Below are 53,589 nucleotides of genomic sequence, written 5' to 3'. Positions count from 1 at the left end.
AACCCCGCAGACCAAGGACCTGGTCGCTGACCTGAGCGATGACGCGATCTGGAACCTCAAGCGCGGCGGGCACGACTATCGCAAGGTCTACGCCGCGTACAAGGCCGCGACCGAATTCAAGGGCAAACCCACCGTGATCCTGGCCAAAACGGTCAAGGGCTACGGCCTGGGCCCGCACTTCGAAGGCCGCAACGCCACCCACCAGATGAAAAAACTCACCCTCGACGACCTGAAGAAGTTCCGCGACCACCTGCGGATTCCGGTCACGGATGAGCAGCTGGAGAAGGACCCCTACCGTCCGCCGTACTACCACCCGGGCACGGACGCGCCGGAAATCAAGTACCTGCTTGAGCGCCGGGCGGCCCTGGGCGGTTCGGTTCCGGAACGGCGTTCGAAGCACTCGGACATCGAGCTGCCCGAGGCGAAGACCTACGAGGTGGCCAAGCGCGGTTCGGGTAAGCAGCAGGCCGCGACCACTATGGCGTTCGTCCGCCTGCTGAAGGACCTGATGCGGGATAAGAACTTCGGCAAGCACATCGCGCCGATCATCCCGGATGAGGCCCGCACGTTCGGCATGGACGCGTTCTTCCCGACCGCGAAGATCTACAACCCTGGCGGCCAGAACTACCTGTCTGTGGACCGGGACCTGGTCCTGGCCTACAAGGAATCCGCGCAGGGACAGCTGATCCACCCCGGCATCAACGAAGCCGGCGCCGTGGCAGCCTTCACCGCCGCCGGCACCGCCTACGCCACCCACGGCGTACCGCTGGTCCCGGTCTACGTGTTCTACTCCATGTTCGGCTTCCAGCGCACCGGCGACGCCTTCTGGGCCGCCGCCGACCAGATGACCCGCGGCTTCATCATCGGCGCCACCGCAGGACGGACCACCCTCACCGGCGAAGGCCTCCAGCACGCCGACGGACACTCCCCGCTGCTGGCCTCCACCAACCCCGCCGTAGTCACCTACGACCCCGCCTACGGCTACGAAATGGGCCACATCGTCCGCAACGGCCTCGAACGCATGTACGGGCACGACTCCGCAGACCGGAACCTGATGTACTACCTCACGGTCTACAACGAGCCCATCACCCAGCCCGCCGAACCGGAGAACCTCGACGTCGAAGGCGTCCTGAAGGGCATCTACAAGCTCGCAGCCTCCCCCACCGAAGGCCCCAAGAGCCAGATCCTAGCCTCCGGCGTCTCCGTCCCCTGGGCCCTCGAAGCCCAGCGGATCCTCGCCGAAGACTGGGGCGTCTCCGCCGACGTCTGGTCCGTCACCTCCTGGAACGAACTGCGCCGCGACGGCCTCGCCGCCGAAGAGGAAGCCTTCCTCAACCCCGGCCAGGACGCCCGCGAACCCTTCGTCACCAGGCAGCTCGCCGGAGCCCAGGGCCCCGTCATCGCCGTCTCGGACTACATGAAGGCCGTCCCGGACCAGATCCGGCAGTTCATCCCGAACGACTTCGCCACCCTCGGCGCCGACGGCTTCGGCTTCTCCGACACCCGCGCCGCCGCCCGCCGCTACTTCAAAAACGACACCCACTCCGTCGTTGTGAAGACCCTCCAGCTGCTGGCAGCCAAGGGTGAGGTTGACGCACAGGCACCGGCGAAGGCGATCGAGAAGTACCGTCTGCTCAACGTCAACGCCGGCACCACAGGCAATGCCGGAGGCGAGTCCTAACCCGACTCCCTGAGCGCGAAACGAACGACGGCGGTCCCCACCCACGGTGGGGGCCGCCGTCGTCGTCTGCGGTACTTCAGCTGCACTTCCGGAGGCGCCGGACGGGCTGTGACGCAACACAACGGCAGTTGTAGCCTTTGCACAAAATGGAGCTTGCCCCGCAGGCACCGTATGCTCGAATCATGCCCGAGCCGTCCCCCTCCCCTGCAGCACGCAAACCGCCCTCCCGGACCATGACTCCGGAGAAGACGGAGACCCTGAAAAAGCTCAGGGCAAGCGTCGGTCAGCTGTCCACCACCACCATGCGCCAGCTGGAGAAATCCCTGCCGTGGTACAGCCGGCTCAGTTCGGACGAGCGCTCCGCGCTGGGCCTCGTGGCGCAGAACGGCATCGCAGCGTTCGTCACCTGGTATGAGCGCCCCAGTTCCCCGTCATGGATCCTGTCCGACGTTTTCGGCACCGCCCCGACGGAACTGACCCGGTCCATCAGCCTGCAGAAGGCGCTCCAGCTCATCCGGATCGTCGTGGAGGTGGTGGAGGACCAGGTGCCGGTCATCGCGCCTGAAGCGGACCAGCCCTCGCTGCGCGAAGCCGTCCTCCGGTACTCGCGGGAAGTGGCCTTTGCCGCCGCCGACGTATATGCCCGGGCCGCGGAATCCCGGGGATCCTGGGACACGCGGCTCGAAGCCCTGATTGTGGACGCCATCCTGCGCGGCGAAAACACTGACGCGTTGCGCTCCAGGATCGCCGCGCTCGGCTGGAAGGCGCAGGAGCGCTTCACCGTGATGGTGGGGAACTCACCGTCGGAACCCAGCGCCAGCTACGTCAGCGAACTGCGCCGCATGGCCGGCCGGTACGCGGAGGATGCCCTCGTGGGAATCCAGGGCGACCGCCTCATCCTGATCCTGGGCGGCGTGCACGACCGGGAAACCGCGTATGTGAAGCTCAGCGAGATGTTCGCGCCCGGTCCGGTGGTGTACGGAGCGGAAGCCAGCTCCCTGCTGGAAGCCAGCGGCTCGGCGCAGTCCGCCTTCGCCGGCCTCACAGCTGCCCGGGCGTGGCCCGCCGCTCCCCGCCCGGTGGCAGCCGACGATCTCCTCCCGGAACGGGTCATTTCCGGGGACGATGCCGCCCGGCGGTCGCTCGTGAAAAACATCTACCGGCCGCTCCTCGCGGCGTCGAACGGGCTGGTGGAAACGCTCGGCACGTACCTGGAACTGGGGCATTCACTCGAGGCGACGGCGCGGGAACTCTTCGTCCATGCCAACACGGTGCGGTACCGTCTCAAGCGTGTCTGTGATGTGACAGGCTGGGATCCGCTGCTCCCGCGCGAGGCTTTCGTGCTCCAGGCAGCCCTTGTGGTGGGGCGGCTTTCCACTCCGCCGAAGCCCGCCGTCGAGCGTGTTGCCGCGCGGAACACGAATTGAACCGTTGTAGACTTCCTACAACCTGACCCCGTGAGCTTGGTGTACGGAAACACCAATGGATCACCCGGTAATTTGGAAAGCTGGATACGTGCTTGCAATCGTCTGCCCTGGACAGGGCTCACAGACCCCCGGTTTCCTGGCCCCTTGGCTGGAGCTGCCCTCCGTAGCAGGCCATCTGGCCTCCCTGAGCGAAATTGCAGGCATTGACCTCACTGCGCACGGGACCACCTCTGACGAGGAAACCATCAAAGACACCGCCGTCGCACAGCCGCTCATTGTCGCGGCCGGGCTGGTGGCCGCCAAGTCGCTGTTCGACGTCGAACTCAGCACGCTGCCGGTCATCCTGGCCGGGCACTCGGTGGGCGAGATCACGGCGTCCGCGCTGGCCGGCGTGCTCACCGAAAAGGAAGCCATGACGTTCGTGCGCGAACGCGCCAACAGCATGGCCGCGGCAGCTGCCGTCACGCCCACCGGCATGAGCGCCGTGGTGGGTGGCGATCCCGCCGAGGTCCTGGCCGCCATCGAGGCCGCCGGCGCAACGCCCGCAAATGTCAACGGAGCAGGCCAGACCGTCGCCGCGGGCACCTTCGAACAGCTCAAGGCCCTGGCCGAGAATCCGCCGGCCAAGGCCCGCGTGATTCCACTTAAGGTTGCCGGGGCATTCCACACCTCACATATGGCTCCCGCCGTGAGCGCCCTCGAGGCGCTCCGCCCGGAACTGCAGCCACAGGCACCTGCCGTGCCGCTGCTGTCCAACTACGACGGCCAGGAGGTCACGGCGGGCACCGCCGCCGTCGACAGCCTGATCGCCCAGGTCTCGCGGCCGGTCCGCTGGGACCTCTGCATGGAGACCCTCGCGAACCGCGGCGTCACTGGCGTCATCGAACTCGCTCCGGCGGGCACCCTGGCCGGACTGGCCAAGCGCGGCATGCCGGGCGTCAAGACCGTTGCTGTCAAAACGCCGGACGACCTGTCCGCGGCCCTGGCACTCTTCGCAGAACTGGAAGGACAGGCATGAGCAGCACGCCGGTACTGAAGCAGACTCCGCTCAACGAGCACACCCGGGTCCTGGGCATCGGCGCTTACCGCCCCGACGTCCTGGTCACCAATGAGGACGTGTGCCAGTGGATCGATTCCTCCGACGAGTGGATCCGCCAGCGTACCGGCATCGTCACCCGCCACCGCGCACCCGCCGACGTCAGCGTGATCGACATGGCCGAGGGTGCCGCCCGCGAGGCCATGCAGAAGGCAGGCATCGAGGCATCCCAGCTCGGCGCCGTCATCGTCTCCACGGTGACCCACCCGTATGCCACGCCGTCGGCGGCCGCGAGCCTTGCCGACCGGCTGGGCGCCACTCCTGCCCCTGCCTTTGACATCTCCGCGGCCTGCGCCGGCTACTGCTACGGCGTAGCCCAAGGCGACGCGTTGGTCCGTTCGGGGGCCGCGCAGTACGTCCTTGTTGTCGGCGCGGAGAAGCTCTCCGACGTCATCGACAACCGCGAACGCACCATCTCGTTCCTGCTGGGCGACGGCGCTGGCGCTGTTGTCATCGGCCCGTCGGACACCCCCGGCATCGCACCGTCAGTGTGGGGATCGGATGGCAGCAAGTGGGACGCCATCGGCATGACCCGCTCCATGCTGGACGTCCGTGATCTCGGACTGGCGGCGCGCCGGTCCGACTCCACCGGCGACCTCGCGCTCCTCGAAGAGGCGCAGGAGCTCTACCCGACCCTCCGCCAGGACGGCCAGACGGTGTTCCGCTGGGCGGTCTGGGAGATGGCGAAGGTTGCCCAGCAGGCGCTGGACGCCGCCGGCATCCAGGCCGAGGACCTGGTGGCCTTCATTCCGCATCAGGCCAACATGCGGATCATCGATGAGATGGTCAAGAAGCTGAAGCTGCCCGAGACCGTCACCGTGGCCCGGGACATCGCCGATGCGGGCAACACCTCGGCGGCCTCGATCCCCCTGGCCACGCACCGCCTGCTCCAGGAAAACCCCGCGCTGAGCGGCGGACTGGCCCTGCAGATCGGCTTCGGCGCTGGGCTGGTCTTCGGTGCCCAGGTGATTGTGCTTCCGTAGCAATTCCGACAACCAAGCCGCAACCGCGGTTTGCCCATTTCCGGCATCCCCTGCCGGCAATAACAAGAAAAGGAGCCATCAATGGCTAGCAACGAAGAGATCCTGGCCGGACTGGCTGAAATCGTCAACGAAGAGACCGGCCTGGCCCCCGAGGCGGTCGAGCTGGACAAGTCCTTCACCGAGGACCTGGACATCGACTCCATCTCCATGATGACCATCGTGGTCAACGCCGAAGAGAAGTTCGGCGTCCGCATCCCGGACGAAGAGGTCAAGAACCTCAAGACCGTCGGCGACGCCGTGGACTTCATCTCCAACGCCCAGGCGTAAGTAAGACATCAGCCTTCACTGGCTTCAGCCTTTTACAGGCTTCAGCGTCACCGCTGAACCCGGCTGGCCGGGCCCGCACCTTCCGGGACCGGCCAGCCGATGCACCATCCCTGAATTTTTTTGAAGACTTCCCCCCGCACGCCACCCACTCAGGCCTCCGGCCAGCAGCACAGGACACGGCAGGCGCACCGACAGAGAGTGATCCCATGACACGCAAAGTAGTCATTACAGGTCTGGGTGCCACCACGCCCATCGGCGGCGACGTACCCACGATGTGGCAGAACGCGCTGAAGGGCGTTTCGGGAGCCCACACCCTTGAGGATGAGTGGGTTGCCAAATACGAACTGCCGGTCCACTTCGCCGCCCGGTGCTCCACGCCCGCACTCGACGTCCTGAGCCGTGTCGAGGCCAAGCGCATGGACCCGTCAACCCAGTTCGGCGTCATCGCCGCACGCGAAGCATGGGCCGACTCCGGCATCACCGAAATCGACCACGACCGGCTGGCCGTGGCCTTCGCCACCGGCATCGGCGGCGTCTGGACGCTCCTGGATGCGTGGGACACGCTGAAAGAGAAGGGTCCCCGCCGCGTCCTGCCCATGACGGTTCCGATGCTCATGCCCAACGGTGTGGCCGCCGCTGTCAGCCTGGACCTGGGCGCCCGCGCCGGTGCGCACACTCCGGTGTCCGCGTGCGCTTCGGGCACCGAAGCCCTGCACCTCGGACTGGACCTGATCCGCTCCGGCAAGGCCGACGTCGTCATGTGCGGCGGCGCCGAAGCCGCCATCCACCCGATGCCGCTGGCAGCGTTCTCATCGATGCAGGCGCTGTCCCGCCGCAACGACGACCCCGAGCGCGCTTCCCGCCCCTACGACCTGGACCGTGACGGTTTCGTCATGGGCGAAGGCGCCGGCGCACTGGTGCTGGAGGCCGAGGAGCACGCCCTCGCCCGCGGCGCACGGATCTACGGCGAACTCGCCGGCACCTCCGTGACCGCTGACGCGTACCACATCACAGCACCGGACCCCCAGGGCCTGGGCGCCACCCGGGCACTGAAGGCAGCCATGTTCGACGGCCGCATCCAGGCGGAAGACGTGGTCCACGTCAACGCCCACGCCACCTCGACGCCGGTCGGCGACAAGCCGGAGTACACGGCTCTGAAGGCGGCGCTCGGCAACCACGTCGAAAACGTAGCCGTCTCGGCCACCAAGTCGCAGATGGGCCACCTGCTCGGTGCCTCCGGCGCCGTCGAGGCCGTGCTCACCGTCCTGGCTGTCCACGAACGCAAGGCACCCGTCACGATCAACCTCGAGAACCAGGATCCCGAGATCCCGCTCGACGTCGTCACCTCCGCCCGCACCCTGCCGGCCGGCGACATCGTGGCGCTGAGCAACTCGTTCGGCTTCGGCGGCCACAACGCCGTCGTTGCCATCCGCAGCGTCTGATGCGCCCTGAATGAACACTGAAGAAGCCCCCGCCGGTTGGCGGGGGCTTCTCCGTTGCTATGGGGGGAACTGATGTGGCTGGCGGGTCAGCCGCCGCGGGCGTCAGCTGCCCGGCTCGTCAGCCGAGAAGGCGGCTCAGCCGGTCTTGCTCGTTAGCCGACCTGGTGCAGCCAGCGCACGGGTGCGCCTTCGGCGGCGTGCCTGAAGGGTTCCAGCTCCTCGTCCCACGCCTCGCCGAGGGCAAGCGAGAGCTCGTGGTAGACAGCGGAGGGGTCGCCGGCACCGGCCTCATAGGCGTAGCGGATGCGGTCCTCCGACACCATGATGTTGCCGTGCACATCCGTCACGGCATGGAAAATTCCCAGCTCAGGTGTGTGGGACCATCGTCCGCCGTCCACGCCCTGACTGGGTTCTTCGGTGACCTCGAAGCGCAGGTGTGCCCAGCCCCGGAGGGCAGAGGCGAGCTGCGCACCTGTCCCCTGAGCGCCGGTCCAGGACAGCTCCGAGCGGAACATTCCGGGCGCGGCGGGCTGAGGTGTCCATTCCAGATCCGTTCGCTTGTCCACGACAGATCCGATGGCCCACTCAACGTGAGGGCACAGTGCGGTAGGGGCCGAGTGAATAAACAGCACACCGCGGGTCATTGCAACAGACATTCCATCCTCCATAGCTGTAGGTACGTCTTCCCCAACGACCTGCATGGATGGATATTTGCTGCTCCGGGCGCCGCCTGGTGCCGGTGATTCCTGCCAATCTATGAAATTACTTGCCGGACTGACAAGGGGCGCCTGGAGACTGCTTCAAGCACAACTTGAAAGTTGCCGAACTTGGATCTTATTGTGCCGTACGCAATCTAATTACGCCAGTGCAATTCGGCGTGGTGTAGAAGACGCGCCGGAGAAAGGGCCTACGCCCGCGGGTGTGCCTGCTGGTAGCTCCTGCGCAGGCGGTCCACGGATACGTGGGTATAGATCTGGGTGGTGGCGAGGCTGCTGTGGCCGAGTATTTCCTGGACCGCACGAAGGTCTGCGCCGCCGTCCAGCAGATGCGTGGCGGCGGTGTGCCGCAGGGAGTGCGGGCCTGTGGCGGACGTATCACCCAGCGCTTCGAACAGTCCCTTCACCACACTGCGGACCTGCCGCTGGTCCACGCGGCGGCCGCGCGCACCGAGGAACAGGGCCGGCCCGCTGTCCGCGGCGGCGAGCTTTCCCCGTCCGCGGCGCAGCCAGTCGTCGACGGCGAGCGCAGCCGGGAGCCCGTAGGGCACTGTCCGTTCCTTGTTGCCTTTGCCGAGCACGCGCAGGGTTCTGCGGTCCGGATCGAGGTCGTCCACGTCCAGGCCCGCCAGCTCGCCGACGCGCACGCCGGTGGCGTAGAGCAGCTCAACCATGGCCCGGTTGCGCAGGGCCATGGGATCACCGTCTTTGGCCGCCTCGTTGAGGTCGGCCAGCAGCCGGGCGAGCTGCTGCTGCTGCAACACCCCCGGCAGGGAACCATCCCGTTTGGGGGCCTGCAGGCGCAGGGATGGATCTGTTTCGATCAGTTCTTCCCGCAGCGCCCACGAGGTGAAGGTCCGCGCTGTGGCGGCGCGGCGGGCAAGTGTGGAACGCGAAGCGCCGGCCTCGCTCTGGCTGCCGAGCCAGCGGCGGAGGGTGCCCAGTTCCAGCCCGGCAGGATCGGTGATTCCTTCACCGGCCGCGTAGGCCAGCAGGCTGGAGAGGTCGGACAGGTATGCGCGCACCGTGTGTTCGGACCGGGCCCGCTCACCCGTCAGGTACCGTTCGAACCCCGTGACTGCCTTGTCGAGGCCGGCCGGCAGTTCCTTTTTCTCCACTCCCCCACTGTCCCAGCATTTGTTCCGGAATCAAGGAACGGCACGGCCAAACGGGGGAACTACACGGTGAGCCGCCCGGCGAGGGGGACGTCGCCGGGCGGCAGCTCTATGTTGATTGCCTGGTGCGCTTCCAGCCTCCCTTTTCGGATGCTGCCAGTCCCAGCAGGGCCAGCCTGCCAAGCCCTGCGCGCACCGAGTCGGCGCCCAGGCCGGCAACGGTGCAGAGTTTTTCGACGGAACTGGCGGACCGCAAGGGAAGGGCGTCCAGCAGGATCAGGTCCTCAAGGGTCAGGCCGTCATGGTCAGCGGGCCGTCCGCTCTTTTCGTCGGCCAGCGACTGGCCGCAGGGCGACGCCAGCTCGGCGATCTCCCCCGCATCAGTGACGCAGACAGCACCGCCGTCGCGCAGGAGCCGGTGGCAGCCGGCCGAGTTGGCGCTGTGCACCGAACCGGGAACGGCTCCGACCGCACGGCCCAGGGTTTCCGCGTGATGGGCGGTATTCAGGGCTCCGGACCGCCACCGGGCCTCCACCACCACCGTGACGGAGGCGAGGGCAGCGATCAGCCGGTTCCGTTGAAGGAACCGGTACCGGGTGGGGGCAGATCCGGGCGGAACCTCGGCAAGCACGGCACCCTGGTTGGCTACGGCGCGCAAGAGGTCCTCGTTCCCGGACGGATAGAAGCGGTCCACGCCGCCCGCCATGACGGCGATGGTCGGCATGGCCCCGGAGCCCCCTGCCAGGGCTGCCCGGTGCGCGTGGGCATCAATCCCGTACGCGCCGCCTGACACCACTGTGAATCCCCGCTGGGCAAGCGAGTAGGCAAGGTCCCCGGTGACTGACGCGCCATAGCTGGTGCTGTCCCGCGAGCCCACCAGGGCCACCGCCCTGGCCGCCGGGGGAAGTTCGAGTTCAAGGCCCCGCCACCAAAGGCAGATCGGCTGGTGCAGGCCAAGGTCGTCCAGTTGCCGCGGCCACAGCCCGTCCGTGGGGACGAGAACGCGGCCGCCCAGGCGATGCATCGTGGCCAGGTCGCGCTCTGGGGCAAGGTCGGGGATTCTCGGTGCCCAGCGCTTCAGCGCGGCACCGAGGCCGGCCCAGGAATTCACCGAGCTGTGATCTGCCAGCAGCCCGGTGATGTCCTGTTCCAGCCCCGGCCCGTAGCTGACCTGGCCGGTGGCTATCCTCAGGGCGTCTTCAGCCCCGGCAACGTGCACCAGGGCCAGGCCCGCGACGTCCTGTGGTTCCATCAGCCTCGACAGGGCGGCGCGGGCAATTCTCTCGTTGTGCATGCGGGTTCCTTTCACGCTGCAGCCGAGGCGGTCTGGCGGAGGCTCAGGGCCTGTCCGATGTCGTTCCCGTCCGGCTGCTCCCGGCCACCAAGGTCGGCCAGAGTCCAGGCGAGGCGGAGGACGCGGTCATAGCCCCTGGCTGTGAGCACGCCCCGTTCCAGTGCATGGTCCAGGATCCGGGTGGTGGCGGCCGCCAGTTTCAGCTCGCTGCGCAGGATGCGCCCGGGCACCTGGGAATTCGTTTCCATGCCCCAGGGCTGCAGCCGCTGCAGCTGGCGGGCCCGGGCAGCCAGGACGCGGGCACCGACTGTTGCGCTGTCCTCCGCTCCCCCGGACTGGCCAAAGTCCGCCAGTGACACGCGGTCCACCTGCAGCTGGATGTCCACACGGTCCAGGAGCGGCCCGGACATGCGCGACATGTAGCGGCGGCGCATGAAGGGGGTGCAGGTGCATTCAATGCCCTTCCCCGAGGCCTTGCCGCACGGACACGGATTGGCTGCCAGCACCAACTGGAACCGCGCGGGGTAGGCCGCTGCACCGGCGGACCGGTGGATGACCAGCTCGCCACTCTCAAGAGGCTGCCTGAGTGCATCCAGGACCCTGCGTTCGTATTCGGGCGCCTCGTCAAGGAACAGGATTCCGCGATGCGCCCGCGATGCGGCACCGGGACGCGGCAACCCCGACCCGCCTCCGATGATCGCGGCGGCCGTGGCGGTGTGGTGGGGATTCTCAAAGGGCGGCCGCCGGACCAGCTGCACGCCGGATGCGGGAAGCTGGCACAGGGAATGGATGGCCGTCACCTCCATCGCCTCGGTGTCCCGCAGATCGGGCAGAAGGCCGGGAAGCCGCTCGGCCAGCATGGTCTTGCCGGCGCCGGGCGGGCCGGTCAGCAGCAGGTGGTGGGCACCAGCGGCCGCTACCTCAAGGGCGCGGCGTGCCTCTGCCTGGCCTGACACGTCGCACATGTCCGGGACGGACGCGTCCACGGAGACAGGTTCATTCCCGGCGGGTTCGTCCTCGGGTGCGAAGTCAAGGACAAGTTCCTGCGGGTCAGCGCCAAAATCGAACACCAGCCGTGCCAGGGTCTGGTAGCCGCGGACCCTGGCACCGGGGACGAGTTCGGCCTCTGCGGCATTCGCCTGGGCAACCACGATGTCCTGGAACCCTGCCTGCACCGCGGACATCACGGCCGGAAGTATGCCGCGGACAGGCCGGAGGCGTCCGTCCAGCCCCAGCTCGGCGATGAAGACCGTGCGGCCGGTGGGCCTGATGTCCTCCGCAGCCCGCAGCACCGACATTGCGATGGCAAGGTCGAAGCCGGAACCGCGCTTGGGCAGGGACGCGGGAATGAGGTTGGCGGTGATCTTCCGCCTGCTCAGCGGAATACCGGAGTTCTGCGCCGCCGAGCGGATGCGGTCCCTGGCTTCGTTAAGGGACGCGTCCGGGAGGCCGAGAAGCACAAAGGCGGGCAGCGTCTGGCCGATGTCGGCCTCGACCTCCACGATGTAGCCGTTGAGGCCGACGAGGGCCACTGAATAGGCTCGTCCCAGCGCCATCACAGCACCTCCTTGAGGTGCTCAACGGTGGGTTTGCGAACGCCGTCGTCCAGCACGGCGATGACGTCCACACGGCGCAGGGGTAAGTGCAGTCCGTGGTCCCGGCACCAGGCCGAACCCAGGCGGTGCAGCCGGGCGAGCTTGTCTGCGCCCACCGCCTCGAACGGGTGACCGTAGGCGAGCGAACGCCGCGTCTTCACCTCGGCAATGACGAGGGAATCACCGTCCAGGGCGACGATGTCGATTTCGCCGTCCGGGCAGCGCCAGTTGCGCTCCACGATCAGCATCCCCAGCGATTCCAGGTATTCCGCCGCGAGCTCTTCCCCGCGGCGGCCCAGCAAGTCCTTGGCTTTCATGTCCACCTCCGCAACAAGACTGCGGCGGCGGACTCACCCGGAACAGGGCACGGTCACGCTATGTGGGAAAACCCGTGGGTCACAGGGAAAGGAGCCCGCAAACAGCGGCTGTGGAGGAACAGTGACGCCCCGGGGAAGGCGCTGGAGAAACGCCGAAAAGCAATTACCTCAGTTGCCGAGGTCGACGTCCTTGGGCAGCGCGAGCTCCTCGTTGCGGGGCAGTTCCTCGACGTTGACGTCCTTGAACGTGATGACCCGGACGCTCTTCACGAACCGCGCCGAACGGTAGACGTCCCAGACCCAGGCATCCTGGAGCGTGAGATCGAAGTAGACCTCACCATCGGCGCTGCGCGCCTGGAGGTCCACGTGGTTGGCGAGGTAGAAGCGCCGCTCGGTCTCGACCACGTAGCTGAACAGACCCACGACGTCGCGGTACTCCCGGTAGAGCTGGAGCTCCATATCGGTTTCATAGTTCTCAAGGTCTTCGGCACTCATGGTTCCATCTTGCACCATGCGGGCGGGAACCAGCGCACCGCACGACGCAGCGCACTATTCCGTCAGCAGGTTCCAGCTGACCCGGTGGTAGGGGCTCGGGCCGCGGGTGCGGATCGCTTCCCGGTGCAATGCCGTGCCGTAGCCCTTGTTGACGTCCCAGCCGAAGTCCGGGTACTCGAGGTGGAGCTGCTGCATGTGCTGGTCACGCTCGACCTTGGCCAGGACACTGGCGGCGGCGACGCTGAGGCACTGCATGTCGGCCTTGACCAGGGTGTGGACGGGCGCGTCACAGCCCGGGTCGGCGATGACCTCGTCAAACAGGGAAGGCTGGACGGCGGGTGAGAGCCAGTTGTGGCTCCCGTCCAGCAGGACGACGTCGGGCGTGATGCCGGCACCGAGGATCTCGAACCAGGCCCTGTTTCCGGCGGCGCGGAGGGCACCCATGATGCCGAGTTCATCGATTTCGCGCGCACTGGCATGTCCCACGGCGGAGGCGACGCTCCAGGCCCGCACCAGCGGGTCAAGCCGTTCCCGGTCTGCTGCCTTGAGCAGCTTGCTGTCCCGGACATCTGCGAGCAGCTGCATGTTCTGCAGGTCCACGACGGCGATTCCCACGCTCACCGGCCCCGCGAGGGCACCGCGGCCTACCTCGTCGACGCCGGCCAGAAACCGCGCCCCGCGGGGAAGGAAGCGCTTCTCGTAGTCAAGGGTGGGTGCAACGGACATGGCTAACCTGCCGACGGCACATTCTTGAAGACATCCGGGTAATTGTCCAGGCCCGCCCAGCGGTTCATCGGCCAGGCGATGACCGCCGCCTTGCCTTCGATGTCGGCGATGTCCACGAAGCCTCCGTTCGTGTCGGTGTGGGCACGGGAGTCCGCCGAGTGGTTGCGGTTGTCACCCATCACCCAGACTTTGCCCTGCGGCACGACGACGTCGAAGGTTCGCACTGCCGGAACTTCGGCCGGATTGACGTATGTCTCGTCCAGCGCCGCACCGTTGACGGTAATCTTGCCGCCGGCGTCACAGCAGATGACGTGGTCCCCGGGGAGCCCAATGACACGCTTGACCAAGTGCTGCTCGGAGTTGTCCGGCAGCAGGCCTACGAAGGTCAGCCCGTCCTCCACAACGCTGAACGGGCCGTCGGCCTTTTGCGGGGTGGGCGGCAGCCAGCCCTTGGTGTCCTTGAAGACCACCACGTCGCCGCGCTCCAGGGCGAACGGCTCCGGCACAAGGAGGTTCACGAAGATGCGGTCGTTGATGTCCAGCGTGTTCACCATCGACTCGGACGGAATATAGAAAGCCCGGAACAGGAAGGTTTTGATGAGGAAGGACAGCACGACGGCGATCACCACCACCGTGGCGATCTCCTTCAGCCACAGCAGGAAAGGATTGCGGGCACGGGCTTTTTCCTGACGGCGCGGGCCGGCGGGAGCAGGTGACCCGGGTCCGGTTCCGCCGGAGGCGGACACCTCCGAAACGGGCTCCTGGGCGGCATGCCGTCCCGGCCTCGCAGCAGCCTGCCGCGGTTCGGAGCTCCCGGGATCGATTTCCGGCATCTATTGTCCGTCCTTTGTTGTTGAAGTTGCCGCCAATGGCAGCCGCGCCACTGACGCAAATCTATCAAGCGGCCAGAGAATCTGTACCGGGCTTCCGATCACCCTGTCCGCACGCACCATGCCGCCGCCCGGGGCCCCCAGCAGGCTGCGGGAGTCGGCCGAGACCGAGCGGTGGTCCCCGAGCAGCCACAGCCGCCCCTCTGGCACTGTCACGTCGAACTTCTGGGTGCTCGCAGCATCACCGGCATACAGGTAGGGTTCCACGAGCGGCTGACCGTTGACTGTGAGGCGTTGGCCGGCGTCGCAACAGACGACGTGGTCGCCGGGAAGCCCGATAACCCGCTTTACATATGTAGTATCACTGCCGGTCACTCCCAGCCAGTGGCCTGCCGCGGCCGCCGCTTCCTGCAGCCGACCTTCCCCGCTGTTCAGCGGGGCGAACGAACCCCGGCCGTCGAACACGACGACGTCACCGCGGCGGATCGGTTCGGACTGGAAAGCGGTGCGGGACACCAGGATCCTGTCGCCCGTGCCGAACAGCGGCTCCATCGAGGCGGACGGAATGTAATAGACGTCCAGCCACAGCGAGCGGATCAGCCCGCTGACCAGGACGGCAGCCAGTACGGCCAGCAACGCAAAACGCCAGCCCGGTCTCCCTGGCTGGCGTTTTGTCTGGTCCATAATCCGTATCCTGTGGCGCTGTTGCGGATGGCTCCGGCGTTGCCGGACACGGGTTGGGACCCGCCGTGAAAGTCGGTAAGGACTTACTTGGCGGTGCTGAAGTCGCGCTTTTCCTTGATCTTCGCAGCCTTGCCGCGCAGTGCACGCATGTAGTAAAGCTTGGCGCGGCGCACGTCACCCTTGGTGACGAGCTCGATCTTTTCGATGATCGGGGAGTGCACCGGGAAGGTACGCTCAACGCCGACGCCGAAGGAAACCTTGCGGACGGTGAAGGTTTCGCGGATGCCGTCACCCTGGCGGCCCAGGACGAAGCCCTGGAATACCTGGACACGGGAGTTCTTGCCTTCGATGATGTTCACGTGAACCTTGAGGGTGTCACCCGCGCGGAACTCGGGAACATCGGTGCGCAGCGAGGCTGCATCTACGGAATCGAGGATATGCATTGATCCACTCCTGGTGAACGCCACAGGTCATCCACTTTGGGTCACGGCAGCCAAGCCCGGATGCTTCCGGGAATCGCTGCCGAAGTGTTGAGGTCCGGTCCCGCCACCCTTTGGCGGCACCGGGGTGCCTTGCTGTTGGTTACGCTCCCCCTGTGGCAGGCGCGGACCCAGCAGACACAAGGACTAATTTTGCCACATATGGCACGAATTGGTTAATTCTGGAACGGCTCAGGCTTCGGGCCGGGGCCTGAGGTGGCCGTCGACGACGTCGTACCCCAGGTCCGCGAGGGCGGTGCGGTCCGCGCGGGGCAGCGTCCCGGCGTCGAACGCCTCGAGCAGGTCAGGGCGGCGTTCCGCCGTCCTGCGGTACTGTTCGTGCCGGCGCCACTGCGCGATCTTGCCGTGGTTGCCGCTGAGCAGGATGGCCGGGACTTCCCGGTCGCGCCAGACCGACGGTTTGGTGTAGACGGGATACTCGAGCAGGCCGTCCGAATGTGACTCCTCCACGAGGGACTCGGGGTTGCCCACCACTCCGGGGAGCAGCCGGCCGATGGCTTCCACCATGGCCAGGACGGCCACTTCCCCGCCGTTGAGGACATAGTCGCCGAGGCTGACCGGGCGGACCGTGAAGTGTTCCTCGGCCCATTCGATGACGCGCTCGTCAATGCCTTCGTACCGCCCGCAGGCGAATACCAGTTGCTCCTCCCCGGCAAGCTCGTAGGCCAGCGCCTGGTTGAAGCGCTCCCCCGCCGGGGACGGGACGATCAGCACGGGCTTTGCCGCACCGGCCGGCCGGGCAGCCGCCACGGACTCCAGGGCCTGGGCCCACGGCTCGGCCTTCATCACCATGCCGGCGCCGCCGCCGTAAGGGGTGTCGTCCACGGTGCGGTGGCGGTCGGTGGTGAAAGTGCGGAGGTCGTGCACGTTCAGGTTCAGCAGCCCGTCCTGGCGGGCCTTGCCGATAAGCGACAGCTCCAGCGGTGCCAGGTACTCGGGAAAAATACTGACGACGTCGATTCTCATCTAGGCTCTGGCCTCCGGCTCAGCCTCGTCCTCGGCGGAGTCAGAGCCCCTGGTCTCGGGGTCCTCCCCGCCCTCCTCGTTGATCTCGAACAGGCCCGCCGGCGGAGTGAGCAGGACGTAACCCTCTGCGATGTTCACCTCGGGGACGATCTGTTCCACGAACGGGATGAGGATTTCCTTGCCGTCCGGCGTTTCGACGACGAGCAGGTCCTGCACGGGCATGGTGTTCAGGGCGCTGATCTTCCCTACGGCCCGGGAGCCGACCCGGGCCTCAAGGCCGACGAGCTCGTGCTCATACCAGCCCTCGTCGTCATCCTCGTCGAGTTCTTCGGTTTCGATGAACAGCTTGGCGCCGCGCAGGGTCTCGGCGCGGTTCCGGTCGGCCACCTCGTCAAAACCGAGCAGGAGGATGTCCTTGTTCCAGCGGGCACTGCGCACGGTGAGCGGCCCGGCGGAGGCGGGTTCCACCACAAACTCGGTGCCGGGAACGAACCGGTCCTCCGGCGCGTCGGTGAGCACCTGGACGGTCACCTCGCCGCGGATTCCGTGGGGTTTGCCGATACGGGCCACCTGAAGCTGCATGTGTTCCTCTGTTTGGACTGCGTGTGTGCGTCGTTAAGACAATTGTGGGTGTCAGGGCCCAAAGCAGTCCGGCCCCTCCACCGTTAGCTGGTGGAGGGGCCGGACTTTAAGGCAAGTGTTGCAGGCGCGTTACCGGCGGCGGTCGGTGTCGACGACGTCGACCCTGACCTGCTCGCCTTCTGCCAGCGCTGCCACGACCGTGCGCAGTGCACGCGCGGTGCGGCCCTGGCGTCCGATTACCCGTCCGAGGTCTTCCTGGTGAACGCGCACCTCGAGGGTATCCCCGCGGCGGTTGTTCTTGGCACTGACCTTGACGTCCTCAGGGGAGTCGACAATGCCGCGGACGAGGTGTTCGAGCGCTTCTGCCAGCAACTTACTCAGCCTCGGTGGTCTCTGCTTCAGCCTCGGCGGGGGCTTCCGATGCCTTGGCCTTCTTGGTGATGGCTTCCGGGATGATCACGGAACCCTTCTCGGGAGCAACGAATGCTTCCTTGTCGGCCTTGGTCTTCAGGGTGCCTTCCTGGCCCGGCAGACCCTTGAACTTCTGCCAGTCACCGGTGATCTTCAGGATCGCGGCGACCTGCTCCGACGGCTGCGCGCCGACGGACAGCCAGTACTGTGCACGCTCGGAGTCGACCTCGATGTATGAGGGCTCCTCGGTGGGGTGGTACTTGCCGATCTCTTCGATGGCACGGCCATCACGCTTGGTGCGTGAATCGGCGACAACGATGCGGTAGTACGGTGCGCGCATCTTACCGAAGCGCTTAAGGCGAATCTTTACGGCCACTTTTGTGGTCACTCCTGTTTCTGAAACGGGGTTGAACCCGCGTTCTGCACCCGTGGGGCGGGCCGTACTTGGGGGTTCGAAAAGGACAGGATCCAGACGCGGAGAGAGGGGCCACGCAGATCGAGTACCTGTCTATTGTGCCAGATCGTCCGCGTTATTTCGACTTGACATGCGGACGGAGGCTTATTGCGCGCTAGGAAGACCAGACATAGAGGCCGGTCCTGCTGCCCTCGTCGACGGTGGCGGCGAGCCCTGCCAGCTGCTGGACGTAGGTCTTCGCTTCTCCCGCACCAAAGGGCATGTCATCCTCGGCGGCCCAGCGCTCGGCCACCTCATCCAGGACGTTGCCTTCACCCTCGGATTCGTAGGTGAGAAGCTCGGCCAGGGCCCGGACCATCGCCGCCGGCACGCCCAGAAGTGAATCGCTGGCCACGTCCACCATGGCCAGTTCATAGTCCGCGCCCGCGGCGTGCACCGCGGCACCGGCAAGGTCGCCGAGCTGTTCGATCTCAAAATCAGTGATGCCGGCGATCCGGATGCCGTCTCCGGCAGCGGCGCCGCCCTCCAGCGCCCCTGCCCGCTTGAGGGCGTCATTGTGGGTGGCAACAAACACTTCGGTGAAGCCCATGGATTCATTCTCATTCCGTCGGCGGTGGATGCCCCGGCGTCGGCGGTGCCGGGGCCCTTCGAATGTCAGCCTAACCCAACCGGGTCCGCCGGGCTTAGCGCACGGCCACGCGGAGGCGGTTGCGCCACGGATCCTCGAACCGGAGCTCGGAGCCGGTGTGGTGCGATTCGACTCCGGCGACTTTGAGGCGGTCGGCGAGGGCGCCGACGTCGTCCCCCGAGGGGACCTCGATGAGGACCTCGCCAAGGCCCAGGGTGTCCCGGCGCGGGCCTGCGCCCCGGCTGTTCCAGACGTTCATGGCCATGTGGTGGTGGTAGCCGCCGGCGGACACGAAGAGTGCCTGGCCGTGCCAGCCGGCCGTCTTTTCGAATCCCAGGGTGCCGACGTAGAAGTCGTGGGCGGACTGGACGTCACCCACCTGCAGGTGGACGTGCCCCACCCCCGCGCCGGTGCCGCGCTGGCCTTCCACGGACTCCTGCGTGAGGTGGTCCTGGAGGTACTTCTGCGGCGGCAGCGCCAGGCTGTCCATGACCACGTTGCTGCCGTCCCAGGACCAGGCCTCACGCGGCCGGTCCCAGTAGAGTTCGATCCCGTTGCCCTCCGGATCGGTGAAGTAAAACGCCTCGCTCACCAGGTGGTCGGCGCTGCCCACGAAGGACTGCGGTTCATACTGGGCGGCGCTGGCAACGGTGGCGGCCAGCGAGGACTGGCCTTCGAACAGGAGCGCCGTGTGGAAGAGGCCGGCTTCGCCCCGGCCGGGAATGTTGAGGCCGGGCGCGGGAGCAAGGTGCACCAGCGGCGTCGCGAGGCGGCCGAGGTAGAGGCCGCCGTCCTGCTCGGCGACGACGTCGAGGCCGAGGGCGCGCTGGTAGTAATCGGTCATGAGCTTCATGTCGCCCACTTTGAGCATGACGGTGCCCATGGTGAGGTCGGCAGGAAGCAAGTCCTGGCTGCTGTCTGCTGCTGTCATTGAATACTCCCGAAATGTCCGGACCACCGGATTTCGGCGGCCTCTACATCTCTAAATTACTTGAAGCTTCAATTTATTCCTAATGCACGATCTTTCCGCGGAGCACCACATTCGTGAGGCTGCGGATGGTCTCCGGCACGGCTCGGGGGTCCTCCCGGCAGACCACCACGTCCGCGGCCGCGCCTTCCGCCAGTCCCTCGGCCCCGAGCCAGCGGCGCGCGCGCCAGCAGGCCGCGTCAAGCGCCGCTGCCGCCGGAAGCCCGGCGGCGTGAAGTTCGAGGATTTCGTCCGCGATGCGGCCGTGGCGGATCACACTGCCGGCATCTGTTCCCGCGTAGATTTCGACGCCGGCCTCGTAGGCCTCCAGGACACGCTCGCGACGGCGGGCCCACAGTGCGCGCATGTGCTCCGCATACCGCGGGAACTTCGGCTCGGCCTGGGCGGCGATGTCCGGGAAGGTGGCGATGTTGATGAGCGTCGGCACGATCGGCACCTGCTGCTCGACGAACTGCGGAATGTGCCGGGGCAGCAGGCCCGTGGCGTGCTCGATGCAATCGATGCCGGCGTCCAGCATGTCATCCAGGGTGTCCTCGCCGAAGCAGTGCGCCGTGACCCTGGCCCCCTCGTCGTGGGCGGCGCGGACGGCGTCCCGCACGGCCGCGGCGGGGAACGAGGGCGTGAGGTCGCCGGCGGTCCGGTCGATCCAGTCACCCACCAGCTTGACCCAGCCGTCCCCTTCCCGCGCCTGCTTGCGCACCGCCTCCACAAGGCCCTCCGGCTCGACTTCCACCGCGAAGTTCCTCAGATACCGGCGGGACCGGGCCACATGCCGGCCCGCCCTGATGATCCGCGGCGTGTCGGACCGCTGCTGCAGCCAGCGGGTGTCGCTGGCGGCCCCGGCGTCCCGGACAAGGAGCGTGCCGGCGTTGCGGTCCGTCATGGCCTGGCGGTACGCCACGTCGTCGTCCACAGGACCGCCCGGGCCCAGGCCGATGTGGCAGTGGGCGTCCGCGAACCCGGGCAGGACCCAGCCGTCCAGGACGGCGTCCGGCCGTTGGCCCGGAGGATTGAACGTCAGCTTCCCGTCCACGGCCCAGAGCCCGCGGCGTTCCTCGTCCGCAGCAGTGAGCACGGGTCCGCTGAATTCGATGATGTGAGCCATGACTCCAGCCTAAGCCGAAGCTGTGGTAGCTTCGTCTACGACCACACGGGTGCCCCTGCAGGGGCTGAGATCAGGCTGGTGCAGCCTGCGACCGTTGAACCTGTCCGGGTAATGCCGGCGAAGGAAGTGAGCAGTACATTGAGCACCCAGAAATCACAGCTGAGCCCTGCCCAAAACAATGCAGCCCCAAACAATGCAGCCCAAAGTGAAGCCGCCGGTGATGCTGCCGGCAGTGTCACGCAGTCGCTGAAATCCCATTCACTGGCGTATCTGGAGGGGGACGGCCTGCGGGTTCCGGTAACGGAAATCGCCCTGGAGCCTTCACCGAACGGTGAGCAGAACGCCCCGCTGCGGGTTTACCGCACGGCGGGTCCGGGCAGCGACCCCGTGGTGGGCCTCGCGCCGTTCCGGGCGGAATGGATTGCGGCACGGGCAGACACGGAAACGTACGAGGGACGTGAACGGAACCTGCTCGACGACGGCAAATCAGCCGTGCGCCGCGGCGCGGCTTCCGCCGAGTGGAAGGGCGCCAGGCCGGTGCCCCGCCGTGCGGCGGAAGGCAAGACCGTGACGCAGATGCATTACGCGCGGCAGGGCATCATCACCCCCGAAATGCGCTTCGTGGCCCTCCGCGAAAACTGCGATGCGGAACTGGTCCGCAGCGAACTCGCCGCCGGACGGGCCATCATCCCCACCAACATCAACCACCCGGAGTCCGAGCCGATGATCATCGGCAAGGCGTTCCTGGTGAAGATCAACGCCAACATCGGCAACTCGGCTGTCACCAGCTCCATCGCGGAGGAAGTGGACAAGCTGCAGTGGGCCACCCAGTGGGGCGCGGACACGGTCATGGACCTGTCCACGGGCGACGACATCCACACCACGCGTGAGTGGATCATCCGCAACTCCCCCGTGCCGATCGGCACGGTGCCGATCTACCAGGCCCTGGAAAAGGTCAACGGCGAAGCGAACGCCCTCACCTGGGAAATCTTCCGTGACACCGTCATCGAACAGTGCGAACAGGGCGTGGACTACATGACCATCCACGCCGGCGTGCTGCTGCGATACGTGCCGCTCACGGCGAACCGCGTCACCGGCATCGTTTCCCGCGGCGGGTCGATCATGGCCGGCTGGTGTCTGGCCCACCACCAGGAAAACTTCCTGTACACCCACTTTGACGAGCTGTGCGAGATCTTCGCCAAGTACGACGTCGCCTTCTCGCTGGGCGACGGTCTCCGGCCCGGCTCGACGGCGGACGCCAACGACGCCGCGCAGTTCGCCGAACTGGACACCCTGGCTGAGCTGACCCAGCGGGCCTGGGAGTACGACGTGCAGGTCATGGTGGAAGGGCCGGGGCACATCCCGTTCCACCTGGTGCGTGAGAACGTTGAGCGCCAGCAGGAGCTTTGCAAGGGTGCGCCTTTCTACACGCTGGGCCCGCTGGTCACGGACGTGGCCCCCGGCTACGACCACATCACCTCGGCGATCGGCGCCACCGAAATCGCCCGGTACGGCACGGCGATGCTGTGCTACGTCACGCCCAAGGAACACCTGGGCCTGCCGAACAAGGACGACGTAAAGACCGGCGTCATCACCTACAAGATCGCCGCCCACGCGGCCGACCTTGCCAAGGGGCACCCCGGCGCGAACGAGCGGGACGATGCACTGTCCAAGGCCCGGTTCGAGTTCCGGTGGCGCGACCAGTTCGCGCTGTCGCTGGACCCGGTGACGGCCGAGTCCTTCCACGATGAGACGCTGCCGGCTGAACCGGCCAAGACAGCGCATTTCTGTTCGATGTGCGGGCCGAAGTTCTGCTCCATGAGGATCAGCCAGGACATCCGGAACGAGTACGGCTCAGCCGAGGCGCAGGCCGCACTCGCCGAGATGGCGGAGGGCATGCGCGAGAAGAGCCAGGAATTCCTCGCTGCGGGCGGAAAGGTGTACCTGCCCGAGCTGCGGCTTCCGGAGTCAGCCCGCAACTGACGGCTCCCGGAAATCCCTGTCCGGCTGGCATTGGGGGCTGGCCGGACGGGGGTCCGTCAGGACGAAGTGTTCATCAGGATGCTTGGGGATGCTGGCGCCGGCTGACCTCGGCGATGAACGACCTGATGTAACGGTCGCCCTCCGGTGAATCGTTGGGCCGGTGCCCGCCCGCAGCGATGCGGTGCAGGGCGCCCGTCTCCTGCAGGTAGCCGGCAATTTCCTCGTACAGCGGCTCCCAGCCCCCGGTGAGAACCAGGGTGGGAACACCCGGCACGATCTGCAGCGGCGCCTGCCACGGGGGCGCCTGCAGCCGCAGCCTGCGCGCAGCCCGCTTCGCCTCGGGGGTACTGGGCTCCGGGGTGTCCGCCGCGAAGGCGCGGCGCAAAAACTCACGTTCGTAGTCGTCGTCGCCGAGCTGGTGCCTGACCTCGAACAGCGGCTCCATCAGGGCGCGGTGCGCGGCCGTGGCGGGCAAGTCGGCGGTGAGCGACAGGCAGGCCGGTTCCACGAGCGTCAGAGAGAAGACCAGGTCCGGGCGTTCGACGGCGGCCATCATGGCGGCGATGGCGCCCTGCGAATGCGCCACCACGTGGCCCCCGGCAGCCCCGCGACCGTCGTCGGCCAGGGACCGCAGCACAATGCGGGCGTCCTCGGCGAAGTCGGTCTCCAGCGGTTCGGCCTCCGTGTCAAAGCCGTGGCGCCGCAGAAACAGGGCGTCGTACTGCAGGGCCATGCCGTGCTGGCGCGGCCACGCCGCGGAGCCGAAATTCCCGGCACCGTGGACGAACACTACCCGCTGCTTATACATGACCCAACCTTATGGCAGCGGTCTGACATCGGCGCCGGCCGACATGACCGTGCGCCCCTACTTGCCGCCCATGAACTTGTCGAAGCCCTTGGGCAGGTTCAGCTGGGACGGATCGAAGTCGCCCGACTGCTGGCCGAAGGCTGCTCCGGTGGGCACCGCCTTGGAAGCCCCCGCCCGCCTGGCCTCCGCTTCGCGAAGCTCCTGCGCCGCCTTGGCAGGGTTGCCGGAACGGGCCTTTTTCTTGGGCGCGTTCTTGCCGCCCTTGCGGGCACCGCCGGCACCCATGCCGGGCATCCCGGGCATCCCCGGCATGCCGCCGCCCTGGGCCATCTTCTTCATCATCTTCTGGGCCTGGGCGAAGCGTTCCAGCAGCCCGTTGACCTCGGACACGTGCACGCCCGAGCCGCGGGCGATGCGGGCCCGGCGGGAGCCGTTGATGATCTTGGGTGCCACCCGCTCGTGCGGGGTCATCGAGCGGACAATGGCCTCCACCCGGTCGATCTCGCGCTCGTCGAACTGCTCCAGCTGCTGCCGGATGTTCTGCGCGCCGGGCATCATCATGAGCATCTTCTTCATGGAGCCCATTTTGCGGATCTGCTGCATCTGCGCGAGGAAGTCGTCAAGCGTGAAGTCCTCCTGGTCGGCGAATTTCTTCGCCATCCGGGCTGCTTCATCCTTGTCCCAGGACTTTTCAGCCTGCTCAATGAGGGACAGGACGTCACCCATGTCCAGGATGCGCGAAGCCATCCGGTCCGGGTGGAACAGTTCGAAGTCGTCCAGGCTTTCACCGGTCGAGGCGAACATCACGGGTTTGCCGGTGACCGACGAAACGGACAGCGCGGCACCGCCGCGAGCGTCGCCGTCGAGCTTTGACAGCACGATGCCGGTGAAGTTCACGCCTTCGTCGAAGGCGGTCGCCGTGTTGACGGCGTCCTGGCCGATCATCGAGTCGATCACGAAGAGGACTTCGTTGGGGACAATGGCCCGGCGGATCTGGCGCGCCTGCTCCATCATGTCGGCGTCGACGCCGAGGCGGCCGGCGGTGTCCACGATGACGACGTCGTGCAGCTTCTGGCGCGCTTCCTCGACGCCGGAGCGTGCGACGGCGACGGGGTCGCCGGCCGGGTGGGCCAGTTCTGAGGTGGCGCCCGGGTGCGGCGCGAAGACGGGAACGCCCGCGCGCTGGCCCACAACCTGCAGCTGCGTCACGGCGTTGGGACGCTGGAGGTCACAGGCCACCAGGATGGGGCTGTGGCCCTGCGCCTTCATCCACTTGGCGAGCTTTCCGGCCAGGGTGGTCTTGCCGGCGCCCTGGAGGCCGGCGAGCATGATGATGGTGGGGCCGGTCTTGGCCATCCGGATGCGCCGCGTCTCGCCGCCGAGGATCTCGACAAGCTCCTCGTTGACGATCTTCACGATCTGCTGGCTGGGGTTCAGGGCCCCGGAGACTTCGGCGCCAAGCGCGCGCTCACGGACCTGCCCGGTGAATTCCCGGACCACGGGCACGGCAACATCCGCATCCAGCAGGGCGCGCCGGATCTCGCGGACTGTGGCGTCGACATCGGCCTCGGTGAGGCGGCCCTTGCCGCGAAGGTTCTTGAAGGTTGCTGTCAACCGGTCAGAGAGTGAATTGAACACGCGCCGTGCACTTCTTTCAGTGGATGAACGGGACTCGACTATCTAGGGTATCAAGTCACGCCTGCAAGGTGGCATGCTGGCAGGGTGACGAGCCAAACGACTGTAAAAACCCTGCTCATCCTCGGCGCCTCCGGTGATCTGACCGGCCGGCTCCTCCTGCCCGGCCTGGCCAGGCTGGTGGCCACCGGCCGCGCCACGGGCCTAAAGCTCGTGGGGGCCGGTTCGGATCCGTGGTCAGGGGACCAGTGGCGGGAACGCGTGCGCACCGCCTTCGATGCGGCCGCCGAAACAGCTGACGGCGCCGGCAAGGAGGCGCTGGCGGCCACGGCAAAGTCCACGGAGTACCATCAGGCCGACGTCACCGCGGACGGCCCGCTCGCGCAGCTCCTGGCCGACCTCGAGGGCCCGGTTGCTGTCTACTTCGCCCTGCCGCCGCAGGTCAGCCAGAAGGCCTGCGAAATCCTGCGGCCCGAGCAGGTCCCCGCCGGCACCCGCCTGGTGATGGAAAAGCCCTTCGGCTCCGGCGAGGAGTCCGCCCGTGAACTCAACAAGACGCTCCTGACCCTGGTCCCGGAGGACCATATCCACCGGGTGGACCATTTCCTGGGCAAGGCCACCGTCCTGAACATTCTGGGACTCCGGTTCGCCAACAATTTCCTGGAGCCGGTGTGGAACCGCGACCACATCGCCAAAGTGGAAATCATCTTCGAGGAGGACCTGGCGCTGGAGGGCCGGGCGCGCTACTACGACGGCGCGGGCGCACTGCGCGACATGATCCAGAGCCACCTGCTGCAGATCATGGCGCTGCTGGCCATTGAGCCGCCGGCCACCATCGGCGAGCGCGACCTCCGCGACGCCATAGCCGCCGTCCTGCGGGCCAGCAGCATCAAGCCGCCGTACACGGAGAGCACCCGGCGGGCGCGCTACCTGGCGGGAAGCCTGAACGGCAGGGACGTCCCCGATTACACCGCGGAGGAGGGGGTGGATCCGGACCGGAACACCGAGACCCTCGCCGAAGTGCACGTGGGCATCGCCAACTGGCGCTGGAAGGGCGTGCCGTTCATCCTCCGCTCCGGCAAGGCCCTCGGGGCCAAGCGCAAGGAGGCTGTGGTCACCTTCCGGCCGGTCCCGCACCTGCCCGCTGGCTTCACCGGCAGGGACACGCCCAACACGCTCCGGATCGGCTTCGGTCCCGACACATTGGAACTCGACGTCGACGTCAACGGTCCCGGGGATATCTTCAGCCTGGACCGCGCCGCGCTCGTGGCCGAACTCAACGCCTCCGAGCTGCTGCCCTACGGCGAAGTCCTGGAGGGCGTCCTGACCGGAGACCCGCTGCTCTCCGTGAGGGGCGACACCGCGGAGGAATGCTGGCGGATCGTCGAGCCGGTACTGGCTGCCTGGGCAGCAGGCAAAGTTCCGCTGGGGGAATACCGGGCAGGTTCCGGCGGGGCCGCCCCGAAAGAGGCTTAACTCGCAGAGGGCCGGTCACCGTTTCGGTGACCGGCCCTCGCGCTGCGTTGGGCTGGAGGTGCTGGCTAGATGGCGGCTACGCCGCGTTCACCCGTCCGCACCCGCACTGCTTCGAAAACATCGACAGTCCAGACCTTGCCGTCGCCGGCGCGGCCCGTGTTGGAGCTGGCGATGATGACATCCAGGATGTCGTCAGCCTGTTCGTCCGTGGCCAGCACCTCAACGCGGATCTTGGGCAGCAGGTCCACGTTGTATTCGGCGCCGCGGTAAACCTCGGTGTAACCGCGCTGCCGGCCGTAGCCGCTGGCCGCGCTGACCGTCAGGCCCTGGACGCCGTAGGCCTCCAGCCCTTCGCGGATCGATTCGAGCTTCTCCGGACGAACGATTGCTGTAATCAGTTTCATGCCCCCACGCTTTCCTTACCTGTTGCTGCTTCTGTCTTCTTGCCGTCGCTGCCTGCGGGTGCCGTGTCGGTGCCGCTGGTCTGGCCGGTGATCAGCTCATGCAGGGGCTGGAAGCTGCCGCCGTGGCCGCCGACGCCGAACTCGTAGGCGGTTTCTGCGTGCAGGCTGAGGTCCACACCGACGGCTTCCTGCTCCTGGGAGACCCGGAAGCCCATGGTCTTGTGGATGGCCACTGCGATGATCGCGGTCAGGATGGCCGAGTAAGCGATGGAGATTCCCGCTGCTGCCAGCTGGGCCCAGAGCTGGGTCAGGCCGCCGCCGTAGAAGAGGCCGCCGCCGACGCCGTCCGTGGGGAGGGCGATGAAGCCGAGGGCAACGGTGCCGATGATGCCGGAGACGAGGTGCACGCCGACGACGTCCAGCGAGTCATCGAAGCCCCAGCGGAACTTGAGCCCGACGGCGAGTGCGGAGGCCACACCGGCAACGACGCCGAGTCCAAGGGCGCCGACCGGGCTGACGTTTGCACAGGCCGGGGTGATGGCGACGAGGCCGGCGACCACACCGGAGGCAGCACCCAGCGAGGTGGGGTGGCCGTCACGGATGCGTTCGGTGACCAGCCAGCCGAGCATGGCAGCAGCCGGAGCGGCCAGGGTGTTGATCCAGATCAGGCCGCCCTGTTCCGCGGTGGTGGCGGCGCCGCCGTTGAAGCCGAACCAGCCGAACCACAGGATGGCGGCGCCGAGCATGACGAACGGGATGTTGTGCGGGCGGTGGTTCGGGTCCTTGCCGAAGCCCTTGCGGTTGCCGATGATGAGGACCAGGATCAGCGCGGCCACACCGGCGTTGATGTGGACAACGGTGCCGCCGGCGAAGTCGATCGCAGGGCCGAGGGCCTTGCCAACAGCGCCCTCGGGGCCGAAGAGGCCGCCGCCCCAGACCATGTAGGCGAGGGGGCAGTACACCAGTGTGACCCAGACGGGCACGAAGACGCTCCAGGCGCCGAACTTGGCACGGTCCGCGATGGCGCCGCTGATGAGGGCGACGGTGATGATCGCGAAGGTGGCCGCGTAGCCGACCTTGATGAGGCCGTCAGGGGTGGTGATGCCCTCGAGGCCGAAGGTCGCGAACGGGTTCCCGACAATCTGCAGGAACCCCTCGCCGGAGCTCATCGATGCGCCCCAAAGTACCCACACCACACCGACCATGCCGATGGAGATGAAGCTCATCATCATCATGTTCAGTGCTGCCTTGGCACGTGTCATGCCGCCGTAGAAAAATGCCAGACCTGGTGTCATGAACAGCACGAGTGCCGCCGCCACCATGAGCCATACGTGACCTGCGGTAAGTTCCATGGTGCACGTCCTCTCTGATCGAATGCTGCGGAGTGATCCGCCTGCCCAACGCCTTTTGCGTCCTGGATCAAGTTTTGCCGCGGTGTGTTTCGCTGGCGGAGGATTTAGATTGCGGGCCTGTTACAACAACCTCCCTGACGTAAATGGTGCATATCCTGCTTGTTACGGCTATGTTTCATCCGCCCCAAACGCCCGTCCCGACCGTTTCCCAAGGATTCCCAGCTTCATGACGCCACTCCCCCGTAACGCCGCGGGCAAACCCCGGTTCAGTGCGGTCCGCCGCGCCGACGGCGCTCCGCTGCCCCGTGACATCAAGGTGATGCTCGTCGCAGCCTTCCTGATCGCGCTGGGCTTCGGCCTCGTGGCACCGGTGCTGCCACAATTCGCCACCACGTTCGACGTCGGGGCGACGGCCGCCGCCGTCATCGTCAGCATCTTTGCGCTCATGCGGCTGTTGTTCGCTCCCGCCGGCGGGGCGCTCATCGGCAGGCTGGGCGAACGGCCGGTCTATGTCGCCGGCCTGCTCATCGTGGCGGCCTCCACTGCGGCGTGCGCCTTCGCGCAGAACTACTGGCAGCTGCTGGCGTTCCGCGGGCTGGGCGGTGCCGGATCGGTCATGTTCACGGTGGCCTCGATGGCGCTGGTCATCAGGCTGGCGCCCCCGGAAAGCCGCGGCCGGGTGTCCGGCGCGTACGCGTCCGCGTTCCTGATCGGCAACGTCTGCGGGCCCATCGTCGGCGGCCTGCTGGCCGGCTTCGGCCTGCGCATCCCGTTCCTCGCCTACGCCGGCGCTCTCGTCCTCGCCGCCCTGGTGGTGCAGACGCAGCTCAGCCATGTTCCCGGCTCAGCCCGCGGCGGGGCAGGCGGCGCACCGGCCATGAGGCTCGGCGAGGCCTTCCGCGACAGCGCTTACCGGGCAGCCATGCTCTCCAGCTTCGCCAACGGATGGGCGACGTTCGGGGTTCGCATGGCCACGGTGCCGCTGTTTGCCGTCACGGCCCTGGGCTCCGGGCCAGGGGCAGCGGGTTGGGCGCTGGCTGTCTTCGCTGCCGGGAACGCCCTCGCCCTGACCGTGTCTGGCCGGCTGGCGGACAGCCTGGGCAGGAAGCCGATGATGGTGGCCGGACTCGTGGTCACGGGCGCGGCGACGGCGGGGATCGGCCTGATGCAGGGGCTGGGGTGGTTCCTGGCCGCCTCGATGCTGGCGGGAGTGGGCGCGGGAATGCTCAATCCGGCGCAGCAGGCGGCGGTCGCCGACGTGATCGGCCGCGACAGGTCCGGCGGGCCTGTGCTGGCTGCCTACCAGATGACGTCCGACATCGGCGCCATCCTCGGCCCGGTGCTCGTCGGTCTGCTGGCCGACCGGCTGGGTTACAGCTGGGCCTTCGCCGCGACAGGCGCCGTGCTGCTGGTCGCCGCCCTGGGCTGGCTGGCCGCGCGGGAGACGGTGCAGCGCCAGCCTGACCCAACTGGGTAGCAGCAGGGGGCGTTCCCAAGGCTGGGAACGCCCCCTGCTGCTACCTACTTGGGATGCGGGCTAGTTCAGGAGCGCGTCGACGAAACCCTCGGCTTCGAATGGGGCGAGGTCGTCCGCGCCCTCGCCGAGGCCGATGAGCTTCACAGGCACGCCCAGGGTCTTCTGGATGGCGACGACGATGCCACCCTTCGCGGTTCCGTCCAGCTTGGTCAGGACGATGCCGGTGATGTTGACAACCTCGGAGAAGACCCGCGCCTGGTTGAGCCCGTTCTGACCGGTGGTGGCGTCCAGGACCAGGAGGACCTCGTCCACCTCTGCCAGCTTTTCCACGACGCGTTTGACCTTGCGGAGCTCGTCCATGAGGCCGACCTTGTTCTGCAGGCGGCCGGCGGTGTCGATCATGACGACGTCGACCTCCTGCTCAATGCCGGCCTTCACGGCCTCGTACGCCACGGACGCCGGGTCCGCGCCGTCGATGTCGGACTTCACGGTGAGAACCCCCACCCGCTGTCCCCAGGTGGCCAGCTGCTCGGCGGCGGCCGCGCGGAAGGTGTCGGCAGCGCCGAGCAGGACGTCCTTGTCCTCCGCCACGAGGACGCGGGCCAGCTTTCCCACCGTAGTGGTCTTGCCCACGCCGTTGACGCCGACCACCATCATGACGGCGGGCCTGTCCGCGTGCCGTTCAATCCGCAGGCTGCGGTCCATGGACGGGTCCACGATCTTGATGAGCTCTTCCCGAAGCAGTGCCTTGACGTGCTCGGGGTCGCGGGTGCCCAGGACCTTCACGCGTTCGCGGAGTGCGTCCACCAGCTCCATGGTGGGCTCAGTGCCCAGGTCGGCCAGGAGCAGGGTCTCCTCCACCTCATCCCAGACGTTCTCATCGATCTTGTCGCTGGAGAGCAGCGCCAGCAGGCCCTTGCCGAGCACGTTGTTGGATTTGACCAGGCGCTCCCGGAGGCGGGTCAGCCGCCCGGCCACAGGCAGCGGCGTCTCCACCGCGATGGTCTCCAGGCCGGCTGCGTCATCCGGGACGTCGGCTTCCAGCCCTTCAAGGTCGACGGCGTCTGGGTCCTTTCGGACTGCAGGCGCGGCAGGCGCGGACGGGCGGTCCTCGAGGAGTGTCCCCCCGCCTCCGAGCGGCTCAACGGGGTCGTTGGCGTCCCGGGTGCCGGGGTACGGGTTGCCGGATTTCCGGGCCTTCATCAGCACCGGGACCAGCCCGCCGATAACTACCAGGGCAGCAAGAATGGGCAGAAGAATCGGGATGATGTCATTCACACCCCTAGCTTCTCACAAGCGACAGGCGCTTCTCACAAGCCGCGGGCGGCACGGGCAGCCACCGCCGCGGTCGTCCTGGGCGGGTCCTAGACGTCCGCTCCCAGCCGCTGGCTGATAACGGTGGACACGCCGTCGCCCCGCATTGTCACGCCGTACAGCGCGTCGGCCACCTCCATGGTCCGCTTCTGGTGGGTGATCACGATCAGCTGGCTGGATTCCCGGAGCTCTTCAAAGATCGTAATGAGCCGGCCGAGGTTGGTGTCATCGAGGGCGGCTTCCACCTCGTCCATGACGTAGAACGGGGAGGGCCGGGCCTTGAAGATGGCCACGAGCAGGGCCACCGCGGTGAGTGACCGCTCGCCGCCGGACAGCAGGGACAGCCGCTTGATTTTCTTGCCTGCGGGCCGGGCCTCCACCTCGATGCCGGTGGTGAGCATGTCCGTGGGGTCGGTCAGGACCAGCCTGCCCTCGCCGCCGGGGAAGAGCCGGCCGAAGACCCGCACGAACTGGGCCGAGGTGTCCGCGAAGGCCTCCGAGAAGACCTTCTGTACGCGGTCATCCACTTCCTTGATGATGTCCAGCAGGTCCTTGCGGCTGGCTTTGAGGTCCTCCAGCTGGGTGCTGAGGAACTGGTGGCGTTCCTCCAGCGCGGCGAACTCCTCCAGCGCCAGGGGGTTGACCTTGCCCAGCGACGACAGGTCGCGTTCCGCCTTCCGGAGCCGCTTTTCCTGTTCCTCGCGGACGAACGGCACACCCTCCACCACCGGCTGGCCCGCAGCATCGACCGGCGCCCGCAGCGCGGCCCACTTGTCCTTGGAAGCGGCGGCGGCCATGGGCACCGGCTGGTCCGGCCCGTAGTCGGCCACGAGCTGGTCTGCGGTCAGACCCAGCTCCTCCACCGACTTCGTTTCCAGCGCCTCGATCCGCAGCCGTTGCTGGGCACGGGCCAGCTCGTCGCGGTGCACCGAGTCGGTCAGTTCCGCCAGTTCGCGGGCCAGTGCGTCGGTGGCAGTGCGGATATCGGCCAGTTCCCGGTCCCGCTGCTCCCGGACCTGCTCGGCGTGGTCCCGCTCCGCGCTGGCCAGCTCAACGGAAACGTCGCTGAACCGGATCAGCTGCTCCGCCGCGGCCGAGACAGCGGCCGCCCGCTTGGCCTGGATCCTTCGACGGCGCGCCCGTTCGGCCGCCTGCTCCCGCGCCCGGCGTTCCGAGGCTGCCGCCCGTTCCAGCGAAGTGGCCCTGTTGCGGATGGCCGTGAGCTGTTCTTCCCGGCTGCGCAGGGACAGGCGGGCTTCCATTTCGGCGGACCGTGCCTTCGATGCGGCCAGGGCCAGCGCGTCCCGCTGCTCCGTGGACGGTTCCTCCGCGGCAGGGGCGTCCTGGGCCGCCGCCAGCCGGGCGGTCACCGCCGTCAGCGCCTCCTGCTCGGCCACGATGTTTGCCTCGGCGCTGGCCAGTGACGCGGCCAGCCGTTCGCTTTCGCCGACGGCGCTGCGCAGGACCGAGTTGAGGTGGCCCAGCCGTTCGGCCACCGCTGCCAGCCGGGCATCCGATTCGTGCAGGCGCTCCAGGGCGGCGTCCGCCCGTTCCTGTGCCTCGGCGCGGCGGCCCTCTGCGCCAGCGAGCGCAAAGCGGCACTGTTCCAGCCCAGCGGTGACGGCCGCCAGGCGGGATGCGGCGTCGTCGACGGCGGCCTGCACCTCAAGCAGTGAGGGCGCCTTCGCGGAACCGCCGGTAACGGTCCAGGCTGTGAAAACATCGCCTGCCAGCGTCACGGCGGTAAGGTCGGGACGCTCGGCGACGAGGACCGCCGCCGTGTCATGGTCCTCGACGACGGCGGTGGCAGCGAGCAGTGTCCGCACGGCCGCCGCCGTGGTTCCGGAGGCCGTCACCAGGTCCACCGCCGGGCGGGCACCGGCGGGCAGGGCCCCGGCGGGCAGTGCACTCCCGGCGGCATCGCCAGCGGCCGGGGCCGCAGGCCCGGCCGCCTCGAGCAGCAGCGTGGCCCGGCCGGCGTCGTCCTCCCTGAGGAGGCGCACCAATGCTGCCGCCGTTCCGGCGTCCCGGACCACGATGGCATCCGAGGCGCTGCCCAGGGCTGCCGCAACGGCTGCCTCATAGCCCGGCTCAACGGACAGGGCCGCCGCCAGCGGACCGACAGTGCCTGCCACCCCGGCACCGAGGACGTGGTCGGAGCCGTCCTTGCGGTTGAGGCCCAGCTGCAGCGCCTCGTGCCGTGCCTTCAGCGCGTCCCGTTCGCGGACGGCGTCGCGTTCGGTGCTTTTCAGCGAATCGATCTCAGCGAGGATGCCGTCGAGGGCGGCGCTGGCGTCCTCGTATTCGGCATCAAGGGTTTCCTCGCCGTCCTCGACCCCTGCCACCTGTGATTCGAGCGCGGTGAACTCGGACTGGGCATGCCGGCGCCGCTCATCGCCGGCGGCCAGGGATTCGCGCAGCCTGCCGACTTCGGCCTGGGCAGATTCCACCTTTGACCGCGCCGCCCCCACCTGGCCGGCCAGCCGTGCCAGGCCCTCACGCCGGTCGGCAGCGGTCCGCAGCGCGGCGGTGAGCCGCTTCTCCTCGGCCGCGGCGGCATCCTCGGCCGCTGACTTGGCGGCGGTGGCAGCCTCCAGGGCGGCCCGCCCTTCGCGGATGTCCTTTTCCAGGTCCGCCTGCTCGCCGCGGACCCGTGCGGCCTGCCGCTCCAGCTGTTCCGGGTCCCGACCCGGCTCCGGCGCCGGGTCTGCGGAGCCGAGCAGGCGGCAGCGTTCCTGGGCCAGGGATGCGAGCGAACGCAGACGCTCCCGTCCGGCGGACAGCTGGTACCACGTATCCCTGGCGGCATTCAGCCTGGGGGTCGCCTCCGCAGCGAGCTGCTCCAGTGACGCCTGCCGCCGACGGCCCTCCTCAAGCTGGATTTCGACGGCGGCGCGCCGCGCCTTGAGCGCGGACTCGTCGGCAATGTCCTGTGCAAGGGTGTCCTGAAGCTGGACCAGGTCATCGGCCAGCAGCCTGGCCCGGGCATCACGGACCTCAAACTGGACCGTTTGCGCGCGCCGTGCCACCTCTGCCTGCTTGCCCAACGGTGTGAGCTGCCGGCGGATTTCCCCGGTCAGGTCACTGAGCCGCTGGAGGTTGGCCTGCATCGCCTCCAGCTTGCGGACGGTCTTTTCCTTGCGCCGCCGGTGTTTAAGGATGCCGGCGGCTTCTTCGATGAAGCCCCTGCGGTCCTCGGGGGTGGCGTGCAGGACCCGGTCCAGTTGTCCCTGTCCCACGATGACGTGCATTTCCCGGCCGAGTCCTGAGTCGGAGAGGAGCTCCTGGATGTCCAGGAGCCGGCAGGCTGAGCCGTTGATGGCGTATTCGGAACCGCCGGTGCGGAACAGCGTGCGGGAGATGGTGACTTCGCTGTACTCGATCGGCAGCGCGCCGTCGGTGTTGTCGATGGTGAGCGAGACGTGCGCGCGGCCCAGCGGCGGGCGCCCGGAGGTGCCGGCAAAGATGACGTCCTCCATCTTGCCGCCGCGGAGGGTTTTGGCGCCCTGCTCCCCCATGACCCAGGCGAGGGCGTCCACCACGTTGGATTTGCCCGAGCCGTTGGGCCCGACGACTGCCGTGACGCCGGGCTCAAAGTCGAACGTTGTTGCCGACGCAAACGACTTGAAGCCCCGGACGGTCAGACTTTTGAGGTGCAAGGTTTTTCAGATCTCCATAGGTGGCGGCAGCGGCTGCTTGTCCTCCACCAAATCTAGCGGCAAGCGGGCCGGGATCCCCGGATTTACGGCCCTCCGGCCCCTCCGGACAGGGTGGCAATTGTCACCAGCGGCCGTTGCGCGGCCGCGGCTGGCAGACGGGGCAGGTGTAGGAGGAACGGTTCATGAACTGTTCGCGCTTCAGGATGCTGCGGATCCCCGCGGCCGCGCAGCGCCGGCATTCCTCCCCCTCCCTGCCGTAGGCGTTGAGGGACCGCTCAAAGTAACCGGATGCCCCGTTGACGTTGACGTACAGGGAATCGAAGCTGGTGCCGCCGGCGGCCAGCGCATCGCTCATCACGTCGCGGGCAGCGGCGAGGACGCGCTCGGCGTCGGCCCGCCGGAGAGTGTCGGTGGGCCGGGCATAGTGCAGCTTGGCCCGCCACAGGGCCTCGTCGGCGTAGATGTTGCCGATCCCGGAGACGAGCCCCTGGTCCAGCAGCGCGCGTTTCAGCCCGGTCTTCCGCTTCCGGAGACGGCGGTAGAAGGTGTCAAAGGAAAAATGCGGGTCCAGGGGGTCCCGCGCGATGTGCGAGGCTTCCTCGGCGATGACCGGCACCGGGTCCTCCGCGGTCCCGCCGGGACCGCCGTCGTCCGTGGGAACGAGCGTGGTGATGAAGAGGCCGCCGAAGATCCGCTGGTCCACGAACCGCAGCTGCTCCGGCATGGTTCCCGCCGGGCTCAGCCGCAGGCGGATCTTCAGGTGTTTCTCGTCCGGAACGGAGCCGTCCTGCATCAGGAGCTGCCCGCTCATACCGAGGTGGGCCATGAGCGCGACGCCAGGCAAGCCGGAAGTGCCCGCATCTGTAGAGCGTGGCGCGCCGTCCTCCTGCAGTGGCATCCAGAGGAACTTGCCGCGGCGGACGACGTCGAGGACTGTGGCCCCCTCAAGGTTCCCGGCGAAATCCTCGGGCCCCAGGGCATGCCGGCGCACGGACCGTGGGTCGACCACGTCGACGCCGGTGATGGTCCGGCCGCGGACCCAGTTGACCAGGCCGCGGCGGACCACCTCGACTTCGGGAAGTTCAGGCACGGGGGCTTAGCTGCCCGCGGCGGGTTCCGACGGGGCCGCCGTTGCGTTCTCCGGTGCAGACTCCGCGCCGGAGACCTTCGCCTCCGCGCCCGAGAGCTTACGCCAGGCATCCGCTGCAGCTTCCTGCTCGGCTTCCTTCTTGGAGTGGCCGGAGCCCTTTCCGTAGGCGGTTCCGCCGATCTGGAGGACGGCGACGAAGGTGCGCGCGTGGTCCGGGCCGGAGCCCTCGACGGCGTAGTAGATGCTGCCCAGCTGCCGTCCCGCGGCCAGCTCCTGGATGCTGGTTTTCCAGTCCGTGCCGGCGCCCAGGGCCGCTGCGTCCTTCAGGAGTGGTCCGATGAGGCGCATCACCAGCTGGCGGGCGGTCTCGATGTCGTTGGACACGTATGTGGCGCCAATGAGGGCCTCCATGGTGTCAGCCAGAATCGAGGCCTTGTTCTTGCCTTCGGTGAGCTTTTCCCCCTGGCCGAGGTAAATGTAGTCCCCGATGCCAAGGCTGCGGCCGATGCCGGCGAGGGCCCGGGTACTCACCACGGCCGACCGGCGCTTGGCCAGGTCGCCCTCGGGAAGCGTCGGGTTGTCGCGGTACAGCGCATCGGTGACAGAGAAGCCCAGGATGGAGTCACCCAGGAACTCAAGGCGCTCGTTAGTGGGTATGCCGCCGTTTTCGTAGGCGTACGAACGGTGTGTCAGAGCAAGACGAAGCGTCCCGGCGTCAATGAAGACACCGAGACGCTTCAGAAGCTCTTCAGTTGAAGACATCCTGATCAGCTTGGAGGCCGATTAGACGTCCGCGACCTTGCGGCCCTTGTACTCAAGGAACAGCGCAGTGCCAGCCGAGTCGGTAACGACCTTTGCCTGGTGCGGCAGGCTGTAGGTGACCTGGCCGTTCTCGATGGTCTTCACCAGGTGGGGGGCGGTTGCCTTCCACTGGGAGCGGCGGGCGCGGGTATTCGAGCGAGACATTTTCCGCTTGGGAACAGCCACGGCTAACTCATTTCTCTCTAGAAAAACACTTACAAATCAATTTTGCCGGTCAGGCTTAGCCAGATCAGCTAGGGCAGCCCAGCGAGGATCTACGACCTCGTGGTGGTGCCCCGGCTCGTCTTCCAGGCGCGCTCCACATTCGGAACACAGGCCCTGGCAGTCTTCCCGGCACACCGGCTGGAACGGCAGCATGGTAACAACTGCGTCCCGCAACACCGGCTCAAGATCGATCAGATCGTGCTCGACTCGACGTTGCTCTTCATCGTCTTCCCCGTCAGAAAGCAGTACGCCTTCGTAGAGGAAAAGTTCTTGCACATTGACCTCAAGGTCATACGCAAGGGGATCCAGGCATCGGCCGCATTCACCTTTTACTTCGGTGAAGGCAGTTCCTGATACCAGAATTCCTTCGTGTACGGCCTCAAGCCTCAGGTCGAGCTCGATATCCGAGCCTTCCTGAACGCCAATGAGTGCCACGCCGAGATCCCCCGGCGCGGGTACATGTTCCGTCAGTGTACGCATGCTCCCCGGACTGCGTCCGAGGTCCTTGACATCGAACATCAAGGGCGAACTTGCATCTCGCTTAATGAGAACTCCTGTTGAACATATGACCGACGTACCATCTTAGCCTGAACTCCCTGACGGACTCAAACCGGATGCCACGCCGGGGCACGCGGCCGGCGTGCACCGGAAACGTACCGGATAAGCCTACCCCCTGGAGGGCCGGCCGGCCTAAGGCGCGCCCGCAAGAAGCCGTTTCAGCACCGATCTGGGAACGTACTCGGACACACTCCCGCCCAGGGTTGCCACTTCCTTGATCAGGGTGGATGACAGGTGGAGGTAGTGCGCCTCCGCCGGGAGAAACACGGTTTCCACTCCGCTCAGCTGACGGTTCATCGTCGCCATGGGAAGTTCATAGTCAAAGTCCGACGACGACCGCAGCCCCTTCACGATGGCGGACACGCCGCGCTGCCGGCAATACTCCGCCAGCAGCCCCTCCCCGACGGGTTCGACGACGATGCCCCGGAGGGAGGCCAGCGTCTCCCGTGCCATCTCGATCCGCTCCTCCAAAGGAAAGCGGTACTTCTTGGCATAGTTGGTGGACACGGCGACGATCACTTCATCAAAGAGGCTCGCGGCTCTGGCGATGACCTCGAGGTGTCCATTGTGGATGGGGTCGAAGGAGCCAGGGCATACGGCGCGTCTCATGCTCCGAACCTACCGTATTGGCGGGCCGGGATACCATGACTTGGGCACCGGCCGCCTCGGGGCAGGGGCTGAACAGACAGGCAGGAAACCAATGACACAAACACTTCCGGCGCCCTGGCAGCGTGCTGCCACCGGGGCAAACCTGCTGGCAAGTGACGGCGCTTTGGGCGTCACGATCTTCGAGGAGATGACCACGCTGGCCATGCAGACCGGCGCCATCAACCTGGGACAGGGTTTCCCCGACGAGGACGGCCCCGAGGAGATCAAGGCGGCCGCCCGGGCTGCCATCGCCGCTGGCTCCAACCAGTACGCTCCCGGCAAGGGGATCCCGCAGCTGCGGAAGGCCGTGTCCGCCCACCAGAGCCGGTTCTACGGACTGGATCCGGACCCGGACACTGAAATCATCGTCACCACCGGCGCCACCGAGGGCATCGCCGCATCCCTGCTGGCGTTCGTCGGCCCCGGCGATGAGGTCCTGACCTTCGAGCCGTTCTACGACTCCTACGGCGCGATCATCGGGCTCTCCGGCGCCACGCATGTCACTGCCCCTCTGCTGGCCCCCGGTTTCCTTCCTGACACCGCAGCCCTGGAAGCGGCGTTCACCGACCGCACCAAAGTCGTGCTGCTGAACAACCCGCACAACCCCACCGGCGCGGTCTTCCCGCGCGAGGTGCTTCAGCGCGTCGTCGACCTCGCCCGGAAACATGACGCGATCATCATCACCGACGAGGTGTACGAGCACCTCACGTTCGGCGTCCGCCACATACCGGTGGCCACGCTGCCGGGGGCCACCGACAGGACAGTCACCATCTCCTCGGCGGGCAAGACCTTCTCCTTCACCGGCTGGAAGGTCGGCTGGCTGAGTGGCCCGGAGCACCTGGTAGCGGCGATCCGGACGGTGAAGCAGTTCCTCACGTACAGTTCCGGCACCCCGTTCCAGAGTGCCATCGCTACGGCGCTGGCCCTGCCCGACGAGTTTTACGAGGGCATCTCCGCCACACTGCGTAAAAAGCGCGACATCCTCAGCGAGGGGCTTCGTGCAGCCGGCCTGGACGTGTTCACGCCCGATGGCACCTACTTTGTCAACGTGGACACCTCGCCGCTGGGCATCCGGGACTCAGTGGACCTGGCCCGGCGGCTGCCAGGGCTGGTGGGCGTGGCAGCGATCCCCGTGCCCGTGTTCTGCCACCCCGAGGGCGCGGAACGGACGCGCAGCCTGCTGCGGTTCGCGTTCTGCAAGCGCGACGAAGTCCTCGAGGAGGCCGCCGCTCGGCTGGCGACCCTCCGGGACAGGCTCTGACCATGGCCGACGGCGCCTCCCGGGCATCGCGCTTCCTGCGCGCCACCGGCCAGCACGCCGTCATCGAACCGGATACCTATACAGACGGCGGGTTCGTCCTCAGCATCGGCGGGGCCGAGCAGTCCCACGTGGACCTGGCCGACCCCGAGGACATCTTCTACGAATACCTGCGCCGCATCGGGCACATCGTGGACCTCGCCGCTCCGTGGGGTGAACCCATCCGTGCCCTTCATCTGGGGGCAGGCGCCCTGACCCTGGCGCGGTACATCCAGGCGACACGTCCCGGCTCCGTGCAGTACGCCGTGGAGCTGGAGCGGGAGCTGCTCGATTTCGTGCTGGATCGCCTGCCGCTGCCGGACGGTACCGACCTCCACACCATTATTGGCGACGCACGCGCTGCCCTGGCGGAACTGCCCACAGAGCTGCGTTTCGACGTCGTGATCCTGGACATCTTCTCCGGCCCGGAAGCGCCCGCGCACATCGCCTGCACCGGGTTCTACGAGGAAGCCGCTGCACTCCTCACGGAACGGGGCGTGCTGATCGTAAATGTCGGCGACGAGCCGGGCCTGACGCTGGTCCGGAGCCAGGTGGCCGCGCTGCGGATAGCCATGACCGACGTCGCCGCTTGCGCAGAGGCCGGCATGTTCACGGGAAAGTACCCGGGCAACATCATCCTCGCCGGCACCAGGAAGCCGTGGCCGCCGGAATGGACCGCCGCCCTCACGGCACGCGGCCCCCATCCGGCCAAGGTCCTGGCCGGCGTGGAACTGGACCGGTTATCGGAATAGTCGGGCTGCCGGACTAGCCCGGGTGTCGGCCGCGGCTGGCTGTCGGCCACGGCCGGCCGGCCGGACCAGGCGGCTCAGTCCTCGGCCTCCAGTGCGAGGTCCACGTCCTGGCCACTGGAGGGTTCGGCGTACCACAGCCGGGTCTCGCCGTACTTCTTGTCGGCAAACCGCTCCAGGCCCTCCGGCCATCCGGGTTCGGCAGCGCGGGACGACCGCTCGACCACCACCACCGCTCCGTCGTTGAGGTGCGGCGCCAGCTTTTCCAGGACAGACGCCAGCGCGGGCTCATCGAGGGGGTACGGCGGGTCCAGGAAGGCAACGTCCCATTTGGCCTCCCCGGCCGCGCGGTCGAGGAAGGACTCCACCTTGGAGCGGTGCACGGTGACGGCCTTGCGGCCCAGGACGCCGTTGATGAGGTCGGCGTTCCGCTGGCAGACGGCGCTGGCCTTGGCGTCGAATTCCACCAGATCGACGGCTTCCGCTCCCCTGCTGGCGCTCTCGACCCCCAGCGCCCCGGATCCGGCGTACAGGTCCAGGACCCGGGCGCCGCCGAGCACGTTGAACGCGTCGAGCCGGGAAAACAGCGCCTCCTTGACCCGGTCCGTCGTGGGCCGCGTCAGGGACCCCGAAACGTTGGCCAGCGGGGTTCCTCCCGCGGCACCGGCGACGATCCTGCTCATGCCCCGCCACCCTCCGGCGCCGGCTTGGCTGGGAAGGGGTTCGTGCTAGCCGCGTTCAAGGAACGCCTCCTTCTCGGGATTCAGGTACTCGTCAATGGCCTCGGCCAATGCCGCATAGCCGGTCAGCGCCGGGTCTGCGGCGACGATCTTCTGGGCGTCCAGCCGGGCTCGGGCAATGATGTCCTCGTGCTCCAGGACGCGAAGCAGCTTCAGGGTGGACCGGCCACCGGACTGCGAGGCGCCGAGGATGTCGCCCTCGCGGCGCAGCTTCAGGTCCTCCTGGGACAGCTCAAACCCGTCGGTGGTGGCCGCCACGGCATCCAGCCTGCGCCGGCTGGGGTGGCCCGGTTCGAGGGTGGTCACGAGCAGGCATGTGCCCGGCAGCCCGCCCCGGCCCACGCGGCCGCGGAGCTGGTGAAGCTGGGAGATGCCGAAGCGGTCCGCGTCCAGGATGACCATCAGGGTGGCGTTGTGCACGTCCACACCCACCTCGATCACGGTAGTGGAGACGAGAAGCTTTGTTTCGTTGGCGGTAAAAGAAGCCATGGTCTCCGATTTCAGCACCGGGTCCTGCCGCCCGTGGAGGGGTGCCAGCGCCACTCCCGCCAGGGCGGGCTCCTCCTTGAGGTGCTCGACGACGGCGGTCACCGAGGCCAGTTCGCGTGCCGCTCCGTCCCCCTCCAGTTCCCCGGGCTCGGGTTCCGCTTCACCGGGAGTGAAGTCGCCGTCGTCGTCCGCCCCGATCTTGGGGCACACGACGTAGACTTGGTGTCCGGCCTCGATCTCCTCACGGGAACGGGACCAGATGCGTGCCGCCCAGGCGGGATTTTCCGCGAGGCCCACCACATGAGTGGTGATGGGCGCACGGCCGGCCGGCAGTTCGTCAAGCACGGACGTCTCGAGGTCGCCGAACACCGTCATGGCCACGGTCCTGGGGATCGGCGTGGCGGTCATGACCAGCAGGTGCGGCGGTTTGCTGGCCTTGGCACGCAGGGCATCGCGCTGTTCCACGCCGAAGCGGTGCTGCTCATCCACCACGATGAGGCCCAGATCGAAGAAGGTGACGTTGTCGCTCAACAGCGCGTGCGTGCCGATGACAATCCCGGCCGCACCGGACGCGGCATCGAGCAGTGACTGCTTACGCGCGGCGGTCGGCATGGAGCCGGTGAGCAGGCTGACCTGCACCGAATGCTCACCCAGTCCGCCCAGGAGCCCGTCGCGGGCCAGCGGTCCGAGCGTACGCCGGATGGAGTCGAAGTGCTGGGCCGCCAACACTTCTGTTGGCGCCAGCAGCGCAGCCTGTCCCCCGGCGTCCACCACCTGGAGCATGGCCCTCAGCGCCACAATGGTTTTGCCGGAGCCGACCTCGCCCTGCAGCAGCCGGTTCATGGGCCCGTCCTGCGACAGCTCCGCCGCGAGCGTCTTGCCGACGGCGGACTGGCCCGCGGTCAGCGTGAACGGCAGCTGGCGGTCGAAGGCTGCGAGGAGTCCCTCCGGCACGGGGCGCCGGGCTGTGGCCTCCTCGGAAGCAAGCTGGGCACGGCGCCGGGCCAGTGCGGACTGGAGAACCAGCGCCTCCTGGTAACGGAACCGGTCCCTGGCCTTCCGCCAGTCCGCCGCGGTCTCCGGGGCGTGAATGAGCCGGTAGGCCTTCGGCAGCGGCAGGAATTTCTCGCGGGCCGCAATGGCCGCCGGCAGCGGATCCCGCAGGGCGTCCAGGTCCGCGGTCTCCAGCAGGGCAGTCATGACTTTCTGGATGGACCAGCTGGTGAGATGTGCAGTGGCGGGGTAAATCGGGATGGGCATGGCCGCGAGCTTCTCCGGGTCCATGCCGGGGACATCGGGGTCCTCGTCCAGCAGCTGGTAGTCCGGGTTGGTGAGTCCCAGCGAACCGGCATAGCGGGTCACCTTCCCTGAGAACATGGCCCGCCGGCCGGGCTGCAGCTCATTTTTGGCGCGGTGGCCGTTGAAGAAACTGATTTTCAGCGTGCCCGTTCCGGCGTCGTCGGTAATGACGACGTCGATGATGAAGCCCTTCCGGGCGCGCATCTGCCGCTTGCTGTTGGAGACGACGCGGGCGATGAGGGTGACGTCCTCATCGAACGGAAGTTCACTGATGGGCGTCAGTTCACCGCGGTTGAGGTAGCGGCGAGGATAGTAGTTGAGCAGGCCGCCCACCGTGGTGATGCCCAGGTGTTTCTCGATCACGGCCGCGGAGCGCTTGCCGATCCGGCGCTCCAGGCCGAGTTCCAGTTCGACGTTCATCTTCCTTCTGCGCTCACTTCTCCTGACGGATCCCGGGGCAGGGCGAGCTCACTGACGGACACTTCCGCCGGGTCGCCCAGCGACCTGATCACCGCAAGGGCGGGAGCCGGGTCCGGGACGTGCACGTGGACCCGCCACCGGTACCGGCCCCCGGCGTCAGCGGTAGGGCCAACCTGGCTCATGATCACGGAGTCCCCGAGTTCATCGAGGCGCTGCCGGAGCGTGGCGGCGTCCAGCGGGGACAGGCTGATGGTGCACATGACCTCCACGCCGTCGTCGTCCGGCATGTCGGTGTGGATGTGGGGGTCCTGGAGGTCGTACCCGTGCAGGCCGTCCAGCAGTTCACTGCGGAGCTCCTCGCCGAGCACCGCCGAACGGAGGCAATCCAGGATCAGCAGCATTCCCACGCCGCCGGCGTCCACCACGTGCGCGGCCTGCAGGACATTCAGCTGCCCCTCCGTGCGGACCACGGCCTCGAGGGCGGCCTCGACGGCCGCATCCAGGACCAGGCCCAGGGCATGGTTGCTGTCATTGCCGTTCTGGCCGGCGTCGACGGCGGCCGCGGCCCGGCCCGCTGCCTCCATCACGGACAGCATGGTGCCCGGCACGGGGTCGCTCAGCGCGGACCAGGCCCTGATCTGGGCCCGGTTGAGGGCGGCGGCGAGGAGCGAGGAGGTGAGCCTGGCATGCCCGGCCAGCGGTTCTGCCGCTGCGCAGAGGAAGACCGAGAAGAGCGTGCCGGAGTTCCCCTTGGCCTTTTCCATGGCTGCCTGGCCGGCGCGGGCCAGGACGGCGCCGACGTCATTGAGCTGTGCCTGCTGACGGAACTGTGCCTGCTGCCCTGCCGGTTCCGGACGCGCCTCCTGGCCGACTTCCGCCGGAGGCTGGCCGGCGCCCGCCGGGGCGGCATCCTGCAGCGCCCGGTGAGCGGCACGGACGGTGAGGTAGAGGTTGGTTCCGGTGTCGCCGTCGGCTACCGGGAAGATATTGATGGCATTGAGGCGGTCGCTGTGGTTGCCCAGTGCGGTTTCGGCCTTGCCCAACCACCGCTTCATCGCTTGCGCGTTCGCGGCAACCTTAGTCTGCAAAGTGATCCCATCCCACGGAGTCAGCGGGCCGTCCCGCGATCGTCACGCCGGGCGCCTTGTCGGCGCCGCAGGCCTGTACTGAGCCTATCCCAGTAAACCCGGGCGGCACCTGCATGCCCGCCGGGAAAGTGGCCAGAAGCCCGTGGTCTTCCCCGCCGCCGAGCACCCAGGCGCGCGGGTCGGCGCCCAGGAGGGTGGCGGCGGGGCGGAGGGGCTCGGCGAGCCGGCCAAGCTGCCCGGGGTCGAGGTCCAGCACAACGTGGCTGGCCACGGCCAGCCTGGTTCCGTCCCGCACCAGGCCGTCGGAAATGTCCATCATGGCTGTGGCGCCGGACATGCGCGCCAGCGGACCGGCCTCCAGGGGCGGCTCCGGCCGGCACTGTAGCTCAAGCATTGACAGCAGCTCCGGCGGCAGCGAACTCACGTGATGGCCGGACTCCAGCAGTGCCAGCCCGGCAGCGGCCCAGCCTGCCCGCCCGGCGATCGCCAGCGTGTCGCCTTCCTGGGCGCCGGACCGGAGGACCGGCTGGCCGCCGTCGAGCGTGCCGAGGACTGCAACGGTGACGGACAGCTCGCGGCCGCGACCAAGGTCGCCACCCGCGACAGAGCACGCGCCCGCCCCCAGCTTGCTGATGGCGGCGGTGAGACCGTCCGCCAGGTCCTCGGCCCACCCGACCGGAGTGTCCGGGGGCATGGTCAGGCTGACCACCATTGAGGTTGCCGACGCGCCCATGGCGTTGATGTCGCTAAGGTTCTGCGCTGCGGCCTTCCACCCGACGTCGTAGCCGGTGGTCCGGTAGCCGTTGTTCCACTCCAGCCGGAAATCCTGGTCCTGGACCTGGGTGTCGATGCTGATGACCGTCCTGCCGTCCGGAACCGCAACGATGGCGGCGTCATCACCCGGTCCGAGGACCACGGCGGCACTGTGCAGGGCACTGAGTTCCAGGCGCGGGAAAATCCGGGCCAGAAGCTCCGCTTCGGACAGTTGGGCGACAGTCAATGGTGTTTGGTGCACGCCACTACGCTACCGCCACGGACAGACATTTTCGGTTGGCCCGTTTCCGGGCCCGGCAGCCAAGGAGTGCGGGCACCCCTGCGGTCCGTCCGGCTCCCCGCGGAACGATAGGCTTGAAGGATGCACTACCCGCCGGCCCAGAAACCTGCCCACAAACCCGTCCGCAGGCTGAGGGTGGCAGTCGCCGCCGCGCTCACGGGACTGGCGCTGGGCGGCTGTTCACCCGCCGTCGACGTTGCCCCCGCCGCCGACGCCGCCAATCCGGCCTGCGCGCCGATGATGGTGGCGCTTCCGGATGCCATTGGCGACGCCCGGCTGCGGAAGACGAACAGCCAGGCCACCGCCGCCTGGGGCGACCCGTCCCGGGTGGTCCTGCGGTGCGGGGTCAACGTGCCCGGGCCCACCACTGACCGCTGCGTGAGCGTCAACGACGTCGACTGGGTGATCAAGGAGGGCGACCCCGTGTGGACGCTGACCACCTACGGCCGGGAACCGGCCACGGAAATCCTGATGGATCCGGACAAAATCAGCTCGGCCACTGTCCTGGCTGACCTTTCCGGCGCAGCTGCGAAGATCAAGGCCAGCCGCAAGTGCGTGGGCTAGCAGGAAGTCCAGGACCTGCCCACCAGCAAGTAGGCCAGGGTCCCGGTGGTGGGCCCACGCCGGCAGGGTTCCCTGGCCGAAGCGGAGCGAGGCTAGGGTCCCGGTGGTGGGCCCACGCCGGCAGGGTTCCCTGGCCGAAGCGGAGCGAGGCTAGGGTGCCGGTGGTGGGCCCACGCCGGCAGGGTTCCCTGGCCGAAGCGGAGCGAGGCTAGGGTGCCGGTGGGGACTAGCGCAGGCCGGTCTTGCGGGTCAGCGCCAGGTGGATCAGCTCGTCAATCAGTTCCGGATAGCTCAGTCCGGTAGCCGCCCACATCTGCGGGTACATGCTCTTCGGCGTGAACCCGGGCATGGTGTTGATCTCGTTGATGATGAGGTCCCCGTCCGGCGTATAGAAGAAGTCGACCCGGCTCAGGCCCTCCGCCCCCACAGAATCGAAGGCCGCGGCAGCAAGCTCGCGGACGCGCGCAATGGCCTCCTCAGGCATGTCCGCCGGGCAGCTCAGGGCTGCCGCGTCATCGACGTACTTGGCCTGGAAGTCGTAGAACTCGTGCTCGCCGGCTGCCACGGAGATCTCGCCGGGCAGGGACGTGCGCGGGGCGTCGCCGCCGCGGCCCTCGAGCACGGCACATTCGATTTCCCGGCCCACGATGCCGGCCTCAATCACCAGCTTCGGATCATGTTCGCGGGCCGCCTCGATCGCGGCGTCCAGGCCGTCAAGCGAGTCCACCTTGGAGATGCCCATCGAGGATCCGGCCCGGGCGGGCTTGACGAACACCGGGAAGCCCAGCAGGTCGACCTGCTTGCGGACAGACTCGGGGTCGTTTCGCCACTGCCGGTCGGTCACAGCGATGTACGGGCCCACCTTCAGGCCGGCGGCCTCGAAGACCACCTTCATGAAGTGCTTGTCCATGCCTACCGCCGAGGCCAGGACGCCGGCGCCGACGTAACGGGTGTCGGAGAGTTCCAGGAGCCCTTGGATGGTGCCGTCCTCGCCGAAGGGTCCGTGCAGCAGCGGGAACACCACATCCACGGTGCCAAGTTCCTGCGGCACCTCGTTGGGGGCCGTCACGATGAGCTGGTGCTCGCCGCCGATCTCCGTGAGGCTTACAGTCTGGGCCGACGGCGGAACCTCGGGAAGCGAGGTGGCGGACAGTGACCACTGGGCCGTGTCCCCGGACGCGAGCACCCACTGGCCGGACTTGACAATGCCGATGGGAACAACGTCGTATTTGTCCCGGTCGATGGCACCCAGCACCCCGGCCGCGGTCACGCAGCTAACGGCGTGCTCGCTCGAGCGGCCGCCAAAGAGGACGGCCACCCGCGGCTTGTCAGGTGATGTCTGGCTCTGGTTGGTCTTGTCCGCTGCGGTCAAGTTTTCTTCCGACACTGTCAGTAATCGCCTTCGGATTTGAGTTCCCGGGACAGCAGCAGCGGCCCGAGTTGGTCAACGGACAATTTTCCGGCGAGGACCGCGACGACGGCCGCCGTGATGGGCATTTCGACGCCGAGCTTGCCGGCCAGTTCGTGGACTGCCTGGCCGGACTTGATGCCTTCGGCCGTCTGGGTCATTTTCTGGGTGACTTCGTCCAGCGTGAGCCCCTGTCCCAGCAGGCGGCCGGCGGTGTGGTTCCGGGACAGCGGCGACGAGCACGTGGCCACCAGGTCCCCGAGGCCGGCCAGGCCGGCCATGGTGTTGGCTTTGCCGCCGAGTGCCAGGGCCAGCCGGGAGGTTTCAGCCAGGCCGCGGGTAATCACCGAAGCCTTGGTGTTGTCCCCCATCTGCTTTCCCTCGCAGATACCGACGGCCAGCGCGATGACGTTCTTGACGATGCCGCCGATCTCGACGCCAACGATGTCGGAGGTGGTGTAGGGCCGGAAGTACGGGGCGGTGCAGCTTCTGGCGATCCAGCCGGCGGCGGCGGCATCGGCACAGGCAACCACCGAGGCCGTGGGCTCCTCCCGGGCGATCTCCATGGCCAGGTTGGGGCCGGATACGACGGCGATGCGCTCGGCTGGGATGTCCAGTTCCTCGGCGATGACCTCGCTCATCCGTGCGTCCGAGCCCAGTTCGAGGCCCTTCATCAGGGACACCACGAGGGCGTCGGGCCCGATCAGGGGCTTCCACTTGCGCAACTGGAGGCGCAGCGACTGCGCGGGAACCGCCAGGACCACCAGGTCAGCTCCGGACAGCACGTCCGCAACGTCGGTGGACGCGGTGATGCTCGGCGGAAGGTCGATGTCGGCGAGGTACTGGGGGTTGCGGTGGTTGCCGTTGATCTCGGCGACGACTTCTTCCCGGCGTCCCCAGACCCGGATGCTGCGGTCAACGCCGGAGGCGGTGGCGGCGTCGGCGAGGGTTTTGGCGAACGTGGTCCCCCACGAACCGGCACCCAAAACTGCCACGGACACGGCGGAGCCGGGCCGGGCAGACACAGGGGTCATTTCCCGCCCCGCTCAACGTCACGGCCGTGCTTCGTTTGGTTGTGGGCGGCCGGGTCCCAGCGCCGGGCTGGCGGCTGCTCCCCGCGGAGTTCGGCCAGGAGTCCTGTCACGGCGTCCATGATGACCTCCGTGGCTTCCGCCAGGGTGGCCTTGTCCCGGGACCGGCCCGCGAAGCGCGAGAGGTCAACGGGGTCGCCGATCCGGATCCTGGACGTCTTGCGCGGGAACAGGTGGAACCGCTTGGCGTAGCGGGGAAAGACCTCGTGCGCTCCCCAGTGTGCCATCGGCACCACCGGGATGCCCGTCTCCAGGGCCAGCCGGGCGGCTCCGGTGTGGCCCTTCATCGGCCACAGGTCGGGGTCGCGGGTCAGCGTGCCCTCGGGGTAGATGATGATCGCCCCGCCCTCAGCCACAATCTCCTGGGCGAGCTGGAGCGAACGGTTGGCCCCCGCCGTCGAGCGTTCCACCGGAATCTGTTTGGTGGCATGCAGCACGGCACCCACCACCGGCACCTTGAAGAGGCCCGACTTCGCCAGGAAGTGCGGGGCCCGCTTGTTGCTGTACAGCATGTGCCCGATCACGAGGGGGTCGATCTCGGTGCAGTGGTTGGGCACGGCGATGAAACCGCCCGCGGGAAGCTTGTCCGTGCCCTCCCATTTCTTGTTCATGATCAGGTTCAGGACCGGCCGGACGATGCCGGCGATAATCACGAACGTCGTGTGGCTTTTGGCCGATTCTTTCACCGGGCCCCCGCTACTTCGCCGACGAGATGTCGAAGTCGGCGCCGAGCCCGGCCAGCTTTTCGGTGAACCGCTCGTAGCCGCGGTTGATGATGTCGATTCCCGTCACCCGCGAGGTGCCGGTGGCGGCCAGTGCGGCGATCAGGTGGCTGAAGCCGCCGCGGAGGTCCGGCACGTCGATGTCGGTTCCCTTGAGCTGCGTGGGGCCTGAGATGACCGCGGAGTGCAGGAAGTTCCGCTGCCCGAATCGGCACGGCACGCTGCCCAGGCACTCCCGGTGCACCTGGATGCTGGCGCCCATCCGGATGAGGGCGTCGGTGAAGCCGAAGCGGTTCTCGTAGACGGTCTCATGCACGATGGACACGCCTTCGGCCTGGGTCAGGGCCACCACGAGGGGCTGCTGCCAGTCGGTCATGAAGCCCGGGTGGACGTCGGTTTCGAGGACGAGCGGGCTGAGCTTGCCGCCGCGGTGGTAGAAACGGATGCCGTCCTCGCCGATGTCCATGCCGCGCCACCTTGCGGAAGGTGTTCAGGAAGGTCATCATGTCCCGCTGCGAGGCGCCCTCGACGAAGATATCGCCGCGCGTCACCAGCGCCGCGGATGCCCAGGAGGCCGACTCGTTGCGGTCCGACAGGGCACGGTGGTTGTAGCCGCCCAGGTCGCGGACGCCCTCGATACGGATGGTGCGGTCCGTCTGGACGCTGATGATGGCGCCCATCTTCTGCAGCACGGCGATGAGGTCGACGATTTCGGGTTCGGTGGCGGCACCGGAGAGTTCGGTGATGCCTTCGGCGCGGGTTGCGCTCAGGAGGACCTGTTCCGTGGCTCCGACGGAGGGGTACGGCAGGGAGATCTTGGCCCCGTGCAGCCCCTTGGGCGCGGAAATGTGGATGCCGCCCGGGCGCTTCTCGACGACGGCACCGAACTGCCGCAGCACGTCCAGGTGGTAGTCGATGGGCCGGTCACCGATCTTGCAGCCGCCCAGGTCCGGGATGAAGGCCTCGCCGATCGCGTGGATCAGGGGACCGCAGAGCAGAATGGGAATCCGGGAGTCACCGGCGTGCGCGTCGATGGCCGTGCTCGGCGCCGTCCTGGCCGCCTTGGGATCCAGGGTCAGGTCGCCGGTGACGGGGTCCTTCTCGACGGTCACGCCATGCAGCTGCAGCAGGCTGGTGACCACCTCGACGTCCTTGATCTCCGGAACGTTCCGCAGCACAGAGGGCTCGTTGCCCAGCAGGGCGGCCACCATGGCCTTGGGCACAAGGTTCTTGGCACCGCGGACGCTGACACGGCCAGTTAGCGGGACGCCTCCGCGGATTGTCAGAACACTACTCATTTACCGGTTTCCTCACGACTACTCGCCCCCCAAATCCTTACAAAGGCACCAGCTAAGCATATGAGTTCGCGTTACCGAACCGAAATACTGACGCGGGCGTGTGGGGCCCGGCCGCCGAACCGGGGGCAGCGGAAAGGCCCGCCGCGGCTGTGCACGGCGGGCCTTCTGGCAATACTTTTTGGTTGCCCGGTCAGGAGGTCCTGGCCGGCAGCGTAAGCGGCTTGAAGGACGGCCGCGTGGCTTCGTACGCCGTGATGTCCTCCTCGTGCTGCAGGGTCAGCCCGATGTCATCGAGGCCTTCGAGCAGGCGCCAGCGCGTGTAGTCGTCGATCTCAAATGGTGCAACCACGTTGCCGCAGGTCACAGTCTTGGAGGCGAGGTCAACGGTCACCTCGGTCCCCGGCGCGTTCTCGAGCGTCTTCCAGATGAGCTCGATGTCATCCTGGGCAACCTGGGCGGCAAGGAGTCCCTGCTTGCCCGAGTTGCCGCGGAAGATGTCAGCGAACCGGGAGGAGAGCACGGCGCGGAAACCGTAGTCCTTCAGCGCCCAGACGGCGTGCTCGCGGGACGAACCGGTGCCGAAGTCCGGGCCGGCCACCAGCACGGACCCGGCGTTGAACGGCTCCTGGTTCAGGATGAAGGACGGGTCCTTGCGCCACGCTGAGAACAGCGCGTCTTCAAAGCCGGTGCGGGTGATGCGCTTGAGGTACACGGCCGGGATGATCTGGTCCGTGTCAACGTTGCTCTGGCGCAGCGGAACGCCAATGCCGGTGTGGGTGGTGAACTTTTCCATGGCGTCTTCCTAGGCGGCGTCGGTGGTGAGGGCTGCGGATTCCGGTGCCGGGTCGAGGTCCGACGGCGAACTGAGCGTTCCGCGGACGGCCGTGGCGGCTGCAACTACCGGTGAAACGAGGTGCGTCCGGCCGCCCTTGCCCTGCCGGCCTTCGAAGTTGCGGTTGGAGGTGGAGGCGCACCGCTCCCCCGGCTCCAGCTGGTCCGGGTTCATGCCCAGGCACATGGAGCAGCCGGCGAAGCGCCACTCAGCACCAAAGTCCTTGAAGACCTTGTCCAGGCCCTCAGCCTCGGCCTCGAGGCGCACCCGGGCCGAGCCGGGGACCACCAGCATCCGGACCTTCGGGTCCTTCTCGCGGCCGCGGATGATGTCCGCCGCCGCCCGCAGGTCCTCGATGCGGGAGTTGGTGCACGAGCCCAGGAAGACGGTGTCCACCCGGATGTCCTTCATGGGCGTTCCGGCTTCCAGGCCCATGTACTGCAGGGCGCGTTCCGCCGCGGCCTTGGCGTTCTCGTCGCCGAAGTCTTCCGGGGACGGCACCTTGGCCGACAGTGAGACGCCCTGGCCCGGGTTCGTGCCCCAGGTGACGAACGGCTCCAGGGTGTTGGCGTCCAGATCGACCTGGGCGTCGAAGACGGCGTCGTCGTCGGTGCGCAGCGTGTTCCAGTATTCGACGGCGGCGTCCCACTCGGCGCCCTGCGGCGCGTGCGGCCGGCCGTTCATGTAGGCGTAGGTGGTCTCGTCCGGAGCCACCATGCCGGCACGGGCGCCTGCTTCGATGGACATGTTGCAGATGGTCATCCGGGCGTCCATGGACAGCGCCCGGATGGCCGAGCCACGGTACTCCAGGACATAACCCTGGCCGCCGCCGGTGCCGATCTTGGCGATGACGGCGAGGATAATGTCCTTGGCGGTCACGCCGGGGCGCAGCGTGCCCTCGACATTGATGGCCATGGTCTTGAAAGGCTTGAGCGACAGCGTCTGGGTGGCCATGACGTGCTCCACCTCGGACGTGCCGATGCCCATGGCCAGCGCACCGAACGCGCCGTGGGTGGAGGTGTGCGAGTCGCCGCAGACCACGGTCATGCCGGGCTGGGTCAGTCCCAGCTGCGGACCCACGACGTGCACGATGCCCTGCTCGGCGTCACCGAGCGGGTGCAGGCGGACGCCGAACTCCTCGCAGTTGTTGCGCAGGGTCTGGATCTGGGTCCGGCTGGTAAGGTCGGCAATCGGCTTGTCGATGTCCAGCGTCGGGGTGTTGTGGTCCTCGGTGGCGATGGTGAGGTCCGGGCGGCGCAGCTTGCGGCCGGCCAGGCGGAGACCCTCGAATGCCTGCGGGGAGGTCACCTCATGGACGAGGTGCAGGTCGATGTACAGAAGGTCAGGCTGGGCGTTGGCGCCTTCGCCGTCGCCTTTGCGCACCACGTGCGCATCCCAGACTTTCTCGGCCAATGTTTTGGCCATGGCCATCTCCCTTCGAAGCTGTTTGTTGTTGGTTCCACTGAAACAGCAGACCCCTGTAATAAGCCAGTCAAAAGATTTGCATCTCAGATAATGAGACGGCAATATCAGTACATGGACAATTCTAGTGGAGTCGGTGTCATTGATAAAGCAGCACAGGTGCTCGACGCACTCGAGGCCGGACCCACGACTCTGGCGCAGCTAGTTGCTGCCACGGGACTGGCGCGGCCAACAGTGCACAGGTTGGCGCTGGCCCTGGTCCACCACCGCCTGGTGAGCCGCGACATCCAGGGCCGCTTTGTCCTCGGCAGCCGCCTCGTTGAGCTGGCGTCCGCCGCCGGCGAGGACAGGCTGATCGCCTCCGCCGGGCCGGTCCTCATGCAGCTCCGCGATGCCACCGGCGAAAGCGCCCAGATCTTCCGCCGCCAGGGCGACTGGCGGGTCTGCGTTGCCTCCGCCGAACGGCCGATTGGCCTGCGCGACACCATTCCCGTGGGAACCCAGCTGTCCATGAAGGCCGGTTCTGCCGCCCAGGTGCTGCTCGCCTGGGAGGATCACGACCGCCTGCTGGAGGGCCTGCAGTCGGCGCGCTTCACGCCCACCGTTCTGGCGGGAGTACGACGGCGGGGCTGGGGACAGAGCCTCGGCGAACGCGAGCCTGGGGTTGCCTCAGTTTCCGCTCCGGTGCGCGGGCCGTCCGGCCGCGTCATTGCCGCTGTTTCCATTTCCGGCCCGATTGAGCGGCTCACCCGCCAGCCCGGCAGGCTGCACGCGGAGGTTGTCTGCAACGCGGCCCGCGTGCTGACCGAAGCCCTCCGCAAGAATAACGACTAGCGTCGCGTCGCCGGGCCCCGGCACCCAACTGGGTAGCAGATCAGGGCGTTCCCACGGGTGAGAACGCCGCTTGCTGCTACCTAGATTTCGTTCCAGGACCGAATCAAAGAGATTTTTGGATCACGCCCCATCTGGTGCCGGATCGGCCCTTTAATGTCGTACCCCCTTGGCAGACTGTGTTCATGGAAGGCATGGGGAATGCAGCACTGACAGCAGGAGCGCCGCATGGCGGCGTTCTGCTGGCTGCCGCAGTTCCTGACGCCCTTCTTTCCACCGCCGTCCTTACGGACGCAGTCCTTCCCGTTGACGCGGTACCCGAGGATGCATTCCTGGGCGGCGGGTTCCCGTTCGATCAGGTCGCCAACGGCGGGCTGCCGGCTGACGATGACCCGAACTTTTTATACCCGGACGACGTTTCTCCGGAGGACCCGTTCCGCGACGCCCTCCTTGCTGACGATGTTTTCCCGGAGGACCCTTTCCCCGAGCTTCTCTTTAAGGACGTCCTGTTCGCCGGTGACCTCTCCTCGGG

50 protein-coding genes, 2 pseudogenes and 1 riboswitch are annotated in these 53,589 nt (G+C 67.4%); of the genes and pseudogenes, 14 read left to right on the top strand and 38 right to left on the bottom strand.

The window, feature by feature from the left end; all coding sequences use genetic code 11:
* The 6 genes from ARGLB_RS20780 to fabF form a co-directional block, all read left to right on the top strand.
* A partial coding sequence (locus ARGLB_RS20780; RefSeq protein WP_003806080.1) for a transketolase-like TK C-terminal-containing protein occupies positions 1-1,681 on the top strand: 1,681 nt, incomplete at its 5' end.
* Between the two features lie 182 nt (positions 1,682-1,863).
* Positions 1,864-3,108: a PucR family transcriptional regulator gene (locus tag ARGLB_RS20775; RefSeq protein ID WP_043420079.1), complete on the top strand. Its 1,245-nt coding sequence runs from the start codon at positions 1,864-1,866 to the stop codon at positions 3,106-3,108.
* An 88-nt stretch (positions 3,109-3,196) separates the two neighbouring features.
* Entirely contained in the window at positions 3,197-4,126 is a 930-nt protein-coding gene (locus ARGLB_RS20770; RefSeq protein WP_175305040.1) for an ACP S-malonyltransferase, read from the top strand.
* Complete coding sequence (locus ARGLB_RS20765) at positions 4,123-5,187, top strand: beta-ketoacyl-ACP synthase III (protein WP_003806077.1); 1,065 nt, start codon at positions 4,123-4,125, stop codon at positions 5,185-5,187. The genes ARGLB_RS20770 and ARGLB_RS20765 overlap by 4 nt, the downstream gene beginning before the upstream one ends.
* 81 nt (positions 5,188-5,268) lie before the next feature.
* A complete protein-coding gene (locus ARGLB_RS20760) occupies positions 5,269-5,514 on the top strand; it encodes an acyl carrier protein (RefSeq protein ID WP_003806076.1) in 246 nt (81 codons plus the stop codon).
* A gap of 206 nt (positions 5,515-5,720) precedes the next feature.
* Complete coding sequence (gene fabF, locus ARGLB_RS20755) at positions 5,721-6,956, top strand: beta-ketoacyl-ACP synthase II (RefSeq protein WP_003806075.1); 1,236 nt, start codon at positions 5,721-5,723, stop codon at positions 6,954-6,956.
* A 152-nt stretch (positions 6,957-7,108) separates the two neighbouring features.
* On the opposite strand, the gene ARGLB_RS20750 is transcribed toward fabF, so the two are convergent.
* The 17 genes from ARGLB_RS20750 to ARGLB_RS20670 all read right to left on the bottom strand — a co-directional run bounded on the left by ARGLB_RS20750 (position 7,109) and on the right by ARGLB_RS20670 (position 20,323).
* On the bottom strand, positions 7,109-7,612 hold the full coding sequence (locus ARGLB_RS20750) for a DUF3145 domain-containing protein (RefSeq protein ID WP_003806074.1): 504 nt from the start codon (positions 7,610-7,612) through the stop codon (positions 7,109-7,111).
* A 251-nt stretch (positions 7,613-7,863) separates the two neighbouring features.
* Positions 7,864-8,790, bottom strand: a complete 927-nt coding sequence (locus ARGLB_RS20745) for a tyrosine recombinase XerC (protein ID WP_003806073.1) — start codon at positions 8,788-8,790, stop codon at positions 7,864-7,866.
* Positions 8,791-8,896: 106 nt separating this feature from the next.
* Positions 8,897-10,081, bottom strand: coding sequence for a DNA-processing protein DprA (dprA, locus tag ARGLB_RS20740; protein WP_003806072.1), 1,185 nt, complete (start codon positions 10,079-10,081; stop codon positions 8,897-8,899).
* A gap of 11 nt (positions 10,082-10,092) precedes the next feature.
* Positions 10,093-11,637 (bottom strand): YifB family Mg chelatase-like AAA ATPase, encoded by a 1,545-nt coding sequence (locus ARGLB_RS20735; RefSeq protein WP_003806071.1) that lies wholly within the window; start codon positions 11,635-11,637, stop codon positions 10,093-10,095.
* Entirely contained in the window at positions 11,637-11,993 is a 357-nt protein-coding gene (locus ARGLB_RS20730; protein WP_003806070.1) for a YraN family protein, read from the bottom strand. Before ARGLB_RS20730 ends, ARGLB_RS20735 begins: the two co-directional genes overlap by 1 nt.
* A gap of 168 nt (positions 11,994-12,161) precedes the next feature.
* A complete protein-coding gene (locus tag ARGLB_RS20725) occupies positions 12,162-12,488 on the bottom strand; it encodes a DUF2469 domain-containing protein (RefSeq protein WP_003806068.1) in 327 nt (108 codons plus the stop codon).
* A gap of 54 nt (positions 12,489-12,542) precedes the next feature.
* On the bottom strand, positions 12,543-13,214 hold the full coding sequence (rnhB, locus tag ARGLB_RS20720) for a ribonuclease HII (RefSeq protein ID WP_003806067.1): 672 nt from the start codon (positions 13,212-13,214) through the stop codon (positions 12,543-12,545).
* Positions 13,215-13,216: 2 nt separating this feature from the next.
* Positions 13,217-14,047, bottom strand: a complete 831-nt coding sequence (lepB, locus tag ARGLB_RS20715) for a signal peptidase I (protein WP_003806066.1) — start codon at positions 14,045-14,047, stop codon at positions 13,217-13,219.
* Positions 14,048-14,728, bottom strand: coding sequence for a signal peptidase I (gene lepB / locus ARGLB_RS20710; RefSeq protein WP_003806065.1), 681 nt, complete (start codon positions 14,726-14,728; stop codon positions 14,048-14,050).
* 83 nt (positions 14,729-14,811) lie between these two features.
* Positions 14,812-15,171 (bottom strand): 50S ribosomal protein L19, encoded by a 360-nt coding sequence (gene rplS / locus ARGLB_RS20705; RefSeq protein WP_003806064.1) that lies wholly within the window; start codon positions 15,169-15,171, stop codon positions 14,812-14,814.
* 228 nt (positions 15,172-15,399) lie between these two features.
* Entirely contained in the window at positions 15,400-16,194 is a 795-nt protein-coding gene (gene trmD / locus ARGLB_RS20700) for a tRNA (guanosine(37)-N1)-methyltransferase TrmD (RefSeq protein WP_003806063.1), read from the bottom strand.
* On the bottom strand, positions 16,195-16,776 hold the full coding sequence (gene rimM / locus ARGLB_RS20695) for a ribosome maturation factor RimM (protein ID WP_003806062.1): 582 nt from the start codon (positions 16,774-16,776) through the stop codon (positions 16,195-16,197). It abuts the gene before it with no gap.
* Positions 16,777-16,905: 129 nt separating this feature from the next.
* Positions 16,906-17,148, bottom strand: a complete 243-nt coding sequence (locus ARGLB_RS20690; RefSeq protein WP_003806061.1) for an RNA-binding protein — start codon at positions 17,146-17,148, stop codon at positions 16,906-16,908.
* 1 nt (position 17,149) lies between these two features.
* Complete coding sequence (rpsP, locus tag ARGLB_RS20685; protein ID WP_003806059.1) at positions 17,150-17,563, bottom strand: 30S ribosomal protein S16; 414 nt, start codon at positions 17,561-17,563, stop codon at positions 17,150-17,152.
* 193 nt (positions 17,564-17,756) lie between these two features.
* Positions 17,757-18,191, bottom strand: a complete 435-nt coding sequence (locus ARGLB_RS20680; protein WP_003806057.1) for a hypothetical protein — start codon at positions 18,189-18,191, stop codon at positions 17,757-17,759.
* 94 nt (positions 18,192-18,285) lie between these two features.
* Positions 18,286-19,161, bottom strand: a complete 876-nt coding sequence (locus tag ARGLB_RS20675) for a VOC family protein (RefSeq protein ID WP_003806056.1) — start codon at positions 19,159-19,161, stop codon at positions 18,286-18,288.
* 79 nt (positions 19,162-19,240) lie between these two features.
* A complete protein-coding gene (locus ARGLB_RS20670) occupies positions 19,241-20,323 on the bottom strand; it encodes an amidohydrolase family protein (RefSeq protein WP_003806055.1) in 1,083 nt (360 codons plus the stop codon).
* 35 nt (positions 20,324-20,358) lie between these two features.
* A riboswitch (TPP riboswitch) is annotated at positions 20,359-20,466 on the top strand.
* On the opposite strand from ARGLB_RS20670, the gene thiC reads away from it, so the two are divergent.
* Complete coding sequence (gene thiC / locus ARGLB_RS20665) at positions 20,462-22,306, top strand: phosphomethylpyrimidine synthase ThiC (RefSeq protein ID WP_003806054.1); 1,845 nt, start codon at positions 20,462-20,464, stop codon at positions 22,304-22,306. (Overlaps the previous riboswitch by 5 nt.)
* A gap of 73 nt (positions 22,307-22,379) precedes the next feature.
* Here thiC and ARGLB_RS20660 read toward each other — a convergent pair whose 3' ends face one another.
* Together ARGLB_RS20660 and ffh are read right to left on the bottom strand one after the other, a co-directional pair.
* Positions 22,380-23,114: an alpha/beta fold hydrolase gene (locus ARGLB_RS20660; RefSeq protein ID WP_003806053.1), complete on the bottom strand. Its 735-nt coding sequence runs from the start codon at positions 23,112-23,114 to the stop codon at positions 22,380-22,382.
* Positions 23,115-23,171: 57 nt separating this feature from the next.
* Entirely contained in the window at positions 23,172-24,752 is a 1,581-nt protein-coding gene (ffh, locus tag ARGLB_RS20655; protein ID WP_003806052.1) for a signal recognition particle protein, read from the bottom strand.
* An 84-nt stretch (positions 24,753-24,836) separates the two neighbouring features.
* Between ffh and ARGLB_RS20650 the strand changes: the two genes are divergently transcribed.
* A complete protein-coding gene (locus ARGLB_RS20650; RefSeq protein WP_003806051.1) occupies positions 24,837-26,225 on the top strand; it encodes a glucose-6-phosphate dehydrogenase in 1,389 nt (462 codons plus the stop codon).
* A gap of 65 nt (positions 26,226-26,290) precedes the next feature.
* Here ARGLB_RS20650 and ARGLB_RS20645 read toward each other — a convergent pair whose 3' ends face one another.
* Positions 26,291-26,629, bottom strand: coding sequence for a P-II family nitrogen regulator (locus tag ARGLB_RS20645; protein WP_003806050.1), 339 nt, complete (start codon positions 26,627-26,629; stop codon positions 26,291-26,293).
* Positions 26,626-27,981 (bottom strand): ammonium transporter, encoded by a 1,356-nt coding sequence (locus ARGLB_RS20640; RefSeq protein WP_003806049.1) that lies wholly within the window; start codon positions 27,979-27,981, stop codon positions 26,626-26,628. The genes ARGLB_RS20645 and ARGLB_RS20640 overlap by 4 nt, the downstream gene beginning before the upstream one ends.
* Before the next feature lie 226 nt (positions 27,982-28,207).
* On the opposite strand from ARGLB_RS20640, the gene ARGLB_RS20635 reads away from it, so the two are divergent.
* Positions 28,208-29,458 carry an MFS transporter gene (locus tag ARGLB_RS20635; RefSeq protein ID WP_003806048.1) on the top strand — a complete coding sequence of 417 codons (1,251 nt, stop codon included), beginning with the start codon at positions 28,208-28,210 and terminating at the stop codon, positions 29,456-29,458.
* Positions 29,459-29,518: 60 nt separating this feature from the next.
* On the opposite strand, the gene ftsY is transcribed toward ARGLB_RS20635, so the two are convergent.
* The 7 genes from ftsY to coaD all read right to left on the bottom strand — a co-directional run bounded on the left by ftsY (position 29,519) and on the right by coaD (position 37,714).
* Positions 29,519-30,736, bottom strand: a complete 1,218-nt coding sequence (ftsY, locus tag ARGLB_RS20630) for a signal recognition particle-docking protein FtsY (RefSeq protein ID WP_003806046.1) — start codon at positions 30,734-30,736, stop codon at positions 29,519-29,521.
* Between the two features lie 86 nt (positions 30,737-30,822).
* A complete protein-coding gene (smc, locus tag ARGLB_RS20625; protein ID WP_003806044.1) occupies positions 30,823-34,431 on the bottom strand; it encodes a chromosome segregation protein SMC in 3,609 nt (1,202 codons plus the stop codon).
* A gap of 121 nt (positions 34,432-34,552) precedes the next feature.
* Complete coding sequence (gene mutM, locus ARGLB_RS20620; protein ID WP_003806043.1) at positions 34,553-35,521, bottom strand: bifunctional DNA-formamidopyrimidine glycosylase/DNA-(apurinic or apyrimidinic site) lyase; 969 nt, start codon at positions 35,519-35,521, stop codon at positions 34,553-34,555.
* A gap of 6 nt (positions 35,522-35,527) precedes the next feature.
* The gene (gene rnc, locus ARGLB_RS20615; RefSeq protein WP_003806042.1) at positions 35,528-36,283 is read right to left on the bottom strand and encodes a ribonuclease III; all 756 of its coding nucleotides are present in this window, start codon (positions 36,281-36,283) and stop codon (positions 35,528-35,530) included.
* Between the two features lie 21 nt (positions 36,284-36,304).
* Positions 36,305-36,508 carry a 50S ribosomal protein L32 gene (rpmF, locus tag ARGLB_RS20610; protein ID WP_003806041.1) on the bottom strand — a complete coding sequence of 68 codons (204 nt, stop codon included), beginning with the start codon at positions 36,506-36,508 and terminating at the stop codon, positions 36,305-36,307.
* A gap of 36 nt (positions 36,509-36,544) precedes the next feature.
* Positions 36,545-37,069, bottom strand: coding sequence for a YceD family protein (locus ARGLB_RS22955; RefSeq protein ID WP_083839717.1), 525 nt, complete (start codon positions 37,067-37,069; stop codon positions 36,545-36,547).
* A gap of 168 nt (positions 37,070-37,237) precedes the next feature.
* On the bottom strand, positions 37,238-37,714 hold the full coding sequence (gene coaD, locus ARGLB_RS20595) for a pantetheine-phosphate adenylyltransferase (RefSeq protein WP_003806039.1): 477 nt from the start codon (positions 37,712-37,714) through the stop codon (positions 37,238-37,240).
* A 91-nt stretch (positions 37,715-37,805) separates the two neighbouring features.
* On the opposite strand from coaD, the gene ARGLB_RS20590 reads away from it, so the two are divergent.
* Complete coding sequence (locus tag ARGLB_RS20590; RefSeq protein WP_003806038.1) at positions 37,806-39,014, top strand: aminotransferase class I/II-fold pyridoxal phosphate-dependent enzyme; 1,209 nt, start codon at positions 37,806-37,808, stop codon at positions 39,012-39,014.
* 2 nt (positions 39,015-39,016) lie between these two features.
* Entirely contained in the window at positions 39,017-39,802 is a 786-nt protein-coding gene (locus ARGLB_RS20585) for a spermidine synthase (RefSeq protein WP_003806037.1), read from the top strand.
* Positions 39,803-39,876: 74 nt separating this feature from the next.
* On the opposite strand, the gene rsmD is transcribed toward ARGLB_RS20585, so the two are convergent.
* The 4 genes from rsmD to ARGLB_RS20565 are packed head-to-tail and all read right to left on the bottom strand — an operon-like array spanning position 39,877 to position 44,850.
* Positions 39,877-40,482, bottom strand: coding sequence for a 16S rRNA (guanine(966)-N(2))-methyltransferase RsmD (gene rsmD, locus ARGLB_RS20580; protein ID WP_003806036.1), 606 nt, complete (start codon positions 40,480-40,482; stop codon positions 39,877-39,879).
* Between the two features lie 45 nt (positions 40,483-40,527).
* The gene (locus ARGLB_RS20575; protein WP_003806035.1) at positions 40,528-42,747 is read right to left on the bottom strand and encodes an ATP-dependent DNA helicase RecG; all 2,220 of its coding nucleotides are present in this window, start codon (positions 42,745-42,747) and stop codon (positions 40,528-40,530) included.
* Entirely contained in the window at positions 42,744-43,802 is a 1,059-nt protein-coding gene (locus ARGLB_RS20570) for a DAK2 domain-containing protein (RefSeq protein WP_043420069.1), read from the bottom strand. Before ARGLB_RS20570 ends, ARGLB_RS20575 begins: the two co-directional genes overlap by 4 nt.
* Positions 43,803-43,824: 22 nt before the next feature.
* Entirely contained in the window at positions 43,825-44,850 is a 1,026-nt protein-coding gene (locus ARGLB_RS20565; RefSeq protein WP_043420066.1) for a thiamine-phosphate kinase, read from the bottom strand.
* A 120-nt stretch (positions 44,851-44,970) separates the two neighbouring features.
* Here ARGLB_RS20565 and ARGLB_RS20560 point away from each other — a divergent pair, with 120 nt between their 5' ends.
* Positions 44,971-45,453, top strand: coding sequence for a DUF3515 family protein (locus ARGLB_RS20560; protein WP_003806031.1), 483 nt, complete (start codon positions 44,971-44,973; stop codon positions 45,451-45,453).
* A gap of 226 nt (positions 45,454-45,679) precedes the next feature.
* Here ARGLB_RS20560 and ARGLB_RS20555 read toward each other — a convergent pair whose 3' ends face one another.
* The 6 genes and pseudogenes from ARGLB_RS20555 to leuC all read right to left on the bottom strand — a co-directional run bounded on the left by ARGLB_RS20555 (position 45,680) and on the right by leuC (position 52,229).
* A complete protein-coding gene (locus tag ARGLB_RS20555; RefSeq protein WP_003806030.1) occupies positions 45,680-46,825 on the bottom strand; it encodes a D-alanine--D-alanine ligase family protein in 1,146 nt (381 codons plus the stop codon).
* Between the two features lie 17 nt (positions 46,826-46,842).
* Positions 46,843-47,895 carry an NAD(P)H-dependent glycerol-3-phosphate dehydrogenase gene (locus tag ARGLB_RS20550; RefSeq protein ID WP_003806029.1) on the bottom strand — a complete coding sequence of 351 codons (1,053 nt, stop codon included), beginning with the start codon at positions 47,893-47,895 and terminating at the stop codon, positions 46,843-46,845.
* Positions 47,892-48,638, bottom strand: coding sequence for a lysophospholipid acyltransferase family protein (locus ARGLB_RS20545; protein WP_003806028.1), 747 nt, complete (start codon positions 48,636-48,638; stop codon positions 47,892-47,894). Before ARGLB_RS20545 ends, ARGLB_RS20550 begins: the two co-directional genes overlap by 4 nt.
* 10 nt (positions 48,639-48,648) lie before the next feature.
* Positions 48,649-49,972, bottom strand: a pseudogene (murA, locus tag ARGLB_RS20540) (UDP-N-acetylglucosamine 1-carboxyvinyltransferase).
* Positions 49,973-50,162: 190 nt separating this feature from the next.
* Positions 50,163-50,765 (bottom strand): 3-isopropylmalate dehydratase small subunit, encoded by a 603-nt coding sequence (gene leuD / locus ARGLB_RS20535; RefSeq protein ID WP_003806025.1) that lies wholly within the window; start codon positions 50,763-50,765, stop codon positions 50,163-50,165.
* Between the two features lie 9 nt (positions 50,766-50,774).
* The gene (gene leuC / locus ARGLB_RS20530; RefSeq protein WP_003806024.1) at positions 50,775-52,229 is read right to left on the bottom strand and encodes a 3-isopropylmalate dehydratase large subunit; all 1,455 of its coding nucleotides are present in this window, start codon (positions 52,227-52,229) and stop codon (positions 50,775-50,777) included.
* Positions 52,230-52,340: 111 nt separating this feature from the next.
* Between leuC and ARGLB_RS20525 the strand changes: the two genes are divergently transcribed.
* Positions 52,341-53,060 (top strand): IclR family transcriptional regulator, encoded by a 720-nt coding sequence (locus ARGLB_RS20525; RefSeq protein WP_043420062.1) that lies wholly within the window; start codon positions 52,341-52,343, stop codon positions 53,058-53,060.
* Between the two features lie 182 nt (positions 53,061-53,242).
* A pseudogene (locus ARGLB_RS20520) lies at positions 53,243-53,589 on the top strand (hypothetical protein); the annotation flags it as partial.

Source organism: Arthrobacter globiformis NBRC 12137 (assembly GCF_000238915.1).
Lineage (GTDB): Bacteria > Actinomycetota > Actinomycetes > Actinomycetales > Micrococcaceae > Arthrobacter > Arthrobacter globiformis.
This window is presented reverse-complemented; position numbering and strand designations above follow the sequence as displayed.

Bases quoted from the DNA above. Each gene is read 5' to 3' on its own strand.
- ARGLB_RS20645 (WP_003806050.1), bottom strand. From the start codon at position 26,629: ATGAAACTGATTACAGCAATCGTTCGTCCGGAGAAGCTCGAATCGATC.
- ARGLB_RS20675 (WP_003806056.1), bottom strand. From the start codon at position 19,161: ATGACAGCAGCAGACAGCAGCCAGGACTTGCTTCCTGCCGACCTCACC.
- ARGLB_RS20585 (WP_003806037.1), top strand. From the start codon at position 39,017: ATGGCCGACGGCGCCTCCCGGGCATCGCGCTTCCTGCGCGCCACCGGC.
- rplS (WP_003806064.1), bottom strand. From the start codon at position 15,171: ATGCATATCCTCGATTCCGTAGATGCAGCCTCGCTGCGCACCGATGTT.
- ARGLB_RS20750 (WP_003806074.1), bottom strand. From the start codon at position 7,612: ATGTCTGTTGCAATGACCCGCGGTGTGCTGTTTATTCACTCGGCCCCT.
- ARGLB_RS20765 (WP_003806077.1), top strand. From the start codon at position 4,123: ATGAGCAGCACGCCGGTACTGAAGCAGACTCCGCTCAACGAGCACACC.
- lepB (WP_003806066.1), bottom strand. From the start codon at position 14,047: ATGCCGGAAATCGATCCCGGGAGCTCCGAACCGCGGCAGGCTGCTGCG.
- ARGLB_RS20775 (WP_043420079.1), top strand. From the start codon at position 1,864: ATGCCCGAGCCGTCCCCCTCCCCTGCAGCACGCAAACCGCCCTCCCGG.
- ARGLB_RS20670 (WP_003806055.1), bottom strand. From the start codon at position 20,323: ATGGCTCACATCATCGAATTCAGCGGACCCGTGCTCACTGCTGCGGAC.
- ARGLB_RS20550 (WP_003806029.1), bottom strand. From the start codon at position 47,895: ATGACCCCTGTGTCTGCCCGGCCCGGCTCCGCCGTGTCCGTGGCAGTT.
- dprA (WP_003806072.1), bottom strand. From the start codon at position 10,081: ATGCACAACGAGAGAATTGCCCGCGCCGCCCTGTCGAGGCTGATGGAA.
- fabF (WP_003806075.1), top strand. From the start codon at position 5,721: ATGACACGCAAAGTAGTCATTACAGGTCTGGGTGCCACCACGCCCATC.
- ARGLB_RS20640 (WP_003806049.1), bottom strand. From the start codon at position 27,981: ATGGAACTTACCGCAGGTCACGTATGGCTCATGGTGGCGGCGGCACTC.
- ARGLB_RS20525 (WP_043420062.1), top strand. From the start codon at position 52,341: ATGGACAATTCTAGTGGAGTCGGTGTCATTGATAAAGCAGCACAGGTG.
- ARGLB_RS20730 (WP_003806070.1), bottom strand. From the start codon at position 11,993: ATGAAAGCCAAGGACTTGCTGGGCCGCCGCGGGGAAGAGCTCGCGGCG.
- rsmD (WP_003806036.1), bottom strand. From the start codon at position 40,482: ATGAGCAGGATCGTCGCCGGTGCCGCGGGAGGAACCCCGCTGGCCAAC.
- lepB (WP_003806065.1), bottom strand. From the start codon at position 14,728: ATGGACCAGACAAAACGCCAGCCAGGGAGACCGGGCTGGCGTTTTGCG.
- ARGLB_RS20635 (WP_003806048.1), top strand. From the start codon at position 28,208: ATGACGCCACTCCCCCGTAACGCCGCGGGCAAACCCCGGTTCAGTGCG.
- ARGLB_RS20660 (WP_003806053.1), bottom strand. From the start codon at position 23,114: ATGTATAAGCAGCGGGTAGTGTTCGTCCACGGTGCCGGGAATTTCGGC.
- ARGLB_RS20590 (WP_003806038.1), top strand. From the start codon at position 37,806: ATGACACAAACACTTCCGGCGCCCTGGCAGCGTGCTGCCACCGGGGCA.
- ARGLB_RS20575 (WP_003806035.1), bottom strand. From the start codon at position 42,747: ATGAACGTCGAACTGGAACTCGGCCTGGAGCGCCGGATCGGCAAGCGC.
- rimM (WP_003806062.1), bottom strand. From the start codon at position 16,776: ATGCAGCTTCAGGTGGCCCGTATCGGCAAACCCCACGGAATCCGCGGC.
- ARGLB_RS20735 (WP_003806071.1), bottom strand. From the start codon at position 11,637: ATGGCGCTGGGACGAGCCTATTCAGTGGCCCTCGTCGGCCTCAACGGC.
- leuC (WP_003806024.1), bottom strand. From the start codon at position 52,229: ATGGCCAAAACATTGGCCGAGAAAGTCTGGGATGCGCACGTGGTGCGC.
- rnhB (WP_003806067.1), bottom strand. From the start codon at position 13,214: ATGTCCGTTGCACCCACCCTTGACTACGAGAAGCGCTTCCTTCCCCGC.
- ARGLB_RS20560 (WP_003806031.1), top strand. From the start codon at position 44,971: ATGCACTACCCGCCGGCCCAGAAACCTGCCCACAAACCCGTCCGCAGG.
- rnc (WP_003806042.1), bottom strand. From the start codon at position 36,283: ATGTCTTCAACTGAAGAGCTTCTGAAGCGTCTCGGTGTCTTCATTGAC.
- ARGLB_RS20725 (WP_003806068.1), bottom strand. From the start codon at position 12,488: ATGAGTGCCGAAGACCTTGAGAACTATGAAACCGATATGGAGCTCCAG.
- ARGLB_RS20680 (WP_003806057.1), bottom strand. From the start codon at position 18,191: ATGGGCTTCACCGAAGTGTTTGTTGCCACCCACAATGACGCCCTCAAG.
- leuD (WP_003806025.1), bottom strand. From the start codon at position 50,765: ATGGAAAAGTTCACCACCCACACCGGCATTGGCGTTCCGCTGCGCCAG.
- ARGLB_RS20760 (WP_003806076.1), top strand. From the start codon at position 5,269: ATGGCTAGCAACGAAGAGATCCTGGCCGGACTGGCTGAAATCGTCAAC.
- coaD (WP_003806039.1), bottom strand. From the start codon at position 37,714: ATGAGACGCGCCGTATGCCCTGGCTCCTTCGACCCCATCCACAATGGA.
- trmD (WP_003806063.1), bottom strand. From the start codon at position 16,194: ATGAGAATCGACGTCGTCAGTATTTTTCCCGAGTACCTGGCACCGCTG.
- ARGLB_RS20570 (WP_043420069.1), bottom strand. From the start codon at position 43,802: ATGAAGCGGTGGTTGGGCAAGGCCGAAACCGCACTGGGCAACCACAGC.